Annotated in this window: 53 protein-coding genes and 4 tRNA genes (2 of these 57 cut by a window edge); 29 read left to right on the top strand and 28 right to left on the bottom strand. The window is 48.9% G+C overall.

Annotated elements, in window-relative coordinates:
- The 4 genes from QQL65_RS12905 to QQL65_RS12890 form a co-directional block, all read right to left on the bottom strand.
- Positions 1-685, bottom strand: partial view of a segregation and condensation protein A gene (locus QQL65_RS12905; RefSeq protein ID WP_379863279.1) — the 5' portion only. The gene continues 107 nt to the left of window position 1, outside the view; only the first 685 of its 792 coding nucleotides appear in the window; its start codon is at positions 683-685; the stop codon falls past the left edge of the window.
- Between the two features lie 107 nt (positions 686-792).
- A complete protein-coding gene (locus QQL65_RS12900; RefSeq protein WP_284365195.1) occupies positions 793-2,985 on the bottom strand; it encodes an SPOR domain-containing protein in 2,193 nt (730 codons plus the stop codon).
- Positions 2,986-3,075: 90 nt separating this feature from the next.
- On the bottom strand, positions 3,076-4,836 hold the full coding sequence (gene argS / locus QQL65_RS12895; protein ID WP_284365193.1) for an arginine--tRNA ligase: 1,761 nt from the start codon (positions 4,834-4,836) through the stop codon (positions 3,076-3,078).
- Between the two features lie 41 nt (positions 4,837-4,877).
- Positions 4,878-6,077, bottom strand: coding sequence for a deoxyguanosinetriphosphate triphosphohydrolase (locus QQL65_RS12890; protein ID WP_284365191.1), 1,200 nt, complete (start codon positions 6,075-6,077; stop codon positions 4,878-4,880).
- A gap of 102 nt (positions 6,078-6,179) precedes the next feature.
- Here QQL65_RS12890 and QQL65_RS12885 point away from each other — a divergent pair, with 102 nt between their 5' ends.
- Both QQL65_RS12885 and xth read left to right on the top strand, forming a co-directional pair.
- Positions 6,180-6,530, top strand: coding sequence for a HesB/IscA family protein (locus tag QQL65_RS12885; protein ID WP_284365190.1), 351 nt, complete (start codon positions 6,180-6,182; stop codon positions 6,528-6,530).
- A 70-nt stretch (positions 6,531-6,600) separates the two neighbouring features.
- Positions 6,601-7,380, top strand: a complete 780-nt coding sequence (gene xth / locus QQL65_RS12880; protein ID WP_284365187.1) for an exodeoxyribonuclease III — start codon at positions 6,601-6,603, stop codon at positions 7,378-7,380.
- Positions 7,381-7,391: 11 nt separating this feature from the next.
- Here xth and QQL65_RS12875 read toward each other — a convergent pair whose 3' ends face one another.
- The 6 genes from QQL65_RS12875 to QQL65_RS12850 form a co-directional block, all read right to left on the bottom strand.
- On the bottom strand, positions 7,392-8,177 hold the full coding sequence (locus tag QQL65_RS12875; RefSeq protein ID WP_284365184.1) for a tetratricopeptide repeat protein: 786 nt from the start codon (positions 8,175-8,177) through the stop codon (positions 7,392-7,394).
- Positions 8,164-9,888 carry a dihydroxy-acid dehydratase gene (gene ilvD / locus QQL65_RS12870; RefSeq protein WP_284365181.1) on the bottom strand — a complete coding sequence of 575 codons (1,725 nt, stop codon included), beginning with the start codon at positions 9,886-9,888 and terminating at the stop codon, positions 8,164-8,166. Before ilvD ends, QQL65_RS12875 begins: the two co-directional genes overlap by 14 nt.
- Positions 9,889-10,162: 274 nt before the next feature.
- Positions 10,163-12,820 carry a valine--tRNA ligase gene (locus QQL65_RS12865; RefSeq protein WP_284365178.1) on the bottom strand — a complete coding sequence of 886 codons (2,658 nt, stop codon included), beginning with the start codon at positions 12,818-12,820 and terminating at the stop codon, positions 10,163-10,165.
- Between the two features lie 125 nt (positions 12,821-12,945).
- Positions 12,946-13,824, bottom strand: a complete 879-nt coding sequence (locus tag QQL65_RS12860; protein WP_284365177.1) for a DUF2497 domain-containing protein — start codon at positions 13,822-13,824, stop codon at positions 12,946-12,948.
- 138 nt (positions 13,825-13,962) lie between these two features.
- The gene (locus tag QQL65_RS12855; protein WP_284365175.1) at positions 13,963-15,306 is read right to left on the bottom strand and encodes a TolC family outer membrane protein; all 1,344 of its coding nucleotides are present in this window, start codon (positions 15,304-15,306) and stop codon (positions 13,963-13,965) included.
- Positions 15,307-15,475: 169 nt separating this feature from the next.
- Positions 15,476-16,126: a protein-L-isoaspartate O-methyltransferase family protein gene (locus QQL65_RS12850; RefSeq protein ID WP_284365173.1), complete on the bottom strand. Its 651-nt coding sequence runs from the start codon at positions 16,124-16,126 to the stop codon at positions 15,476-15,478.
- A gap of 180 nt (positions 16,127-16,306) precedes the next feature.
- Here QQL65_RS12850 and QQL65_RS12845 point away from each other — a divergent pair.
- From QQL65_RS12845 to QQL65_RS12830, 4 genes are all read left to right on the top strand, one after another.
- Positions 16,307-16,380, top strand: a tRNA-Cys gene (locus tag QQL65_RS12845).
- Between the two features lie 190 nt (positions 16,381-16,570).
- Positions 16,571-17,296 carry an alpha/beta fold hydrolase gene (locus QQL65_RS12840; RefSeq protein ID WP_284365172.1) on the top strand — a complete coding sequence of 242 codons (726 nt, stop codon included), beginning with the start codon at positions 16,571-16,573 and terminating at the stop codon, positions 17,294-17,296.
- Positions 17,297-17,362: 66 nt separating this feature from the next.
- The gene (locus QQL65_RS12835; RefSeq protein ID WP_284365171.1) at positions 17,363-17,971 is read left to right on the top strand and encodes a molybdenum cofactor guanylyltransferase; all 609 of its coding nucleotides are present in this window, start codon (positions 17,363-17,365) and stop codon (positions 17,969-17,971) included.
- A 108-nt stretch (positions 17,972-18,079) separates the two neighbouring features.
- Positions 18,080-18,155 (top strand) — tRNA-Asn (locus QQL65_RS12830).
- 23 nt (positions 18,156-18,178) lie between these two features.
- Here QQL65_RS12830 and QQL65_RS12825 read toward each other — a convergent pair.
- Genes QQL65_RS12825 through QQL65_RS12795 form a run of 7 tightly spaced genes read right to left on the bottom strand, consistent with a single transcriptional unit; the run spans position 18,179 to position 25,646 of the window.
- A complete protein-coding gene (locus QQL65_RS12825) occupies positions 18,179-18,880 on the bottom strand; it encodes an SDR family NAD(P)-dependent oxidoreductase (RefSeq protein WP_284365170.1) in 702 nt (233 codons plus the stop codon).
- Between the two features lie 59 nt (positions 18,881-18,939).
- On the bottom strand, positions 18,940-19,749 hold the full coding sequence (locus QQL65_RS12820; RefSeq protein ID WP_284365168.1) for an ABC transporter permease subunit: 810 nt from the start codon (positions 19,747-19,749) through the stop codon (positions 18,940-18,942).
- A 9-nt stretch (positions 19,750-19,758) separates the two neighbouring features.
- Entirely contained in the window at positions 19,759-20,709 is a 951-nt protein-coding gene (locus QQL65_RS12815; protein WP_284365166.1) for an ABC transporter permease subunit, read from the bottom strand.
- On the bottom strand, positions 20,706-21,848 hold the full coding sequence (locus QQL65_RS12810; RefSeq protein WP_284365164.1) for an ABC transporter ATP-binding protein: 1,143 nt from the start codon (positions 21,846-21,848) through the stop codon (positions 20,706-20,708). The genes QQL65_RS12815 and QQL65_RS12810 overlap by 4 nt, the downstream gene beginning before the upstream one ends.
- 59 nt (positions 21,849-21,907) lie before the next feature.
- Positions 21,908-22,993, bottom strand: a complete 1,086-nt coding sequence (locus QQL65_RS12805) for a polyamine ABC transporter substrate-binding protein (protein WP_284365163.1) — start codon at positions 22,991-22,993, stop codon at positions 21,908-21,910.
- A gap of 26 nt (positions 22,994-23,019) precedes the next feature.
- Positions 23,020-24,324, bottom strand: coding sequence for an NAD(P)/FAD-dependent oxidoreductase (locus tag QQL65_RS12800; RefSeq protein ID WP_284365162.1), 1,305 nt, complete (start codon positions 24,322-24,324; stop codon positions 23,020-23,022).
- Positions 24,324-25,646 carry a glutamine synthetase family protein gene (locus QQL65_RS12795; RefSeq protein WP_284365160.1) on the bottom strand — a complete coding sequence of 441 codons (1,323 nt, stop codon included), beginning with the start codon at positions 25,644-25,646 and terminating at the stop codon, positions 24,324-24,326. Before QQL65_RS12795 ends, QQL65_RS12800 begins: the two co-directional genes overlap by 1 nt.
- 125 nt (positions 25,647-25,771) lie before the next feature.
- Between QQL65_RS12795 and QQL65_RS12790 the strand changes: the two genes are divergently transcribed.
- Positions 25,772-26,491 carry a GntR family transcriptional regulator gene (locus QQL65_RS12790; protein ID WP_284365159.1) on the top strand — a complete coding sequence of 240 codons (720 nt, stop codon included), beginning with the start codon at positions 25,772-25,774 and terminating at the stop codon, positions 26,489-26,491.
- Here QQL65_RS12790 and QQL65_RS12785 read toward each other — a convergent pair.
- Positions 26,488-27,915, bottom strand: coding sequence for an aldehyde dehydrogenase family protein (locus QQL65_RS12785; protein ID WP_284366286.1), 1,428 nt, complete (start codon positions 27,913-27,915; stop codon positions 26,488-26,490). The genes QQL65_RS12790 and QQL65_RS12785 overlap by 4 nt on opposite strands.
- Before the next feature lie 43 nt (positions 27,916-27,958).
- Positions 27,959-28,906, bottom strand: a complete 948-nt coding sequence (speB, locus tag QQL65_RS12780) for an agmatinase (protein WP_284365157.1) — start codon at positions 28,904-28,906, stop codon at positions 27,959-27,961.
- A gap of 96 nt (positions 28,907-29,002) precedes the next feature.
- On the opposite strand from speB, the gene QQL65_RS12775 reads away from it, so the two are divergent.
- The 7 genes from QQL65_RS12775 to ubiV all read left to right on the top strand — a co-directional run bounded on the left by QQL65_RS12775 (position 29,003) and on the right by ubiV (position 36,384).
- Positions 29,003-29,689 (top strand): GntR family transcriptional regulator, encoded by a 687-nt coding sequence (locus tag QQL65_RS12775; RefSeq protein WP_284365156.1) that lies wholly within the window; start codon positions 29,003-29,005, stop codon positions 29,687-29,689.
- A gap of 51 nt (positions 29,690-29,740) precedes the next feature.
- The gene (locus QQL65_RS12770) at positions 29,741-31,108 is read left to right on the top strand and encodes a glutamine synthetase family protein (protein ID WP_284365154.1); all 1,368 of its coding nucleotides are present in this window, start codon (positions 29,741-29,743) and stop codon (positions 31,106-31,108) included.
- A 27-nt stretch (positions 31,109-31,135) separates the two neighbouring features.
- Complete coding sequence (locus QQL65_RS12765) at positions 31,136-32,518, top strand: aspartate aminotransferase family protein (protein WP_431357090.1); 1,383 nt, start codon at positions 31,136-31,138, stop codon at positions 32,516-32,518.
- A gap of 17 nt (positions 32,519-32,535) precedes the next feature.
- Positions 32,536-33,840 carry an NAD(P)/FAD-dependent oxidoreductase gene (locus QQL65_RS12760; RefSeq protein ID WP_284365149.1) on the top strand — a complete coding sequence of 435 codons (1,305 nt, stop codon included), beginning with the start codon at positions 32,536-32,538 and terminating at the stop codon, positions 33,838-33,840.
- A gap of 98 nt (positions 33,841-33,938) precedes the next feature.
- The gene (ubiT, locus tag QQL65_RS12755) at positions 33,939-34,469 is read left to right on the top strand and encodes a ubiquinone anaerobic biosynthesis accessory factor UbiT (protein WP_284365147.1); all 531 of its coding nucleotides are present in this window, start codon (positions 33,939-33,941) and stop codon (positions 34,467-34,469) included.
- Positions 34,466-35,470 (top strand): ubiquinone anaerobic biosynthesis protein UbiU, encoded by a 1,005-nt coding sequence (ubiU, locus tag QQL65_RS12750; protein ID WP_284365146.1) that lies wholly within the window; start codon positions 34,466-34,468, stop codon positions 35,468-35,470. The genes ubiT and ubiU overlap by 4 nt, the downstream gene beginning before the upstream one ends.
- Before the next feature lie 2 nt (positions 35,471-35,472).
- Positions 35,473-36,384 carry a ubiquinone anaerobic biosynthesis protein UbiV gene (gene ubiV, locus QQL65_RS12745; RefSeq protein ID WP_284365145.1) on the top strand — a complete coding sequence of 304 codons (912 nt, stop codon included), beginning with the start codon at positions 35,473-35,475 and terminating at the stop codon, positions 36,382-36,384.
- A 143-nt stretch (positions 36,385-36,527) separates the two neighbouring features.
- Here the strand turns inward: ubiV and cysN are convergent, their stop codons facing one another.
- Together cysN and cysD are read right to left on the bottom strand one after the other, a co-directional pair.
- Complete coding sequence (gene cysN, locus QQL65_RS12740; protein ID WP_284365143.1) at positions 36,528-38,444, bottom strand: sulfate adenylyltransferase subunit CysN; 1,917 nt, start codon at positions 38,442-38,444, stop codon at positions 36,528-36,530.
- A 2-nt stretch (positions 38,445-38,446) separates the two neighbouring features.
- Complete coding sequence (gene cysD, locus QQL65_RS12735; protein ID WP_284365140.1) at positions 38,447-39,361, bottom strand: sulfate adenylyltransferase subunit CysD; 915 nt, start codon at positions 39,359-39,361, stop codon at positions 38,447-38,449.
- A 427-nt stretch (positions 39,362-39,788) separates the two neighbouring features.
- Between cysD and QQL65_RS12730 the strand changes: the two genes are divergently transcribed.
- From QQL65_RS12730 to QQL65_RS12720, 3 genes are read left to right on the top strand one after another with little or no spacing between them, the layout of a single operon-like run.
- On the top strand, positions 39,789-40,838 hold the full coding sequence (locus QQL65_RS12730; protein ID WP_284365138.1) for a cysteine synthase A: 1,050 nt from the start codon (positions 39,789-39,791) through the stop codon (positions 40,836-40,838).
- The gene (locus QQL65_RS12725) at positions 40,831-41,577 is read left to right on the top strand and encodes an alanyl-tRNA editing protein (RefSeq protein WP_284365136.1); all 747 of its coding nucleotides are present in this window, start codon (positions 40,831-40,833) and stop codon (positions 41,575-41,577) included. Before QQL65_RS12730 ends, QQL65_RS12725 begins: the two co-directional genes overlap by 8 nt.
- Positions 41,578-41,601: 24 nt before the next feature.
- Positions 41,602-41,961 (top strand): GFA family protein, encoded by a 360-nt coding sequence (locus QQL65_RS12720; RefSeq protein WP_284365133.1) that lies wholly within the window; start codon positions 41,602-41,604, stop codon positions 41,959-41,961.
- Between the two features lie 10 nt (positions 41,962-41,971).
- On the opposite strand, the gene QQL65_RS12715 is transcribed toward QQL65_RS12720, so the two are convergent.
- The 5 genes from QQL65_RS12715 to QQL65_RS12695 form a co-directional block, all read right to left on the bottom strand.
- Positions 41,972-42,988, bottom strand: a complete 1,017-nt coding sequence (locus tag QQL65_RS12715) for a transporter substrate-binding domain-containing protein (protein ID WP_284365132.1) — start codon at positions 42,986-42,988, stop codon at positions 41,972-41,974.
- Between the two features lie 112 nt (positions 42,989-43,100).
- The gene (locus QQL65_RS12710; protein WP_284365130.1) at positions 43,101-43,895 is read right to left on the bottom strand and encodes an amino acid ABC transporter ATP-binding protein; all 795 of its coding nucleotides are present in this window, start codon (positions 43,893-43,895) and stop codon (positions 43,101-43,103) included.
- 6 nt (positions 43,896-43,901) lie between these two features.
- Positions 43,902-45,044, bottom strand: coding sequence for an amino acid ABC transporter permease (locus QQL65_RS12705; RefSeq protein ID WP_284365128.1), 1,143 nt, complete (start codon positions 45,042-45,044; stop codon positions 43,902-43,904).
- 11 nt (positions 45,045-45,055) lie between these two features.
- On the bottom strand, positions 45,056-46,252 hold the full coding sequence (locus QQL65_RS12700; RefSeq protein ID WP_284365127.1) for an amino acid ABC transporter permease: 1,197 nt from the start codon (positions 46,250-46,252) through the stop codon (positions 45,056-45,058).
- A 130-nt stretch (positions 46,253-46,382) separates the two neighbouring features.
- Positions 46,383-47,405: an amino acid ABC transporter substrate-binding protein gene (locus tag QQL65_RS12695; RefSeq protein ID WP_284365125.1), complete on the bottom strand. Its 1,023-nt coding sequence runs from the start codon at positions 47,403-47,405 to the stop codon at positions 46,383-46,385.
- Positions 47,406-47,632: 227 nt separating this feature from the next.
- Between QQL65_RS12695 and metC the strand changes: the two genes are divergently transcribed.
- Entirely contained in the window at positions 47,633-48,823 is a 1,191-nt protein-coding gene (gene metC, locus QQL65_RS12690; protein ID WP_284365124.1) for a cystathionine beta-lyase, read from the top strand.
- Here metC and QQL65_RS12685 read toward each other — a convergent pair.
- Positions 48,820-49,587 carry a phosphatase PAP2 family protein gene (locus QQL65_RS12685; RefSeq protein WP_284365123.1) on the bottom strand — a complete coding sequence of 256 codons (768 nt, stop codon included), beginning with the start codon at positions 49,585-49,587 and terminating at the stop codon, positions 48,820-48,822. The two genes, metC and QQL65_RS12685, sit on opposite strands and share 4 nt — an antisense overlap.
- Before the next feature lie 116 nt (positions 49,588-49,703).
- Here QQL65_RS12685 and QQL65_RS12680 point away from each other — a divergent pair.
- The 8 genes from QQL65_RS12680 to QQL65_RS12645 all read left to right on the top strand — a co-directional run bounded on the left by QQL65_RS12680 (position 49,704) and on the right by QQL65_RS12645 (position 54,167).
- Positions 49,704-49,780 (top strand) — tRNA-Pro (locus QQL65_RS12680).
- A 32-nt stretch (positions 49,781-49,812) separates the two neighbouring features.
- Positions 49,813-50,118 (top strand): ETC complex I subunit, encoded by a 306-nt coding sequence (locus QQL65_RS12675; protein ID WP_284365121.1) that lies wholly within the window; start codon positions 49,813-49,815, stop codon positions 50,116-50,118.
- Positions 50,119-50,192: 74 nt separating this feature from the next.
- Positions 50,193-50,269 (top strand) — tRNA-Arg (locus QQL65_RS12670).
- A gap of 90 nt (positions 50,270-50,359) precedes the next feature.
- Complete coding sequence (locus QQL65_RS12665; protein ID WP_284365120.1) at positions 50,360-50,872, top strand: hypothetical protein; 513 nt, start codon at positions 50,360-50,362, stop codon at positions 50,870-50,872.
- A 208-nt stretch (positions 50,873-51,080) separates the two neighbouring features.
- Positions 51,081-52,103, top strand: a complete 1,023-nt coding sequence (locus QQL65_RS12660; protein WP_284365118.1) for a sialate O-acetylesterase — start codon at positions 51,081-51,083, stop codon at positions 52,101-52,103.
- 153 nt (positions 52,104-52,256) lie between these two features.
- Entirely contained in the window at positions 52,257-52,556 is a 300-nt protein-coding gene (locus tag QQL65_RS12655) for an ArsR/SmtB family transcription factor (RefSeq protein ID WP_284365117.1), read from the top strand.
- Between the two features lie 132 nt (positions 52,557-52,688).
- On the top strand, positions 52,689-53,861 hold the full coding sequence (locus tag QQL65_RS12650; RefSeq protein WP_284365116.1) for a serine hydrolase domain-containing protein: 1,173 nt from the start codon (positions 52,689-52,691) through the stop codon (positions 53,859-53,861).
- A 51-nt stretch (positions 53,862-53,912) separates the two neighbouring features.
- Positions 53,913-54,167, top strand: coding sequence for a GlsB/YeaQ/YmgE family stress response membrane protein (locus QQL65_RS12645; RefSeq protein WP_284365115.1), 255 nt, complete (start codon positions 53,913-53,915; stop codon positions 54,165-54,167).
- A gap of 72 nt (positions 54,168-54,239) precedes the next feature.
- Here the strand turns inward: QQL65_RS12645 and QQL65_RS12640 are convergent, their stop codons facing one another.
- Positions 54,240-54,731, bottom strand: a complete 492-nt coding sequence (locus QQL65_RS12640) for a hypothetical protein (RefSeq protein ID WP_284365113.1) — start codon at positions 54,729-54,731, stop codon at positions 54,240-54,242.
- 252 nt (positions 54,732-54,983) lie between these two features.
- Between QQL65_RS12640 and QQL65_RS12635 the strand changes: the two genes are divergently transcribed.
- From QQL65_RS12635 to QQL65_RS12625, 3 genes are all read left to right on the top strand, one after another.
- Complete coding sequence (locus tag QQL65_RS12635; protein WP_284365110.1) at positions 54,984-55,154, top strand: hypothetical protein; 171 nt, start codon at positions 54,984-54,986, stop codon at positions 55,152-55,154.
- Between the two features lie 123 nt (positions 55,155-55,277).
- Positions 55,278-55,889, top strand: a complete 612-nt coding sequence (locus tag QQL65_RS12630; RefSeq protein ID WP_284365108.1) for an NAD(P)H-dependent oxidoreductase — start codon at positions 55,278-55,280, stop codon at positions 55,887-55,889.
- Positions 55,889-57,671: the 5' portion of a monovalent cation:proton antiporter-2 (CPA2) family protein gene (locus QQL65_RS12625; protein ID WP_284365106.1), read on the top strand. The gene runs 128 nt beyond the window's last position; only the first 1,783 of its 1,911 coding nucleotides appear in the window; its start codon is at positions 55,889-55,891; the stop codon falls past the right edge of the window. The genes QQL65_RS12630 and QQL65_RS12625 overlap by 1 nt, the downstream gene beginning before the upstream one ends.

The raw sequence follows: 57,671 nt of genomic DNA, 5'->3' as shown, positions 1-57,671 counted from the left end.
CAAGCGCAGTTATTCGTTCTTCAGGTAAATCAAGATATTGTGACAAGCAGGCATGTAATGGCACCCAGTCTGCACCTTCACCGATCAACCGGCGCAAAATATCCTCTGCATCTTGCAATGACCAAACGGTGCGCGATTTTGGTGCGTACTCCGCTGGGATTTGCCGTTCCCGTTGCACAGCATATGCACGCAAAAGGTCGAAATAGGTCGCCTCCCAGATGTTCTTTCTATCGGTTACCACCGATTCTGGATCGCCGCGTGCGAATATTTCACGGTTGAGCTGCGGCCTATTGATCAATTTCTCCGCCGCGTCGCGCATTGCTTCAAGCCGCTTAAGACGAAACTGCAGCAAAGCGGCCATTTCTTCACCAGTCGGCTCATCGTTATCATCTTCATGTGGGACCATCAGGCGACTTTTCAAGAAAGTCAGCCATGCCGCCATCACAAGATAATCGGCAGCAACTTCAATCCGACGCTCACGAATTGTATCAATAAAACTGAGATATTGTTCTGCCAACGCAAGCACGGAGATGTTGGCAAGATCCACTTTTTGCTTGCGTGCAAGATCAAGCAGCAAATCAAGAGGGCCTTCATAGCCTTTCACATCAACATACATAACCCCCTCGCCCCTTTTGGGCCGTGGGTTATCTTGCATAAAATCAGATTGATCTGCGCCTTGAGCCATGTGACCTGACTTAACTCACCAATTCGGCACGAGTGTGACGCGGCGAGCAACCAATGGTCAAGCGTGATTGGCGACAAAGGTCGCCAATTCACTGAAAATGATGGCTTTTAGTTGTTTCTGACGAAACAATCGCCTCCATTCGACTTCAGGCTGGAACAAAGCGCATTCGCATCCGCCAAGCTGTTTGAAGGAACACGGACCCGGAAGTAGATTCCTTTGTCACCAAGGTCGACTTGATTGATGTCGATAGGCTGCGAACCGAGTTGCGACGGAAACTGGCGTTTAAGGGTCGTCGCTGTGGCCTGTGCGGTCTCTAGTGTGCGTTGTGAAGCTAGTTGCACATAGAATGGGGCAGCAACTCCACTTGTTGTTGAAGTAGCCGATGTAGGTACACTAGGCGTTGAATTTGTGGTCGGCAGAAGTGAAATAGGCTGCGCAACTGTGTCGTTCGACGTAGGTGTTGTGCTTGCTGCAACCGGCGCCAGAGACGGTGCTGACCCAGATCCTAAGCCAAATGGACGTGCAGGCGGCGTTGGCGCTGCAGGATCATCTGCAATCGCTGCCACTTCGATTGGTGTCGCTGGTTCAGCAGTTGCCTCAGTGGCCTCACCTTGCGAAGTATCAGGCAACGCTGGCGCGGTAGCCGGCGTTGATGTGGTCGCGGCGTCAGTTCCTTCTTTTATTGCATTGAGCACATTTGCAATTTCATCAGTTTCAGAATTCGGTGTCTCTACCGCAACTGTGGGTGCATTTGGTCGCACATCCTGAGGGAGCTGTTCAGCGCCGGCTGAAGCTTCATTGCCACTGACAATAGTACCATCAGCCAAAACTGTAACAGTTTTCACCTTGCGGTTTGTTAGGCCATTGCTCGAACTTGTGGGAGTCACAACACGCGCAACTTCTGTGCCGGATGCACCTGCGGTTTCATCGCGAGAGACGATTTGCTCTTCAGTTGGAGTTTCTGTGTTCCCTTCAAGTGCATTGAAAACACTTTGCCCTTGAGCCTCAGTTTCCGCTGGAGTGACTTCAGGCACTTCCTTAACATTTGTGTTTTGCGCGGCGACCACAGGAACGTCGCCATCGCTTGGTCCCTGCCCAACAAAAAACCAGTAGCCAACCCCGCCTATTACCGCCAACAATAAGATTGCCGCTACAGAAGCTAAGATTGGCAAAACGCCCCCACGACGGCGCTCTTCAATATACTCTTGTTCTGGTTCTGCCGCGGGTGTTTCGTTCAATGCCGGACTAATGGAATCGCGCGCCGTTGGAACATCTGCATCGAATCTGGGTTCTTGCCTAGGCGATGCGCTTGCTCGCGCTGCAGCCACCGGTGATGCTTCAAACTTTGGCTGGCTGGTTGCTGAAGCCAAAGCTGCCATAATAGCCGCCTCAGCAGCATCTGCAGGTTTTGATTGAGGTGCAGGCGCTGGCGTCTGTGTATCAGCTATTAGGCTTTCAATCTCCGCCAACGGATCATCAATCACGGCATCCAAATCTGCACCATCACTGGTTTGGGACGGTGGCACTGCAAATTCATCTTCGCCATCAGGTATTTCTAAATCTCGCTGCGGAGTGAACTCAAAACTTGTATCTCGTTCATGCGCCACTTCGGGTTCGGAAGTGAAATCGGACCTGTCTTCAGCTGCAACTTCATCTTGTTGCACCGCAATAGTCTCTTGTGGCACAGGGATCGGTTCAAATTCAGGTTCGGGCTGAGGCGCAGATTGTTTCTCAACATCTTCAATTATTGCGGCAATACCATCCAAAACGTCAGGCGTCGGTGCTTCTTCGCTTGTTTCTGGCAAAACCTCAGCGTCGGCAGTCGGCTCCACAAATGGCTTTGAATCAACTTTCGGAAGTTGCGTTTCGCCGACACCCGCTTGGATATTCTGAGAAAAGTCGAATTCAAACGGTGAGTTACCCTGGTCAACGTGTTTAGAAACAGTCTCCGTTGTCGCATTTTGCGCGGATGGAACAGCAGTTACACCTTCACCAATTTGCGAAAATGGCAACGCTTCGTCCCGACCACCAAACGGCACAACGTCCGCTTCAGTTGATGTGGGTTGAGAACTTGTTTGTTCCTCAACAGGTGGATCGACGGGGCCCGGATGAGAAATTGCGTCGAATGATTGCTGATCTGGAAGTTGTTCGCGAGCCGTTGCAGCCATCTGCGCACGCTCATCGACGGCTTGTGAAACAGTCGACTGTTTAGCGTCGTCAGCTACGATACGCGCAAGTTCTGCGATCAAATCATCTGTTTGATCTGCAGCCAGATTGTTGCGATCATTCGAATTTGTCATGTTGCTTGGCCAATAACGTTGGTTATGGCCCTCACCTCTACATTCACGGCACTCAAGTAATACAGCTGGTAAACCAGCAATGTGCCTGAATTATGATAGTTCCTCGGGCGCAGACACTCCAAGTATACTCAAACCATTTCGTAAAATCTGTCGAACAGCATTTACCATCGCGAGTCGCGCCAGTGTTATTGTCCTATCTTCATGATTAACAAATCGTAACTGCGGCTCTTCTTTGCCCTTTGTCCAGAATGCGTGGAACGCCGCCGCGAGTTCATGAACATAGAACGCAACGCGGTGCGGTTCATGTGCTGCAGCAGCAGCTTCGATCGCACGTGGAAACTGTCCCATTGTTTTAAGCAACGAAATTTCTGCAGGATGAGATAATTTTGAAAGGTCCGCTTTTTGTAGGGCCTCGAGTGAAACATCCAGCTCTGGCACATCCCGCGCGGCATTTCTAAAGGCTGAACATGCGCGTGCATGCGCATATTGTACGTAGAACACTGGGTTTTCACGTGTTTGCTGGGTTACCAGATCAAAGTCAAAGTCCAGTTGCGCTTCGTTTCTACGGAACAGCATGATGAACCGAACAACATCCGCACCAACTTCGTCCACCAACTGAGCCATTGTTACGAAGTTACCACTGCGCTTGGACATTTTTGCAGGCTCACCGTTACGCAAAAGGTTTACAAGCTGGCAAATTTTAACATCTACTTCTGCTTCGCCACCAGATACTGCTTTTCCGGCAGCGCTCAAACGCTTGATATAACCAGCGTGGTCTGCACCAAGCACAACGATTTGGCTATTGAAGCCCCGCAAATACTTGTTACGGTGATAAGCGATATCAGCCGCAAAATATGTGTAGGTGCCATCGGACTTTACAAGCGCCCGATCTGTATCGTCGCCAAAGTCGCTTGCTTTAAACAAGGTCTGTTCGCGGTCTTCCCAATCTTCAGGCGTTTTGCCTTTCGGCGCTTCCAAAGTGCCCTGGTAGACCAAGCCTTCTTCGCCAAGCCAATCAAGCGTTTCCTTGATGTCGCCACCATTGCCACCACCATGTAGTGATGCTTCTGAGAAGAACAAATCGTGCTTGATACCAAGCTTTTTGAGGTCGTCCCGCACAAGATCCATCATCAATTCGAGCACTACTGGTCGAATTGTGGTTTCGCGCTCTGTCTCGTCCATCGATTTTAGACTATCGCCGAACTTCTCCGCCAACGCCTGACCGACTGGGATCAAATACTTTCCAGGATAAAGACCTGCGGGGATCTCACCAATGTCATCGCCCAACGCTTCGCAATACCGCAAATATGCAGAGTTCGCCAAAACCGTAATCTGACCACCAGCGTCATTGATGTAGTATTCGCGAGTGATGTCGTATCGGCAAAAGTCCATAAGGCTTGCCAAGGCGTCACCAAAAACTGCACCTCGCGTGTGCCCAACATGTAAAGGCCCCGTTGGGTTTGCGGACACGTATTCCACATTCACCTTGCCAACAGGTGCTACTTCAGGCCGTCCATAGTCAGCGCCTTGTTTGTTGGCATCGGCAATGACTGATTGCCATACGTCGGGCGTAAGGGTGAAGTTGATAAAGCCAGGGCCCGCGACATCGATTTTCTCAACCTGTTCGTCGTTTGCAAACTCTGCGACAAGCTTCTCAGCAATCGCGCGCGGATTTGATTTCAGAACTTTCGACAAAACCATTGCAGCATTGCATGACAAATCGCCATGGCTGGCATCGCGAGGCGGTTCAACCACAAATCGGCTAAGCGCTTGTTTGTTGTCGCTCAGTTCTGGAAATAGGTTGATCAGTTTCTCTTCCACGCGATTGCGGAAGACTGCAAATGCGTCCATTTTGCTTTGTCCATCTTATAAAGAATTGATTGTGCAAGCGGTTACCGGAAATCCACGTCCGCGTCAAACAATCGGTTGAATGTGTTTGTCGCGTAAGGGTCTGTCATGCCGGAAACGAAGTCGCAAACAATGCGCTCTCGACCACCGATGGGACTTGATTTAGCCAAACGTTCCCACTCTTCTGGCATTGGCTCGCCTTCCACGAAAGCATCGAACAAAGCTGCTACAATTTGTTCCCCCTGCTTCACAGGTGCCATCACAGTTTCTGAGCGATAGACTTTGGCAAAAAGAAAACTCTTCAACTTCTTTTCTTGCACACCAACGTCATCGGAGAAGCAAATCAGCGGTTTGCCAGCCAAGCGCACATCTTCTGCATTCTTTGGATCGCAGGCTTTGATATTAGCTTCTGCAGTGCGGATGACATCTTCAATTGTTCTTGTGATCAACCTACGAATGGTCTCATGCGATTGACGATCAGCGCTTACTTCTGGATACCGTTGCTGGACCTCTTGAACAATGTCACCAACAATAGGCACTTCGCGCAGCTGATCAAGAGAAAGCAATCCTGCGCGCAGCGCGTCATCAATGTCATGGGCATTGTATGCAACGTCATCCGCAATCGCTGCGGCTTGTGCCTCAAGGCTCGCAAAACTTTCCAGTCGCAAATCTGAGACCGAAGCAATAAGATCGAGTCCAAATGGCAAACCCTCTTCAACATATTTGCCGATTGGTCGACCTTGTCCATCTACTAGCGGTCCATTGTGCTTAATAATCCCTTCAAGTGTCTCCCAAGTCAGGTTTAAGCCATCATGTTCAGCATACCTATTCTCTAACGAGGTCACCACGCGCAACGCCTGCACATTATGGTCAAAGCCGCCATGCGCCTGCATTTTTGCATGCATTACGCGCTCCCCCGCATGGCCAAACGGTGTATGTCCCAAATCGTGGGCAAGCGCTAGGCATTCAGCGAGGTCTTCGTTTAAATGGAGTGCGCGGGCAATGGAGCGGGCGATCTGAGACACCTCCAATGTGTGTGTGAGACGTGTCCGAAAGTGGTTACCTTCGTGGTGCAAGAAAACTTGCGTCTTGTGTTTGAGGCGTCGGAATGCGTTGGAATGAATGATGCGGTCGCGGTCGCGCTGAAACTCAGATCGTGTGGGGCTATCACTTGTGTTGTAGAGCCTACCCTTCGTTTGTTCGGCGTGGGAGGCATATGGTGCAAGCGCGGAATTTGTCTGCATTTCAACTTTCCTTGTACCCTCTTTTCAAACCGCTTTATGAAGCCTATCTATTAAACAAGACTTGTGAAATCGCCTTTTCGGCGACGACGATAGGAAATTATTATGTCAGATGTAGCTACGGCTCCTGAAAAAGTATCGGTTACAGACGCAGCTTTGGCACGGATCGAGGCTATCTTGTCCAAACAGAAACCAGGCACTGTTTTGCGGGTTGCGGTTTCTGGTGGCGGTTGCTCCGGATTTCAATATGAATACAATTTGGTGCAAGAAGAACCGTCAGAAGACGACTTGGTTTTGGGTAACGACAAAGCGAAAGTTTTGATTGATTCTTTGAGCCTCGAATTTATGCAGGGCGCCGAGATCGACTTTGTGAATGACCTAATTGGCCAGAGTTTTCAGATCAACAACCCCAATGCAGTTGCATCTTGCGGGTGCGGCACCAGTTTTTCGGTGTAATTGCGTTGCAGCCAAGTTTGCTTCGCCTTAGGTTGAAACTCCGATTCACGGAAAAGGCCCAAAGATTCTCATGCAAATCGCGACTTGGAACATTAATGGCATAAAGGCGCGTCTGCCTGAGGTCGAATATTGGTTGAAGGAAAACAAACCTGACCTGGTATGTTTGCAAGAAATCAAAAGCATTGATGAGAATTTTCCACGTGAGGTTTTTGAGGACCTTGGCTACAATGTAGAAACACACGGGCAAAAAAGCTTTAACGGCGTTGCGCTGCTTTCCTTACATCCATTCGAAGAAGTCAATCGCGGCCTGCCGGGTGATGAAACTGATGAACAGGCAAGGTTCATCGAGTGCGTGATTTCACGACCTGCCGGACCAATTCGCGTTGCGGGCATTTATTTGCCAAATGGCAACCCAGTGGATACTGAGAAATTCCCCTATAAACTTGGTTGGATGGACCGACTAATTACCTGGGCAAAAGATCGACTCCTACTTGAAGAACCGCTCATAATTACTGGGGATTACAACATTATCCCAGAACGGCTCGACACTCATGACCATGACGCATGGTGGGGTGATGCACTTTACCGGCCAGAAAGTCTAGAGCGGTTTAGAACTCTTCAATCGCTTGGGATGACTGATGCCTTGCGCGCAGTGAACAATAAAGAAGCTTATACTTTCTGGGACTTTCAAGCTGGTGCATGGCGTAAAAACAACGGCATCCGGATTGATCATCTAATGTGTTCGCCACAGGCGACCGACCACCTTGAAAGTGTAGAAATCCACAAAGACGTGCGCGGGCGCGAAAAACCTTCGGACCATGTACCCGTAGTCGGCCATTTCAGTTTCTAAGACTTGAATTGTTAGCCGCCGAATCGGCCACCTAATGTGTCAGCAGCTTGAATTGCTTGCTCGCGCTCATCCGGCGAGGCAACAGAGATTGCTCGTTCGTGTAGTTCAGCAATCCAATGTTCGTCGTCGGTGCCACCTGCGTTACGATTAGCAAGTGTCAGCCACATAAGACCCTCGACGGGATCGGCATCGATGCCCTCTCCGTTAAACATCAAGTCGCCTAGTGTAGCTTGCGCAGCAGCATGACCTTTGCGTGATGCGAGTGAAAGCCAACGAGCGCTTTGCAACGGAGAATAACCAAACTCGTTTTCGTCTAGATAAAGCTGGCCCACTTTGAACTGGGCATCCGGGTCACCGAAATAAGACGCTGCATGTAGCAACAGCTTCCGGGAAAGCGAGTTGTCCGCTTGCACACCAGCGTCAGGAACACCCTCACGATAATATTCGCCAATTTTCAAGAAACTTTGCGCCACAATATCCGCACCGACAGACTTAGGTGGCGTGTCAGCATGGTCGTTGGCGAGTTCGCGGAAATACAAAAAGGCTTTTGTGCGATCTTTTTGAACACCTTCGCCTTTTTCATACATTACCCCCAACCGCCAAAGAGCAATCGGCTGGCCTGCTTCGGCAGCTTCTTCCAAAGCTGCCAGCAGGTCGTGGTTAGACACTTCGCTGTCGTTGGTGCCAAACAAAGACAATATATTGGTATTGTCCTGTGCGTTGGCGCTGCTTACTCCCGCAAGCGCCAACATAAAGGCAAAAACCCAAACTCCAGCGTTCGTGCTAAATGTCCGCATAGCACTCCTTTTCGCCCTTCGCACCGGGGTGGGTAAGTGCGCCATAACGCGCTGGCCCAACACCTTGTGCATATTTCCAAATGACGCCGGAACCAAAGTTGGTTTCGCGCGGCTGCCACTTGGCTTTGCGGGCTTCAAGTTCTTCATCTGTCAATGCAACAGAGATTTCGCCGGTATTGGCGTTGATCGTGATTTGGTCACCGTTCTCCAATAGTCCAATCGGGCCACCAACAGCGGCTTCAGGACCAACATGGCCGATACAAAAGCCGCGAGTAGCGCCTGAGAAACGACCATCGGTAATCAAAGCAACCTTGTCACCCATTCCCTGGCCGTAAAGCGCAGCGGTTGTTGCCAGCATTTCACGCATACCAGGTCCACCTTGGGGACCCTCGTAGCGGATAACCAGCACTTCGCCTTCTTTGTATTCTCGCTTGGATACTGCCTTAAAGCACTCTTCTTCACTGTCAAAACAACGTGCAGGACCGGTGAACTCCAACTCAGTCATACCAGCGACCTTCACAATCGCACCGTCTGGCGCAAGATTGCCTTTCAAACCAACGACGCCACCGGTTTTAGTAATCGGCTTGTTGGCGGGCCATACGACATCTTGCTTGTCGTTCCATTTAACCTTTTCAAGGTTTTCAGCAATGGTGCGACCAGTGACGGTCATGCAATCGCCGTGCATAAAACCGTTGTCGAGCAACGTCTTCATGAGCTGCGGAATACCGCCAGCTTCAAACATATCTTTTGCCACATAGCGACCACCGGGCTTCAGATCAGCGATGTAAGGCGTTTTCTTGAAGATTTCGGCAACATCGAAAAGATCAAACTCAATACCCGCTTCGTTTGCAATTGCTGGCAAGTGAAGCGCGGCGTTTGTTGAGCCACCAGACGCAGCAACCACAGTTGCCGCATTTTCAAGCGCTTTGCGGGTAACGATATCCCGTGGGCGGATGTTTAGTTTAATCAGCTCCATTACTTGCTCACCAGCGGTGTAGCAGAATTGATCGCGAATTTCATAAGGCGCCGGAGCGCCCGCCGAATAAGGCATCGCCAGTCCAATTGCTTCTGACACTGTTGCCATGGTGTTAGCGGTAAACTGAGCGCCACAAGCGCCAGAAGAAGGACAAGCGACGCGCTCAAGCTCTTCCAAATCGGCATCGGAAAAATCGCCGACCGAATGCTTACCAACGGCTTCGAAAACGTCCTGAACCGTGACCGGGTTGCCCTTGAAGTTACCAGGTAGAATTGAGCCGCCGTAGAGGAACACTGACGGCACGTTCAAACGAACCATAGCCATCATCATCCCTGGCAGCGATTTGTCGCAACCAGCTAGTCCAACGAGCGCATCATAGCTGTGGCCGCGCATGGTCAGTTCGACCGAATCTGTAATCACGTCACGTGACACCAATGATGACTTCATGCCTTGGTGCCCCATGGCAATGCCATCAGTTACGGTAATTGTTGTAAACTCACGTGGCGTACCGTTGGCTGCAGCAACGCCCTTTTTTACAAACTGTGCTTGGTGCGAAAGGGCAATGTTACATGGGGCTGCTTCATTCCAACATGTCGCAACCCCAACAAATGGCTGGTGTATCTGACCGCTGGTTAATCCCATTGCATAATAATACGACCGATGCGGCGCGCGCGCAGCGCCTTCGGTTACATGTCGACTAGGTAATTTTGTCTTGTCGATTTTGTTGTCGTCCACAGGTTGTTCCTTCCAAGCATCATTGTTGCCGTAGCACTAAAATGTTTTTACTTCGGCCACCGTTTGATGCAAGGCACAATTGTGACAAGGCGTACGGCACGGTTCGCATTAAAACTGCGACATAAACAACACGCCATCCGCCAAGTCGGCTGTTCTTTCGCCTGTTATGTCGCCCCAATGGGTTAAAAAAATGGCGACCACATCGTCAAAATGTGGCCGCCATTCAAGAATGTGTGATTTATTCCACTGTGTTGCAGAATTATGACAGTTCCGTTTAGCCTAGACGCGCAAGCGCTGCTTCAACGCGTTCCTTTTTGGCCACGGCATCTGCTCGACGTTGTTTTTGATCATTCACAACATGATCTGGTGCCTTTGAAATAAACTGCTCATTGGCCAACTTGCGGTCAACGCTATCAATTTCTTTGTCGAGCTTGGCCAAGTCTTTGCCTAGTCGCTCTTTTTCAGCAGAAATGTCGATCACACCAGCCAACGGCAAGCAGAAAGTAGCCTCGTTTAAGACCAACTGCGCCGCTTCGTTCGGAACAGCATCTGCAAAAGAAATGTCTTCTATGCGCGCCAAACGTTTGACCATCGCCCCTTGGCTTTCCAACCGAGCACGAGTGGTCGCATCTGCATCCACCACAATTAGCGGAACTTTCGCGCTAGCAGGCACATTCATTTCAACCCGTACTGAACGAATGCCAGAAATCAAATCAATCAACCATCCCATTTCGCCTTCAGCATCTTCATTAATCAAATCAGCAATTTCTGGCCAACGCGAAACAATCAATTGTTTTTCACGTGCGGGACCTTGCTTAGCGGTTTGCGCCCAAAGCTCTTCGGTGACGAACGGCATAAATGGGTGTAGCAACTTCAATATTTGATCCAATGCATAGGCTGCAGTTGCGCGTGTTTCAGCTTTGAGTGCCTCGTCGTCGCTGTTGAACACCGGCTTGGCCAGTTCAACAAACCAATCGCAGAATGTTCCCCATACAAAATCGTATGCGGCATTGGCCGATTCATTGAAGCGGAAGGTCTCGATGGATTTTTCAACTTCTGCAACAGCCTTCGCTGTTCGGCTCAAAATCCATTTATTAAGGGTCGAGCTAACTGATTTAGGATCATATCCATCAACCCGAATGCATTCATTCATTTCAAGGAAACGCGCAGCATTCCAAATCTTTGTTACAAAGTTTCGGTAGCCCTCAACTCGGGATAGCGACAATCGAAGGTCCCTACCCTGCGCAGCCATCGCAGCGAGCGTAAATCGCGTCGCATCGGTGCCATACTCGTCGAACAGCACCAACGGATCAATCACGTTGCCCTTGGTTTTTGACATCTTCTGGCCATGCTCATCACGAACGAGAGCGTGCACGTAAACATTTTCAAACGGCTCTTCTTCCATGAAATGCAGACCAAACATCATCATTCTGGCGACCCAGAAAAAGATAATGTCAAAGCCTGTTACCAACGTGTTGGTTTGGTAGTAAGTCGCCAATTCATCTGTTTTTTCAGGCCAGCCGAGCGTTGAGAAAGGCCAAAGAGCCGATGAAAACCAAGTATCGAGCACGTCTTCATCGCGTTTGATTTCTGTCGGAGCGCCATAATGCGCATCAGCCGCAGCTTGCGCCTCACCTTCGGTCGCAGCAACAAATACTTCACCATCTGGGCCGTACCATGCCGGGATTTGATGGCCCCACCACAACTGGCGAGAGATACACCAAGGCTGAAGATTTTCCATCCAAGCGTAGTAAGTGTTTTCCCAGTTCTTCGGGACAAATTTGGTGCGTCCTTCTTTAACAGCTGCAAGAGCTGGTTTTGCTAGAGTTTCCGCGTCTACATACCACTGGTCAGTCAAATATGGCTCGATGACGACTTGCTTAGACTTTTCATCATGTGGGATCGAAACAATTTTGTCTTCGACCTCAACCAACACACCGAGCGCATCCAGATCAGCAATAACTTTCTTGCGCGCTTCAAAACGATCCAGCCCTCGATAAGCTTCAGGCGCTTCTTCGTTGATTTTTGCATCGACGGTGAAGATATTGATCATTTCAAGATTGTTGCGTTTGCCTACCTCAAAGTCATTAAAGTCGTGGGCCGGCGTAATCTTTACCGCACCAGAACCCTGCTCAGGATCAGCATGTTCATCTGTCACGATTGGGATTTTGCGCCCCGTCAACGGGAGAACAACCATCTTACCAACCAGGTGCGCATATCGCTCATCTTCTGGGTGAACAGCAACGGCAGTGTCACCAAGCATTGTTTCTGGACGCGTTGTCGCAACAGTGATGGTTTCGTCAGTGCCATCGATAGGATATTTTAGGTGCCACATGTGACCATTAACGTCGATATTCTCAACTTCCAGATCGGAAATGGCTGTTTGCAACACGGGATGCCAGTTTACCAAGCGCTTGTCTTTGTAAATCAGCCCCTCTTTGTGCAACTGCACAAAGACCTTTAGAACGGCCTCGGACATACCATCGTCCATGGTAAAGCGCTGACGTGACCAGTCAGCCGATGCACCTAGTCGCTTTTGCTGCGAAACAATGGTGTTGCCGCTCTTTTCTTTCCATTCCCATACTTTTTCTAGGAATTTTTCGCGGCCCAAATCTCTTCGCGATGGCAGCTGGTTTTCCATCAGTTGTCGCTCAACAATCATCTGTGTAGCTATACCAGCATGATCGGTGCCCGGCTGCCAGAGCACATTCTTGCCGCGCATTCGTTCAAAACGCGCGAGTAAATCCTGAATCGTGAAAGTTAGCGCATGGCCGACATGAAGATCTCCTGTGACGTTTGGTGGTGGCATCGCAATACAGTAGCTTTCAGCGCCTTCTGCAGCGCCCGCACCAGCCGCAAACAAATTGTTGCTTGTCCAGCCTTCATAAATCCGGGTTTCAACCTCTTGCGGGTTGTAGCTCTTATCGATCATTTCGCACAGCCTTTGTCCGCCGTTGCGCAAGGACTGCCAACGGCTGAAATTCAATTCAATCTAGGTGTAAAGCCAAGGCGAGCCGCACTGTCAACAGCGAGACGGTCAAAAACTGCTTTTTTGATTTATCTGTTGCCGCGGGAAACGCGTTCGATTTCGCGCTGGACAAGTTTTTCGACCACGCCTGGTAGGTTTTCATCCAACCAGCTTTTCAACATTGGTCGAAGCATTTCCCGGATCAAATCCTCAACTGTTTGACCACCACCGCTCGACAGTGTTAGCGCGTCAAGCTGACTAAATGCACTTTTGGCAGCTGCCTGCGTTGTCGGCTCAAGCAATTCCTCAGACATCTCGGTCGTCAAGTTTTGATCAGGTAATGGACTAACGGCAACGGGCTCTTCATCGATGGTTTCGTCAGGTGCAACGTCATCCAGGACAGAGATATCGACTTCTGCTGTCAGTGCGTCAATGTCAGCTTCCGGCGTCTCATTGGATTCTTCAGCATCATCATCATTGATAAACGCGATGTCGTCGGGAACAACCATCTGCACGTCTTCAGACACATCGTCACCGAATTCAGCCACGAACTCTTCAGGCGCGGGCGCAGCACGCACTAGATCATCTGCGGCTCCGGCAATACCGGGCGCGGATTCAGATGTCGGTGGGTTGAGCATTTGTTCTGCACTTAGCGCCAAAGGTTCATCGTCAGCAACCATATCTACAGGCTCTGCAGCCGGTGGATTGAGCATTTGCTCCGGACTAAGTGTAAGCGGCACTTCTTCTGAAGGCTCAACAGCCACCGCAGCCTCTTCAACCGGCTCTGGTGCCGCCGCAGCCATCGAAGCCAAATCGTCGCCGTCGTCATCTTCGTTGGTAATCTCTGTTGCAAGTACCTCAGGTTCCGCAGCTGGCTCTTCAGCTGCAGGTTCATCATCTGCAATGATCTGTCTAATTGAAGACAGGATTTCGTCCATCGATGGGTCTTTAGACGCAGGTTGATTCATCTTGGCCTCACAATCGTGCGAAGCAACTGGCACATCAATTACACGACGCGATTCGCACTATTTCAGCTTATTGTGCGAGATATTAACATGTTAGTCCAGATGGCAGGCAAAATCTGCGTTTTCCACCAATAAGTTGAACTAGTCCCGCAACTCGCTCCAAATGTCTTCTACCCGCGCGCGATATCCGTCCGCAGACTTGATAGACACAGGTAAGTGAAGCGACGCAGCATCAAGTTTTCCAGCGGCCGAGACCAATGAGAACGCCGCTACAACTTTGTTGCGTTGTGCAGTGTAAAGCGCTTCCCTGGCACTGGTCAGTTCCGCGCGAGCATTCAAGACGTCCAAAGTCGTGCGTTGACCGACGTTGCGCTCTTCAATCACACCATCCAAAGCTATTTGGCTGGATCGAACGGCTGCGTTTGCAGATTCAATCAATGCGATAGAGGATTGCAGGCCAGACCAAGCTGAAATCACCGCTTCCTCTACCTGATCAACAGTGGCTCGCGCATCGACTTCCGCGTTGATGTGCGCAAGATTAGATTTGCGCGCGGATGCCCCAAGTGCTCCACCTTGGTAAATTGGAATAGACAATGTCAGTCGGATTGAACCAGAAGTTCCTCGTGCAGATACGCCGCCGCCGCAGTCTATTGCACAAATAGAACCAATGAGGTCCAAAGTAGGTCCAAATGCCCGCAAAGCTGCATCAGTACCATATCGTGCAGCTTCAACTTGAGCTATAGCGGTTTGAATCGCGGGGTGATTCGCCTTTGCAGAGCGCAGTGCGTCATCAAGCGATCTTGGTAGAACACTACCAAACTTGAAATTAGAATTCAGCCCAGAGGGTTTTGCTCCCATCCAACGCACATAGCTAGCCTGTGAAGTACGTAGGGAGTTCACTGAAGACTTATAGGCCGCAACCGCTTGAGCCAAACGCGCTTCGGCTTGCGCTACATCGATTTTTGTACCTTCGCCAATATTTAGCCGGTTGCGTGCAGAGGAAACCTGGGCCCTCAAAAACTTCACATTGTCAGCACGAAGGCTTGCTAGGTTTGTATCGCGCACTACATCCATATAGGCAGTCGCGGCATTTAGGAGAACGTTTTGCTCCGTATTTCGCAAACTATGCGCCGTTGCGTCAGCCACCGCTCGCGCTTGATCAATCTGGGCGTCGGTTTTCAACCCATCGAAGAGGCGTTGATTATATTGGAGATTTAGGCTCGTCGTGCCACCATCAGTGTGCACACCTCCTAAGTCAGCCCAACTATATTGGGTTGTTGCTGACAGGTTCACTTGCGGGCGTTTCCCAGCCTTACGAAGCACAATATCCTCAGAAGCCAATTTAACGCTGATTAGCGCTGCAGCCATCGCAGGGTTGTTGGTATATGCCTTTGCCAACGCATTGGTTAGACTTTCAGCGTTTACAACACCGGTGAGCGCGAACGACAGTGCCGCCGCTGCAAAAACAGACTTCTTCAAAAACACAACAATTACCCCGAACAGATCTAAGCATCCATAATATGTACCATCTGACCTAGAATTGAAAATTAACTTTTCATTAATATTTCAAATTCTCATGTCATGTAGCGTAGACGCAACACCTACCTCAATTTGGATCAAGCAATGGTATATTCAAGTCCGTACGGTAAATTTTCTATAAACTAAACTCAGGGGCACGCGAAAACTCGCTTAATTTAGGTACTGTAGCATTGAATGCTTCGCGTCGAGCGAGATCACCGTCATTCTTTGTGTAAACTACGGCAACATCCACACCATCGACTGGTTCGACGCAAACAATTCGACCGCCTTCAGCTAATTGCGATTTTAGGTCGTCTGACATCGTCTCTACGACACCCTCGATGAAAATCACATCAAAAGGCGCTTCTTTTGCCACCCCTTGCGTCAAATCCGCTGAGAGTACAGCCACATTTCCAATGTCCAGATCTGCAAGCGCCTCAGTTGCCGCTTCAACTAATTCGTCTTGGTCATCGATGGCAACAACAGATCCTGCCAGTCCAGCAATAACTGCAGCTGCGTAACCGGTGCCACACGCAACATCCAACACGATGTCGCTGCTCTTGATGTCAGCGAGTTGGATGAGCTGCGCCAATCGCATTGGCGACAACATTCTTCGGCTGTCAGAAAGCGGCAAATGCTGATCTAAATAGGAAAGCTCACGAAGATCCGCTGGAACGAAATTCTCTCGCGGGACCGAGCCCATGATTCTGATGATGTCAAAATCAGTAACAGCGTTTGGTCGAACTTGGCTATCAACCATGGCGGTGCGGGCGCGAGCGAAATCCATCTTAATTTCCTTTTGGAGTTGCATCCTTGTCGTCCTCAATATCGCCGTATTGCCCGATATGCAAGCGATCCAAAACCGAAAAAACGTCAATTCAATATGGATGAACATAAGATTGCAAAATTAGTCGACAACATTTGCTTGAATCCAAATTGGCTTTGGTATAGCAACGCATCCTTATGAGGCCACGTGGCGGAGTGGTGACGCAGCGGATTGCAAATCCGTGTACCCCGGTTCGATTCCGGGCGTGGCCTCCATATCTCCTTACTTTGATACCCTTCCACACTTGATCCCAGCTGGTTTTCAGTTTGCTCCACGCCGCAACTGTACACAGGGCTTGTGCCGGCGTTCTTTACAAACCTTGGCGACGTAGAATAAACTAACTACGCGAGTATTTGCGCCTATATTATGTTTATGTGTTTTTCAAATTTCTGTTGGGGTAATTCATTGAGCCAGCATATCGTTTTTCTACCCGGAACACTGCTGAGTGCAGATCAGTTTGGTTTGCAGATGCGTGCTATGTCGCCACAAAACACAGTTACTGCGTTTGAATATTCCGCCCACAAATCTGGGATTACCCGCGAAAACCTGATTGAAACATGGTCGCAAGACGTATTGGATTATGTCTCAAATATCGGCAGACCGGTGACCCTATGTGCGCACTCGTTTGGTGGCATTCTGGCGCAAATTGTCGCACACAAGAGACCTGAGCTTATTGAGCGCCTAATTTTGGTCGAAACGAACTACTGTGCAACTGACAGCCTGCTTGATGCAACCACACTCCCGCTTGCCAAAATGTTCGTAAAAACCATGCCGTGGTCAAACCTTTCGAAACATTTGATAAACCTGCATGGACAGCATTCATTTGAAGCAAGTATTTGCATGGAAAGCGCACTTTTGCACAATGAAGAGCCGCCTTTGGCTAGAGACACTATGCTTGCAGCGCTTGAATGGGATGGACGCAAGAACCTTAAAAGGATTTTTCCGCAGACAGATATCGTCGTTGGCGAGTTTTTTGAGCGCACACAAAAACAAGCTGAAATATTTGCATCAACTCTTCCAAATGCACGACTGCACAAAATTCCAAATACGGGGCACTTGGTGAATCTAGATTCGCCAGCGGCTTTCAATAGAATTCTATTGAACGAACAAATTGCGGTGGTTGCAGCGTAATTAACCGCTGGAAACGCTGGTCCCACACCTTTATACAGCTGCTGTGTACATAATTGGACTAAGCAAATGACCGTATTTGGTGTGATTCTCGCTGGTGGAACTGGCCGTCGACTAGGCAGCGTAAACAAATCAACGCTACGCATTGGTTCAAAAACACTGCTTACGAGACTGCTAGACACTGTAGAACCACAACTAGACAAAGTTGCGATCTCGGGCAGTGTTCAGTCTCAAGAAAGAAGCCTCCGTACCGATTTACCACTTCTTTTTGACCAATTCGATCCGCAGATTGGTCCACTGGGTGGCATTGATGCTGGATATAGATGGGCAAAATCAATTGGGGCATCGGATGCTACCGATCTTTTGCTCATCGCACCTGTGGACACTCCTCACTTTCCAGCGAACTTCGTCGAAATGGCGCGGGAGCGGATAAGTGGACAAGATGTTGTGGTGGCAAAGTTCAATGAGCATGTCTATCCCACATGCAGTCTCTGGCGCCTGGGTGCAGCCACAAATATTGCGTCAACTCGCAAAGATGCAGCAAACAACTCAATCCGCGCTTATCTTGACAAGTTGAATGTAGCTTACTTGGATTTTGCAGATTCATCGACTGCAAACCCATTCAAGAATGCCAACAAAATTAGCGACTTAATTAGTTTTGACACCCGCGTCAGCTAATTCGATATTTTTTGCGAAAAAATTCAATAAAATCTCAAAAAGGGTCTTGGCAAGGCGGTGCAAAACAGGTAAACCCCGTCTCACCTGATCATCAGGAACGTTTGGTGATCCCCGATAGCTCAGTTGGTAGAGCAAGCGGCTGTTAACCGCTTTGTCGCAAGTTCGAGTCTTGCTCGGGGAGCCACACTTCTTCAAATAAATCGTTATCTAGCTTGGCAGTTTGATGCCTGCATAGTCATATTGAAATCCACTTTCTTCGGGCGACAACTCTCCAAGAACACGAAGTAGTTTTTCGGCGGCTTCGCTAGGTGATAACTTCCTGTAACTGGTTGCATATTTGCGCGTTAACTTGGTGTCCACAGTTCCAGGATGGAGTGAAACGCAAATGCTGCTTGGATTTTGTCGCGACAATTCGATTGCTGCTGTTTTTATGATCTGGTTTTGCGCAGCTTTTGCCGCACGGTAGCTAATCCAACCACCGAGCTGATTATCCTCAATTGATCCAACACGCGCGCCAAGCGTTGCGAAGATTGTTCTGCCACTTCTAGGCTGAATTTGGCTTAGGTGCTTAATAAGCAATGCCGGACCAATGGCGTTTATTGAGAAATGTGCTGCCATTGTAAGTGGATCAAGTTCTCTAATCGACTTCTCTGGTCGCTCGCCCTCTATCTCTAGCGCACCCGTCGCGTCAAATACCAAGTCGAAGAGCATTCCCTTTGCCCTAAAACCATCGGTGACCTTGGCAATGGATTGTTCATCTCGAAGATCAAACTCAGGATAGGCCCTGCGATCCAGGTTGACGACGCTGATGCAATTTTCCATCTCACTTAGCTGGTCGCAAATGGCAGTCCCAATACCCCCATTTGCCCCAACAACCAACGCGTGAAAGTTCTTCTCGAATCCATTCATTGTAGTTCCCTTTTGTGGGGATACAGAAATTCGAGCGACTCGGATCAAAACTCTAACATCTAAGCCTTAGATTTTTGAGGCGATTTCAACAACTGCCACGCTGCAATGGCCACCCCAAGCGCGACGACACCAATCATCAAACTCGCCAACGCGTTAATTTCCGGACTAACGCCCAGTCGGACTTTGGAGAAAATGACCATCGGCAGTGTTGAGGCACCTGGCCCCGACACAAAACTTGCGATCACCAAGTCGTCGAGCGATAAAGTGAACGATAGGAGCCAACCGGACATCAACGCAGGTGCGATCGTTGGCAGTGTGATGTCAAAGAAGACGCGGACCGGTTTTGCACCTAGATCACGCGCGGCCTCTTCGATTGATTCATCCATATCGCTCAGGCGTGATTGAACCACAACTGCGACATAGGCTAAGCAAAAAGTCGTGTGAGCGATGACAATGGTCGTAAAACCCCTACCCGCTGGCCATCCAAACATTGCTTCCATAGCCACGAACAATAGAAGCAACGATAACCCAGTTATGACTTCGGGCATCACCAAGGGCGCTGCTGTCATTCCACTGAGCAATGGTTTAAACCAAAACCGGCCAATTCGAGTGAGAACGAATGCCGCAAGCGTGCCAAGCACAAGCGCAAGCGATGCGCTAATGAATGCAATCTGCAGGCTGATCCACGCTGCGCCAAGGATTTGGGGGTCCTGCAACAACTCACCGTACCAGTGAGCTGAAAATCCGCCCCAAACCGTTACCAATTTGGATTTGTTGAAACTAAAGACGACCAACACGATAATTGGGACATATAAAAAGGCAAACCCAAGGAAAGTCGCAATTGGCAAGAACCGAAACTTGTTATTCATTTTCCGCTCCTAAATGCCTGACTTGTCTTGGTTTTGGCCATCCTGCGCCTTTTGCAGCAGCATAATTGGCAACACCAAAACCAAGAGCATGATTATTGCAACCGCCGAAGCCGTCGGCCAGTCTCTGTTCCTAAAGAATTCATCCCACAAAACACGACCTATCATATTTGTATCAGGGCCACCCAAGAGTGCTGGAATCACAAACTCTCCAACAACAGGAATGAACACCAACATGCACCCGGCCAGAATTCCAGGCAGCGACAAAGGCAGCGTGATTGTGAGGAACGTCATTATCGGTTTGGCACCAAGATCACTGGATGCCTCGAGCAAAGAACCGTCCAGCTTCACCAGATTTGCGTAAAGCGGCAATATCATAAACGGGAGATAGGTGTAAACGATGCCAACATAAACAGCAAAATCAGTCTGCATCATCACTAAGGGCTCATTTATGATCCCAAGGCTGAGCAGCAGATTATTGATATAACCATTACCTTTCAGGATACCGATCCACGCATATACCCGCAGCAGAAACGATGTCCAAAATGGCATGATCACGAGCATCAACAAGATATTGCGCCACTGACCGCTCGATCGCGCAATAAAGTAGGCCATCGGATACCCAATGAGCAACGCAAACAGGGTCGAAAAGAAGGCAATGCGCAAAGAGGAGCCGTATGCAGCTAGGTACAACCCGTCCTCAACGAGATATTGATAGCTTAAGAAACTAAAATTGATCGCAAAACCACTGTCCGTTGGTTCAATGAGTTTGGAATACGGCGGCCGGGCAATCATTGCCTCGGCAAACGAAATCTTTAATACAACAATGAACGGAATAAGGAAGAAAACAAGCAACCAAAGCGTCGGCACAGCGATAACGAGTCCGCGCCCGCTAAGCCCAAACTTTGCCAAAAATTTTGCAGTCCATTGGAAGGGTTTAGAATTCACAACGGCTTCGGTCATGATTGTAATACCACCCCTGCCGTTTCGTCCCAGGTCAGGTAAACCTCTTCATCCCATGATATAGCTTCATCGTCACGACGGACACGGTTTGATTGGGTCGCCTTTACGATTTTGCCGCTATCTAATTTGATCCGGAAAACGCTGAGGTTTCCCATATATGCCACATCCTCGACCATGCCTTTGAGAATGTTGAAGTCGCCATCTGGACGTTTTCGTCGGAGTTCCAGCTTTTCTGGCCGAATTGCAAACCAAAGTTTTTGATCTGGTGCACAGCTCACACCGTGCCCGACATGAATGTCAGTACCGGCTTCGTCAGACGCGATGCGAACATAATCTTTATCGTCCTCTTTCACGCGACCTTCAAACATGTTCACGGAGCCGATAAAATCCGCCACGAAGCGACTGGTTGGGTATTCGTATATCTCGGGTGGTTCGCCTACTTGAACGATCTCACCATAGTTCATTACACCGATGCGGGTTGCGAGCGTCATCGCTTCTTCTTGATCGTGGGTCACCACAATGAACGTGATCCCGAGGCTTTCCTGAATTTTGATCAATTCAAACTGTGTTTCTTCACGCAGTTTTTTATCTAGCGCACCCAACGGTTCATCCAGCAGCAAAAGCTTTGGTCGTTTTATCAACGACCTTGCGAGCGCCACCCGTTGTCTTTGGCCACCTGAAAGCTGATCTGGCTTTCGTTTGCCAAAGTCGCTCATTTGAACGAGCGAAAGCATGTCGGCAACTCGGTCCGAAACTTCAGAACTTGCGACACCATCACGTTTCAAGCCGTAAGCGATGTTCTGCTCAACGCTCATATGCGGGAAGAGCGCATAGGATTGAAACATCATATTGGTTGGTCGGTCGTGCGACGGAATATTGGCCATGTCTTGGCCATCAATTTCAATTGTGCCTGAAGTTGGTGTCTCAAATCCTGCCAACATGCGCAAAAGTGTTGACTTACCACTTCCAGAGCCGCCAAGCAGACAGAATAATTCGCTTTGATAGACATCAAGGCTAACATCATCGACCGCAACAAATTCTCCAAACTTTTTGGTCAACCGATTGATACGGATAAAGGGCTTTTCCCCTGCTCGTCGCCACGGTTTCTCATCTGCTGCAAGTTGAGTTTGCGCTGACATGGTTCCCCCCACACACAATCTAAAAAAATGCAGGGAGGCAAATGCCTCCCTGATCTATATTATTTGCCAGTTTTGATTTTGGTCCAAAGCCCTGTGATCACACGGTCGGTTTTTTGACCATAGACCTTTGAGCTCCATAGGTTTTTCTTAGCTTCTTCAGTTGGGAAAATGCCCGGATCGCTGGTGATTTCTTCATCAACCAACGGCATTGAAGCAGCGTTGCCGTTCGCATACCAAACATAGTTGGTAATATCCGCAGTGATCTGTGCATCCATCACAAAGTTGATGAATTTGTGCGCTGCGTCAGGATTTGGCGCGTCCACAGGAATCGCCATCATGTCAAACCACTGCAATGCGCCTTCTTTCGGGATCACATATGCGATCTCGACGCCATTATCCGCTTCATCTGCGCGAGCCTGCGCTTGGAACACATCGCCTGACCAGCCAACAGATACACAGATATCGCCGTTCGCTAGGTCAGAGATATATTGTGAGGAATGGAAGTAACGAATATTCGGGCGAATAGTCATCAACAATTCCGCACCTTTTTCGAAATCTGCCTTTTCCGTCGACTGCGGATCGAGCCCCAGATAGTTCATTGCGGCAGGCAGCAATTCTGTCGGCGCATCAAGAACGCTAATTCCACACTCAGCAAGCTTTGAGGAGTATTGCGGATCAAACAAAAGTGCCCAACTATCTGTTGGGGCGTCGTCGCCCAACAACTCTTGAACCTTGCCGACATTGTATCCGATGCCAGTGGTGCCCCACATGTAGATCACTGAATGTTCGTTGCCAGGATCGTAACCTGCGGCACCTGCCATCAAGTCTTGGTCCATGTTCTTCAGGTTTGGCAACTTGGCGAAATCAAGTTTTTGGTAAACGCCGGCCATGATTTGGCGCTGCAAAAAGTCTGACGTTGGTACAACAACGTCATAGCCAGAGCTACCCGCCAACATTTTGGCTTCAAGCACTTCGTTGCTATCATAAACGTCGTAGTTCACATCAATGCCAGTCGCCTCTGTGAATTTGGCGATCGTATCTTCTGCAATGTAGTCCGACCAGTTATAGACGTTCAGCGTTTCAGCCTGTGCCGCTACCGTGGTCGCTAGCGCCATCAATGGCACAGCTATCAACTTGTTCTTCATCCGACTTCTCCCTTTATCAGAACGTTTCAAAGTCCCAGTTTGTCCTTCAAGGCGTAGTACCAAGATCCAATCGTCGAATATGGCACCCGAAGGAGCCTTCCTCCCGGAAATGGTATCCATGGTACGCTTGAAAACACATCAAATCGAGACAAATCACCATCGATTGCCTCTGCTAGTATCCGGCCAAACAAATGCGAGCCGGTAACGCCATGACCGGAATAGCCATGGGCGAAATAGGTTGTATCGTTTAATCTCCCCAGTTGCGGCACGCGGCTAAATGACAGCGCAAAGTTGCCGCTCCACGCGTAATCAATCTTCGTTTGCGAAAGCTCTGGGAAAATTTTGAGCATATTTGGCCGCAGTTTGCCTACGATATCGGCAGGATCGGTGCCGCCATATACAGTGCCGCCGCCAAACAACAATCTTTTGTCTGCCGAAAGCCTATAGTAGTCCAAAATGTACCTGACATCTTCAATACATGTGTCAGTTGGCAACAGACGATGCGCAACTTCATCGCTAAGTGGCTCGGTCGCAAGAATTTGAGTTGATACCGGCATCACTCGGGATTTCAACGGCTTAGACGCATCGCCCAAATAAGCATTTCCACAAAAGACTAGTGTCTTGCAGCGCAATTGACCGTTCGCCGTACGAACTATGTGCCCCGTATCTGTTTTCTCTGTGGTTGTTACACGAGAGTTCTCGAAGATTTTGCCACCGAGTTTTTCAATTGCTGCAGCTTCACCAAGTGCCAGGTTTAGCGGATGCATATGTCCACCCGAATGATCAACCATGCCGCCCAAATAGGCGTCTGTATTCACGTGGTTCTTGATTTGCTCCTTATCGAGCATTTCGTGATCGTTCATTCCGAACTTGGACCAAAGCTGCTTCTTTGCTTCAAGTTCACGCATTTGCTTTTCAGTGAAAGCAGCAAATACGTTTTTCTCTTTCAAGTCGCATTGAATGTCATATTTGGCGATACGATCGCGAATGATTTTGCCGCCCTCTGTGACCAAACCGCCGACGAACTGGGTAAAATCATCACCATATCGTTTTTGAATCGTCTCAAGGCTAGCATTTAGCCCGTTTACGATCTGACCGCCGTTTCGGCCAGAGGCTCCCCAACCAACCTTTGCCGATTCTAGGATTGCCACATCATAGCCACGTTCAAGCAGATGCAACGCCGTAGACAATCCAGAATATCCTGCACCCACAACACATACATCAGCAAAAACCTCACCTTGCAGCGCAGGGCGTTCGGGCGAAGGATTTGCGGAAGCGGCATAATAAGAACTTGTGTGTTCTAAACCGCTTGTAGAATGCGAAAAGTCCATCACACCGTCTCCAGATATGTTGCATATTCTCGGTCTGTAATCTGCTCAAAGAACAAATCGATTTCCTGCTGTTTGCAACGCGCAATTATGTCAACAAAATCAGGGTCGAATATCTCTTGGAGCATCTCCCCATTTTTGAACGCGTCTACCGCACGCTGCCAAGTGGTCGGAATACGATCCGAGGCTTGTTCGTAGGCATTTCCGACAATCGGCGTGCCCGCGTCCAACTTGTTTCTAATGCCGTGCAACGCCGCACCTAAAACTACTGCAATTACCAAATACGGATTTATGTCGCCGCCCGACACCCGATGCTCAATTCGCTTGGCTTGTGGCGGTCCACCAGGCACACGAATGGCAGCCGTTCTATTCTCATATCCCCAAGATATTGCGGTGGGCGCGTGCGAGCTTTCTTCAAAACGCCGATAGGAGTTGTAGTGTGGCGCAAAGATAAGCGCAGATTGCTCCATAGCTTTCAAAAGTCCGGCAATCGCATGACGCAGTGTCTCACTCCCCTCCTCGGAACCATCATCAAATATGTTGTTGCCTTCTTCATCCAGAACGGAGAAGTGGATATGGAAGCCATTCCCCGCTTTGTCCAAATATGGCTTAGCCATAAATGTTGCGGCCATGCCATGTTTTTGGGCTAAGCCATTGACAGTCCTTTTGAAATAGAAGGCATCATCTGCGGCTTTCAACGCATCAGGTTGATGATTGAGGTTGACTTCGAACTGCCCGGCGCCGCCTTCGGAAGTAACAGCATCAGCTGGGATATCCTGTTTTTCGCACGATGCGTAAAGATCGTCGATGAAGGCAGAATTTGCCGCCACCGCATCTAATGACAACACATCATTATGGGCGAAACTCAAACCGACTTCTGGCGCGTGTGGCGGAGTTGGACGCATGTGGTCGCGATCAACCAAATAGAATTCCAACTCACTTGCAACGACTGGCGTCAGCCCGACTTTTTTGTACTCTTCCAACACAGACCAAAGCGCATTGCGCGGGTCCCCCAAAAATGGCGTACCATCTTCTTCGAACATTGAAATGGGAATGAATCCGGTCGGCTTTTCCAACCAATCGATTGGAACAATGCCACGCGACGTTGGTAAACAATCTGCGTCTTGGTCACCTGAATCAAGCACGAGCGGACTACCGGCAATATCGTTACCCCAAATATCTACCGAGCAGGTCGAAAGCGGCATCCGCATACCGGATTCAAGTATCTTCGTAGCAGAGCTTGCTGGCACACGCTTACCGCGAAGTTGACCATTAATATCGCACAACCCAACGATTAAACTCTCAAAATTAATGGCCTGATCCACGCCTATTTCCCTATGCATTTCCAGTAAGATTGAACTTGTCCAGAAAAATGTGATATCATTTTTAGAAAATCTATCACTAAGAGAAAAATTGTCAATCATTTATAGAGCTGATATTGCCCTCAACCATGATAAAAAACCTAGCAAATCCGGCGGATCGCACCCAACTGATGATGGAGCGCACAAAACGTCCCGATGGCGTGACCACACAAGAGCATATTTACGCCCTTTTGCGTGATGCAATCATGCTTGGTCGCTTCCGTCCGGGCATGTCGGTAACCATTCGTGGCCTGGCGGAATTGCTTGAAACAAGTCCCACTCCCGTTCGTGAGGCGCTAAGGCGTCTGTCGTCTGAAAATGGACTTGAACTCCTTCCGAACCGACGAATTGTTGTTCCAACTATGACGCCAGCACGATTGGAAGAATTAATTGAAACGCGTGTCGAATTGGAGAGTTTTGCTGCGGTTCGCGCCCTTCCTTTCATTGCTGACAAATTGATTGACGAACTCGAAGAAATCGATGCCCGCGTTGATCAAGCTGTTCTTGATGGCGACCGCGACACACAGATACGCCACAATCAATTGTTCCATCGCATGATTTATTCTGCCAACCCTGACAACGTAACCATGCCCATGGTGGAAAGCGTTTGGCTACAACTCGGACCGTTTTTACGAATTGCGCTGCGAGAAATGGGCGATTTTTATAAAATTGATAGGCACAAAGAGGCAGTTTCAGCATTGCGTGCGCGCGATCCAGAATTGTTGCGCGCAGCAATCGAGGCTGATGTGAGGGACGGCGTTGGCCAACTGGGCGGCGACGCCGTCGCCACAATATTGAGCGAAAGCTAGCTCGGAACGGAAACGGCTTTAATTTCAAGGAAATCTTCCAACCCGTATTGACCGCCTTCGCGACCGGTGCCTGACATTTTGTAGCCGCCGAATGGCGTACCATAACCAATGTCTGAATTATTGATATGCACCATGCCCGCACGCAGTTTTCGGGCAATCCGCATTGCTTTTTCTGCATCATTGGTCTGCACCGCTGCAGCCAAACCATACTCGGTGTCATTGGCAATTGCGATAGCTTCTTCTTCGGTATCAAATGGAATGAGCGCAACCACCGGACCAAAAACTTCTTCTCTGGCAATACGCATATTGTTGTTTACATTGCCAAAAACAGTTGGCTTTACAAAGTATCCGGTTTCCAACCCTTCAGGACGACCAATTCCCCCAGCAAGAAGAGTTGCGCCTTCATCGATTCCTGCCTGGATGAGCGCTTGGACCCGCTCGAATTGAAGCGCGCTTACAAGTGGCCCAATGTGAAACCCTTCTTCGTCAGGATCCCCAACAGGTTGACCTTTTGCAGCTTCAGCCGCCACTCGCATGGCATCATCGTATATGGATCGCTCAACCAACATGCGCGTTCGTGCATTGCAACTTTGCCCAGAATTTGAAAAAACACGGCGCGTTTCACGCTTCACGACATCTAAAGCACCCTCTTCGTCAAATATGATATTTGGCGATTTGCCACCAAGTTCGAGCGTCACTTTTTTCACATTATCGGCAGCATCTTTTGATACAGCAATTCCTGCGCGTGTTGAGCCTGTAAATGACATCATCGCTACATCTGGATGACGAGAGAGAGCCGCCCCAACGTTTGGGCCGTCACCATTTACCAAATTGAACACACCAGCAGGCACGCCGGCTTCGTCTAATATTTCAGCATAAAGAATTGCATTAAGCGGCGTGATCTCGCTAGGCTTCAAAACGACCGTACAACCAGTTGCAATAGCGGGTAGAACTTTGAGCGCAATCTGGTTGATTGGCCAATTCCAAGGCGTAATTAGCCCGCATACGCCGATTGGTTCCTTGAAAATCAAGTCGCCATTCGCTGTTCTTTCTTCAAAATCAAACTTTTCGAGCGCTTCAATGAAGCCTTCAAGGTGCCCCACCCCAACGCCTGACTGCGCGCCATGTGCGAGTTTGTGTGGAGCGCCAAGCTCTAACTTGATCGCTTCGGCAACTTCACTTTTTCGCTTTTTGTAGACTTCAAGAATTCGCTTCAACAGCGCAAGACGCTCCTGCTTGCTTGTTTGTGAAAAGCTGTCGAAAGCCTTTTTCGCCGCCGCAACTGCCTTGTCGACATCAGCCTGCGAGCCCATGGAAATCACGGCGATTTTTTGCTCTGTAGCTGGATTGATAACATCATATTCACTTGGAATTTCTGGCGCCACCCACTTGCCATCAATATAGAAATCTCGTTTTTCGATAATTTTCATCTGGTTTGTTCCTCGAACAATGAATTGTGGTGCGGGTTCAACGTATTTTCTGTGCCAGCAAGCAAAGCCAATCATGCGCAACTGTTGCGGCTGCGATGGCAGTGATTTCAGAATGGTCATAGGCAGGTGCGACTTCCACCACATCCATACCTATAAGGTCGAGACTACCCAAGCCGCGCAGGATTTCAAGCGCTTGCCAAGAGGCAAGCCCTCCAGCGACCGGCGTGCCGGTGCCAGGTGCGAATGCGGGGTCAAGGCAATCAATATCAAAAGTGATATAGGCGGGCCGGTCTTTGACACGATTGAGAATTCCCTCAATTGACGCATCTACGCCGTTGCGGTGAATCCACGGAGCGGTTTGAATTTTGAAGCCGTGAGGATCGTCATTTTGCGTGCGGATACCAATTTGAATTGAGTATTCGGTATCAATTATGCCCTCATCAACGCCACGCGCAAACATGGTACCGTGATCAAGTTGCCCTTGCTGCTCTTCCCATGTGTCGCTGTGCGCATCGAACTGCACCAATGCAACAGGCCCGTATTTAGCCGCATGCGCTTTCAAAAGCGGGTAAGTGACAAAATGATCCCCCCCAAAGGTCAGCATTTTGGCGCCTTGTGCGATAATACTTTCCGCATGTGCTACAATTGCAGCTGGAACGCTAGACTGGGTTTGAGGCGTCAAATAGCAGTCGCCAAAATCCACTACGGCCAAATGATCGAACGGATCGAAATCAAATGGAAATGCTTTGAGTTCGGCCAACTGAACGGATGCAGCACGAATCGCTTGTGGACCAAGTCGACACCCAGACCGATTACTCACTGAGCCATCATAAGGCACGCCTGAAACGACAACATGCGCACCTGACACATCCTTTGAGTACTTCCGTCGAAGAAAGCTTAAAACACCTGCATAAGTCATTTCGGGCGCGCGTCCTGTTAGAGCTCCGCCTCGGATCGCTTGATCGCCTTTCACCTCATTCGTCATACAGATCTGCCTCCACTCGATATAATTTGATCAAATATTGCTTTTTGATCAAATGTCAAGCATATTGAGAAAATCGAAACCTGATCTGAGTGAATTATGGATTTACCACAACAAGACCTCGACGATGTAAATGTACCCACCCATGAGCGACTTTATCGCGACCTAAAAGAAGGGCTCTTGTTTGGCCAATTTCGCCCCGGAATGTCGGTGACGTTGCAAGGCATTGCGGATGAACACCAAGTCAGCCTAACGCCCGTGAGAGAAGCCATTCGCCGATTGGTCGCAGAAGGCGCATTGGAGATGCATGGAAACCGTAGAATTTCCGTTCCTGAAATGGATGAAACGCGCATTGAAGAACTGCTTGCGGTTCGCTTGATGCTTGAGCCAGAATTAGCAAAGCGTGCAATCGATAATGTTGACGTTAAATTGCTTCGGGCAATCGATGACCAGATGGATAAGGCAATTGAAGAAGGCAGCGTCGACGACTATCTCAAATGCAATTTCGCCTTTCATTTCGCCCTATACCGAGCGTCGAACGCCAGCATTATGATTTCGATGGCCGAAAGCCTATGGCTGCAGATGGCACCATATATGCGCGTGGTTTGCGGTCGTGTTGGAACCAGCAACCTTGAAGATCAGCATAAGCGTGCAATCAGCGCAATTGAGTCCAAGAATGTTCGTGCACTTCAAGCAGCTATAATTGAAGACGTCTCCTCTGGCGCCGCATTTGTGCGAACAACCCCTCAGTCTGAAAACTCAACAAATTTGATTGACAAATCATAATTTGATCAAATTATATAACGCATCCAAATCAATGGGTGACAAGGAACAACTATGTCGCAAGAACCAAACTGGATGAACCTCATTCCTGATCATGCATCAGAGTGGCTGGATGGTCGTCGCGTTGAAGAAGTTGAATGCATCGTGCCAGACTTGGTTGGCATTTCACGCGGCAAGACAATGCCTGCAAAGAAGTTCTCAGAGAGCAGCAGATCTTTCCTACCGACTTCGATTTTCTACCAAACTGTAACCGGTGCCTATGCGGATATGGACATCAAAGATCAGTGGACTGAAACCGATATGGTTTTAAGACCCGATCTTAGCACCGCGTGTGCTGCCCCGTGGACCGACGACATTATTTTGCAAGTCGTGCACGATTTGGAAACCACCGATGGCGAACCAATCGCCATCGCTCCGCGCAATGTTTTGAAGCGCGTTTTGTCTTTTTATGAGGCAGAGGGTTGGCGGCCAGTTGTTGCGCCGGAGATGGAGTTCTATCTCACGCGCCCAAATACCGACCCGAACGAACCTATTGAACCACCCATTGGCCGTACGGGCCGCAAAGGCATTGGCCGGCAGGCTTATTCAATGGTTGCTGTGGACGAGTACGGTGCTGTTATTGACGATATCTATGACTTTGCTGAAGCACAGGGCTTAGAAATTGACACCATCATTCAAGAAGGTGGTGCGGGACAAATTGAAATCAATTTGCAGCATGGCGACCCGCTTGAACTCGCCGATGAAGTTTTCTACTTCAAGCGCACTATTCGCGAAGCCGCGTTGCGTAATAATTGTTTTGCGACATTTATGGCCAAGCCGATGCGCGATGAGCCAGGTAGCGCGATGCATATTCACCAAAGCATTGTAGACGCCAAGACAGGCAAGAACATCTTCTCAAACGAAGACGGTTCAGAAAGCGAATATTTCTGGGGCTTTTTGGGCGGACAACAAGAAAACCTTGACTCCGCAGTACCCATATTTGCGCCTTATGTGAATTCGTACCGTCGTTTCAAAGCCGATGACTCCTCACCTGCTAATATAGAATGGGCCCAAGACAACCGAACAACGGGTCTTCGCATTCCAATTTCCAACGCCGAAGCCCGCCGGGTGGAAAATCGGATTGTTGGCATGGACTGCAATCCATATTTGGCAATAGCAGCAAGCCTAGCCTGCGGTTATTTGGGCATGAAGTCAGGTGCAAAACCGCGCGAACAACGCAAAGGTGATGCATACCGTGACGGGGTCACACTTCCGCAATCAATTCGCGAAGCCCTACCCCGCTTTGAGGAAAACCAGGCACTGCGCGATCTTCTCGGTGAAGATTTTTGCAAAGTCTATGAAGGTATCAAAAACCAAGAAATCGAAGAGTTCTTGAGCGAAATTTCCCCGTGGGAACGCGAGCATTTGTTGCTCAACGTTTAAAGCAAGATCGGATATCCCATGAATTACATTCACAACCATTTGCCGACCGACAAGTTGCAGGCGCTTGATGCAGCGCACCATATCCACCCGTTCTCTGATATGGGCGATCTCAACGCTAGAGGTACACGCGTGATCACACGTGCCGATGGAGCCTACATTTGGGACAGTGACGGCAACAAGCTTTTGGACGGCATGGCCGGATTGTGGTGTGTAAATGTTGGGTATGGACGCAAAGAGCTGGTTGATGTTGCAACAAACCAGATGATGCAATTGCCCTATTACAACTCGTTTTTCCAATCGACAAACGTGCCAGCAATTGAGTTGAGCGCAAAATTGGCAGAACTTGCACCGGGCGATTTGAACCATGTGTTTTATGCAGGTTCCGGGTCAGAAGCGAACGACACCAACATTCGCATGGCCCGCCACTATTGGGCTTCCTTGGGCAAGCCAAGCAAAAAGGTGATCATATCACGCCACAATGCCTATCATGGTTCAACCGTTGCGGCGGCAAGTTTGGGCGGCATGGCATTTATGCATGCGCAAGGCGGACTTCCAATTCCTGACATTTCGCATATCGCGCAGCCCTACTGGTATGCGGAAGGTGGCGACCTTTCCCCTGAAGAATTTGGTTTGAAATGCGCTCAGGAGCTTGAAGCAGAAATTGAACGCTTGGGCGAAGACAAAGTTGCAGCCTTTATTGGTGAACCAATACAAGGGGCTGGCGGCGTTATCATTCCCCCCGAAACATATTGGCCAGAGATTCAGCGCATTTGCGACAAATATGAAATCTTGCTGATTGCTGACGAGGTTATCTGCGGCTTTGGGCGAACTGGCAATTGGTTCGGCAGCCAAACATTCAATATTCGACCTGACATTATGACAATCGCCAAAGGGCTCAGTTCTGGCTATTTGCCAATCGGCGGTTCTATGGTCTCAGATCATGTTGCGGAAGTGCTTGCTCAAAAAGGTGGTGAATTTGCTCATGGCTACACCTATTCCGGGCACCCGGTTGCAGCAGCAGTCGCGCTTGAAAACCTACGAATCTTGGATGAAGAGAAGATCGTTGAACGCGCTTCGAATGAAATTGCGCCATATCTGAAAGACAAATGGTTGGACCTTGCCAACCATCCATTGGTTGGCGAGGCACGCATTTGCGGCATGGTGGCGGGGCTTGAGCTGACGCCGGATAAAACTGCACGCGCGCCGTTCAAAACACCATTGGGCACTGCCGGAAATATTTGTCGCGACTTCGCAATTGAAAATGGTTTGGTGATGCGAGCAGTACGTGATGGCCTCATTATCTCTCCGCCGCTAGTTTTGACAAAGCCTCAAGTAGACGAATTGGCAGAAAAAGTTGGTCGCGTACTCGATCAAGCCCACGCCAAAATGCGCCAAGAAGGCATGCTATAAAGGAAACGAGGCTCGCCATGGCTATGGATGTTCTAACCGCCAATGATGTGGCGGGCACTTATCCCGCGTCTTACTATGCAGCAACAACAAAGCAGCTGGCTCCCTTTCCCGCATTAAAGGGTGATGTTTCTGCTGACGTCGTTGTTATCGGTGGTGGTTTCACCGGCTTGTCGACTGCGTTACACCTCGCAGAACGTGGGTATGATGTTGTCCTTTTAGATGCGCAGCGAGTCGGCTGGGGCGCGTCTGGTCGCAACGGTGGACAATTAGGTTCTGGCCAACGGGTAGAGCAAGATGAGCTAGAAAAAATGGTGGGGCGAGACAACGCCCATTTGCTTTGGAAGTTCGCAGAACAATCCAAGAATTTGGTGAAAGACTTGGTCAAAAAACACCAAATTCAGTGCGACCTCACCCCAGGCATCATCCATGCGGATCACAGGAAGCGTTATGTGCCTGAAAGCCGTCACTATGTGGAGAAGCTCCAGAAAGAGTATAACTACAACCAAATCCGGTTCGTGGAGCAGTCCGAGCTGCGTGAGCTTGTAGATTCGCCAGCCTATTATGGCGGGTCGGTGGATATGGGCGCAGCCCATTTGCACCCACTCGCGTTGGCAATCGGAATGGCCGAAGCGGCGCAAAAAGCCGGCACGCGGATATTTGAGAACAGTCGCGTAACAAAAATTGATGAGGCTAAGAACACGGTTTTTACCGCTGATGGAACTGTCAGCGCAAAACACATCGTGTTGGGCTGCAATGGTTATTTGGGCGATTTGAACGGCCCGACGGCAAAACGTGTCATGCCGATCAATAACTTCATAATTGCAACTGAACCTTTGGGCTCAGTTTCGGCCCCAGAGGTGTTCAAAGAAAAGCTTGCGGTCGCTGATAGCAAATTTGTCGTCAATTATTTCAGAATGTCGGCTGACAACCGACTACTATTTGGCGGCGGCGAGAGCTATGGGTACAAGTTCCCGGCCGATATTAAAGGCTTGGTGCGCAAGTGCATGCTCGAGATTTTTCCGCAGTTAGATGGAGCCAAAATTGACTATGCGTGGGGTGGCACACTTGCCATCACCATCAACCGCATGCCTCATTTTGCGCGCCTTGGCAAAAACATATACTCAGCATCGGGTTATTCTGGCCACGGCGTTGGCATGGCGACCCTTGCCGGTCAAATCATGGCCGATACCATAGCTGGAACCGCAGAACGATTTGACGTACTTGCGAATGTGCCAACTCACCGTTTCCCAGGCGGTGCCAGTATGCGTACACCACTTCTTGTGTTGGCGATGACCTATTACGCACTGCGGGACAAACTGTAGCCCTGAAGCGTCTCTACCGCCTACAAAATTCACTCAAATTGATTTTTACTTGATTTATATCAAGTTTGATGCGCTATGAGGGGCGTATCGATTTGTCTATGACAAAGAAAACACACCGCGGCCAACCGCGCATTTTTCGCGATCCGAAAGCTGGTCCAATTTCGCGGGCACTCCCTTTGTTCCCGTTGCAACCAGTGCTTCGTCGAATAGTGCGCCATGTGGCAAAAATTCACCCAGAATTGTTCGAACGCTTGGAAACCGGCGCATTCAAAACCTTTCTGATCGACGCAAAAGGCATCCCATTTTTGCTGGTGCTGAAGCCAGATCCCAACAGTCCAACATTGGTGGCGCGATCACGGCATGATGAAATCCAATATGATGTATTGGTAAGCGGTAAGTTTTCGACCCTGTTGCAGATGATTGACAGCAAATCTGATAGCGATGCCCTGTTCTTCAACCGGAACATTCTGATCAGCGGGGACACCGAGGCCATTCTGCTGCTGCGCAATGCGCTAGACGATATGGACACCACCCTAGCCGATGACGTTGCGACAGCATTTGGACCGCTGGCAAAACCTATGCGCGCAAGCATCAATTTGGCGAACAGAATCACAGGGGCAAGGGCATGACCCAATTTGAAAAACCTGAGCTGGTTTGCCCAGCAGGTACACCGGCAAGTTTGCGCACAGCGGTTGATGCAGGTGCGGACGCAGTTTATTGCGGTTTTAAAGGCCCAACCAACGCCCGCAACTTTTCTGGTCTTAACTTCACTAAGGCAGAACTGTCCGAAAGCGTAAAATACGCACATGATCGGGACGCGATAGTGCTCGCCGCAATTAATTCGTTTCCAACTGCCGGTCGCACAGACCTTTGGAAGAACTCGGTAGATGATGCTGTCGAGCTCGGACTTGATGCAGTGATTATTGCCGACATTGGTATGGCGCAATATGTTGCACGGGAGCACCCCGACCAGCGTTTGCACCTTTCTGTGCAAGCTGGCGCTTCCTCCCCTGAAGCCATCAACTACTATGTTGAGCAGTTTGGGGTGAAGCGCGTGGTGCTGCCTCGCATTCTCACCGTTGCTGAAATCAAACGCGTACATGACGCGATCGACTGCGAGATTGAAGCGTTTGTGTTTGGCAATATCGGGATGATGGCTGAAGGCCGTTGTTCGCTCACCAATTACGTCACTGGTGTTTCAACCAACATGGATGGCGTTTGTTCGCCCGCGAGCCATGTCGAATATGAACCAGACGAAAACGAAAACCTGACAACCCGCCTTGGCGAGTTTGCGATTGATTGCATCTCATGTGGCGAAACAGCCGGGTACCCGACCATCTGCAAGGGTCGATATGACACGGCGATCAAAAAGAACTATTACGCCTTTGAAGAGCCCATTAGTCTCAATCTGACGCGCTTGCTGCCAGACCTCATTAAGGCTGGCGTAACAGCCTTGAAAATTGAAGGTCGTCAACGCTCGCGCGCATACATCCGCTCCGTGGTTTCATCATTCCGCGAAGCGATTGATGCCTATGCGGCAGGCGATGAGCCAGACATTTCGCAGCTTATTGCGTTGACCGAAGGCGGTAAAGAAACCGAAGGCGCGTTCAAATCTAAGACGTGGAGATAATCATGACTGCACAGCTTACGCTTGGTCCGGTTCAATATAACTGGGCAGCGGACGATTGGCGCGATTTCTATTTCAAAGTGGCTGATGAAGCCCCTGTTGAGACAGTTTTTGTGGGCGAAGTGATTTGCTCAAAACGCGCACCGCTCTATGACAAGTACATTCCTGACATCTATGAGCGCCTGACCGATGCTGGCAAAACAGTTGTGTTTTCAACATTGTCAGAGGTCACCACAGACATTGATCGTCGACAGGTGAAAAAGGTCGCCACATCAGAGGGCTTTTTGATCGAAGCCAACGACGTATCGGCGTTGTACCAGATGGAGAAAGGACCTCACTATATTGGTCCGCTGATGAATTGTTACAATGAAGAAGCGCTAGAGGTCTATGCCAAAGGCGGCGCAACTTCGATTTGCTTAAACCCAGAAATTCCGAAATCGGGCATCGAGGCGCTGATGAAAACGGCTGCGCCATTAAATGTAGATTTGGAAGTGCAGGTCTATGGCCGCATGTCGTTGGCGCTATCTGCGCGCTGTTATCACGCCCGGGCCCACAACCGGACCAAAGATTCATGCCTCTTTGTTTGTGATGAAGATCCAGATGGCATGCGGCTGGACACCCTTGAAGGCGACAAATTCCTCACCGTCAACGGCATTCAAACACAATCGCACTCTGTGCTGAATCTCGTGGAATGTCTGGATGAATTGCAGGAAATTGGCGTGAAAAAGTTCCGCATTTCACCACAGTCCAAAGGCACATTTACGGCCATCGACGCATTTCGCGATGTGTTAGACGGCAAACTCAGCCCATCCGAAGCGCTAAAACTGATGCGTGACGACAGTGTTGACGCCCCCTTCTCCAACGGTTTCTACCACCAAATGCCGGGTTATGAATGGCACGATGCGGTTGGTAATTAGACCGGCATAATCACATTCGATCAAAAAAAGGCGGCCCGAGGGCCGCCTAAAGTTAGTGGAGTGCATCTCTACCAAGAGGGTAGTATTAGTTGGTCGCATTTTCGAACCGGAAAACCGGAAACCACTTTTCCTGAAAACGCTTCCTAGAGCGCACGGTATTGATGACCCTCAAACATGAGGTCATACAATTCATTGGCCAAGTCCGCTGGATCGCGCTCAGCGGCGTTTAGCGTAATATCAGCATTTTCTGGCGCCTCGAATGGCGAGTCGATGCCGGTGAAGTTTTTGATTTCACCTTTTTTCGCCCGAGCATAGAGCCCCTTTGGATCTCGTTCAGCGCACACCTCCAGCGGCGTATTCACATAGGCTTCGATGAACTCAATATCGCCTGCAACTTCACGCGCCAATTTGCGTTCGTTTTTAAACGGCGAGATAAACGACACCAAAACAATCAATCCCGCGTCGGCCATCAATTTCGCAACTTCTGCGATGCGGCGGATATTCTCCACGCGGTCTTCATCAGTAAAGCCTAAATCCTTGTTCAGGCCATGGCGCACATTATCACCATCAAGGATGTAAGTGTGCTTGCCTTCGGCTGCGATCCGCTTTTCGAGCAAGTTTGCAACCGTCGATTTGCCAGAGCCAGACAAACCCGTAAACCAGACGATCTTCGGTGTTTGCCCCTTCATTTCAGAGCGCGTTTTTCGATTTACGTCGAAATCTTGATAAGTCAGGTTTTGCGCACGACGTAGGCCAAATTCTACAGTGCCTGCTGCCAATGTGGCATTGGACAAACGATCAATTAGGATAAAGCCGCCGGTGGCACCGTTTTCGGCATATGGATCAAACGCGATTGGCTTGTCGGTCGCAATTGTCACCGTACCAACTTCATTGAGGTCTAGGCACTTAGTAGCGCTTTGCTCCAGATTATTGACGTTGGTTTTGTATTTGATGTTCGTTATCGTTGCAGGCACCAGTTGTGTGCCTACCTTGATCAGGTAAGATCGACCCGACATCGCCCGCTCTTCATTCATCCAGACCAATTTGGCTTGGAACTGATTGGAGTATTCAGGCACAGTGCCGGGTGCGGACAAAACATCACCCCGCGATATATCAATCTCACGGTCTAGCACAAGCGTTACCGCCTGCCCGGCAATCGCTTCATCCAAATCACCATCCATGGTGACAATGCGCGATATTTTTGCCGGCTTACGCGATGCGGCAACAAGCACCTCGTCACCTGGCTTAATCGAACCGCCTGCAACGGTGCCGGAAAAGCCCCGGAAATCAAGGCTGGCGCGGTTTACCCATTGAACCGGGAAACGGAAGGGTTTGTCGGTTTTGTCTTCTGTGACATCAATCTCTTCAAGATATGGCACAAGCTGCGGGCCGCGATACCAATCCATCGCCTCACTTTTGTGGACAATATTGTCGCCCTTGAGCGCTGAGATGGGAATCGTCACCAATGATTTGAAACCGAGCTGCCCAGCAAACTCACGATATTCAGCATCAATACGGTCAAAGGTTTCTTTGTCGTAGTCGACAAGGTCGATCTTGTTCACAACAACGACAACGTGCTTCACACCAATGAGTGACAAGATGAAGCTATGGCGCCGTGTCTGGGTCAACAGGCCCTTTCGCGCGTCAATAAGAACAATCGCCACGTCAGCATTCGAAGCGCCTGTGGCCATGTTGCGGGTGTACTGTTCGTGCCCAGGTGTATCGGCAACAATGAATTTGCGTTTGTTGGTGGTGAAAAAGCGATAGGCAACATCAATAGTGATGCCCTGCTCGCGTTCCGCTGTCAGCCCATCTACCAAAAGTGAAAAATCAATACCTTCATCACCTGTGGTCCGGTTGTGGCTCTCTTTTTGCAGCGCGGCGAGTTGGTCGTCCAAAATCAACTGGCTATCGTAAAGCAAACGGCCAATCAGCGTTGATTTTCCATCATCCACTGATCCGCATGTTAGAAAGCGCAATAAGCTCTTGTTGGTTTGTTGGCCAAGCCAACTATCTACGTCCAACGCGTTGTTTTTCTGGATATTTTCTTGGATAGTCATGATCAAAAATACCCTTCTTGTTTCTTCTTCTCCATGGACCCGGCCTGATCGCTATCGATCAAACGACCTTCACGCTCAGACGTGGTGGAGGCATTCATTTCCATGATGATTTCAGGCAACGTCGCTGCTTCTGATCTGATTGCGCCGGTGAGCGGATAACACCCTAATGTGCGGAACCGCACCATTTCTTCGCGTGGCACTTCGCCTTCATTGAGCGGCAAACGTTCATCATCAACCATGATCAACGTACCAGAGCGCTCGACAACTGGGCGTTTTTTGGAAAGGTAGAGCGGTGGAATTTCGATACCTTCTGAATAGATGTAGGTCCAAATATCCAATTCGGTCCAATTGGATAGCGGAAATACCCGCATGCTCTCGCCCGGCGCCAAGCGCGTATTGAAAACGCGCCAGAGTTCGGGACGTTGGTTTTTTGGGTCCCAAGCATGCTGCGCGTTTCGGTGTGAGAAAATGCGCTCCTTGGCGCGAGACTTCTCTTCATCACGACGCGCGCCACCAATTGCCGCGTCATACTGACCAGCGTTTAGTGCCTGCCGAAGTGCAACAGTTTTCATGATGTCGGTATAGCGCGCAGAGCCATGATCAAACGGGTTGATGTTCTGCTCTTTGCCCTCTTGGTTTGTATGGACCAACAAATCGAAACCGTATTGCTCTGCCATCCGATCGCGAAACGAAATCATCTCTTTGAATTTCCAAGTTGTATCGACGTGCAACAGCGGAAAAGGGATTTTGGATGGATAGAATGCTTTGCGCGCAAGATGCAGAAGAACGCTAGAATCCTTGCCGATCGAATACATCATTACCGGGCGTTCAAACGAGGATGCAACTTCGCGGAAGATTTCGATGCTCTCAGCTTCTAGCGCTTGAAGGTGAGATAATGAATTTTGTGTGGCCGACATGATGGCTCCAAAACGGGCGAATTGTGTTGGCTCCCAAAATAGGTCGACATCGAACCCAAAACAATCTTATAAATCAGCGCCTTACGCATCAATAAACGTGAATTTTGCACAAGTGCAAAATCACGCACGAGCCGCTTTATCGGAGTCGATATTTCCGAAATCTGATTGTCATAAATTCGATATTTGGGGCAAAGTTTTTCACCGCTATAAAGTGTGGTCTTAAAAATACCATTGGATGCTAGCGGGTTTCGGCTCACAGCCCAAGGCCTATCAATGAGAATTTAATTCGTTGAATATTTGCGCGGCGTAGATGTGTTTGCCATCAATTTCGATTATTGGGAAAAGCCTTTGTTTTTCACCAATTTGTGCCTTGAGAAACCGTGAATTGAGACCTACTGTCTAGCCAAAGTTACAAAGGAATGACTCGATGACCCAGCACAAAAGCGTTTTAGACGCCATTGGCAACACGCCACTTATCCGACTTAATGCTGTTTCCGAGGCAACAGGCTGCGATATCTGGGGCAAAGCTGAATTCTTGAACCCCGGCCAATCTGTCAAAGACCGTGCAGCGCTTTATATTATTCGCGATGCGGAAAAGCGTGGGCTATTGCGCCCAGGCGCGACCATTGTTGAAGGCACCGCTGGCAACACAGGCATCGGCCTTTCAATGGTTGCAAATGCACTTGGCTACAAGTCAGTGATTGTAATCCCTGATACGCAGAGCAAAGAGAAAAAAGACAGCATTCGCCTAGCGGGTGCAACTTTGATCGAAGTGCCAGCGAAACCATACAAAAACCCAAACAACTATGTGAAACTATCCGGTCGCTTGGCCGAAAAGCTGAACGCGGAATTGCCAGAGGGTGCAATTTGGGCGCAACAGTTTGATAATGTCGCAAACCGCCAAGCACATATTGAAGGCACGGGACCTGAGATTTTTGAGCAAACCGGCGGCAAGGTAGATGGATTCATTTGTGCTGTAGGTTCAGGTGGAACGTTGGCTGGGGTCGCTCAAGCACTAAAAGAGCGCAACAAAGACATTCAGATTGGAATTGCTGACCCGGAAGGGGCAGCGCTTTACAGCTACTACACAACTGGTGAGTTTGGCTCGACAGGATCATCGATTACAGAAGGCATCGGACAAGGGCGCATCACTGCAAACCTTGAGGGCTTGGAAGTTGATCATGCATTCCAAATTCCAGATGCAGAAGCCCTGCCCTATATCTACGATTTGCTGGCCGAAGAAGGTTTGTGCCTTGGCGGCTCAAGCGCCATCAATATTGCAGGCGCTGTGCGCATGGCAAAAGAAATGGGGCCAGGCAAAACCATCGTTACCGTACTTTGTGATTATGGTAATCGCTATCAGACAAAGCTCTTCAATAAAGATTTCTTGAACTCCAAGGGCTTGCCAGTGCCATCGTTTTTGGACAACAGTTTGGATATTGATATTCAATCTGTAATGGCGAGTGATGATGGATAGCGCGAACAGTCGCACTGAGTTTCTTTTTCGAAGTGATAGCTACTTAAACACAGTTGCCGCGAAGGTCGTTGATGTAAACGATCTTGGCGGCATTGTTTTGGATCGCACCAATTTCTACGCAACTTCCGGCGGCCAACCCGGCGATGTTGGCTTCTTGGAAACAGCCGATGGTGGCAAAATCAAAATTGCCACCACAATCCACCCAAACGGCGAAAAACACGAAATTGTCCATGTGCCCGAAGAAGGCGAACAGTTACCAACCATTGGTGACGAAGTGACATGCCACATTGATTGGGAAAACCGGTACAAGCTTATGCGGGTACACACCGCGTTGCACCTCCTTTCAGTAGTCATCCCACTGCCAGTTACGGGCGGTTCAATTGGCGCTGAAAAGGGTCGACTGGACTTTCAAATGCCCGAACCTCCTGAAGATAAAGACGCGCTTGCCGCAGAGCTAAACGCTTTGATTGCACGCGAACTTGATGTTCAGGAAGAATGGATAAGTGAGGCGGAATTGGACGCGAATCCTGACTTGGTAAAGACAATGTCCGTCAAACCTCCATCGGGTCAGGGCAAAATTCGCATGATACGCATCGTTGATGGTGACCAAACGATTGATTGGCAACCATGCGGTGGCACACACGTTGCCAATACCCGTGAAATTGGCAAAATGCGATTGGGAAAAGTTGAGAAAAAAGGCAAGATCAATCGACGCGTTGCCATTCACTTCGATGAGTAAGCGCAACAACCAGGGATCAACAAAATGGAACAACTCTATACTGGCTCATGTCACTGCGGCGCAGTGAAATTCGAAGCGAAAGTTGATTTGGCAGAGGCATTTACCTGCAATTGCAGCCTTTGCAGCAAGAAGAACGCGGTAATTGCGCGCATTCCAGAGGACAGTTTCAAGCTTGTCGAAGGCGAAGAACATCTTGGGCTTTATCAATGGAATACAAAGCGCGCCAAACACTATTTCTGCAAGAACTGCGGGATATACACTTTCCATCGTCCTCGCTCTGCACCCGAAAAGTACGGAATCAATATAGCTTGTTTGGATGGCGTTGATGCACGATCGCTAGATGTACCAACCCTAGATGGTGCAGCGCTCTCTTTGGAAAGCTAGCGCAGCGATCTTAACGAACTGGCGGCGCGTACATTAAACCGCCGCGGGTCCAAAGCTCGTTCTTTCCGCGCGCAATCGACAGGCCGGAGTCGCGACCAAGATTGCGGTTGAAAATCTCACCATAGTTGCCGACACCGCGAATGATATCTTGGGCCCATGTGTCTGGTATGCCAAGCGGCGCGCCAAACTTCCCATCAAGACCTAAAAGTCTGCGAACCTTTGGGTTTTTGCTTTCCACCATAGTGTCGATGTTTCTTGAGTTAACGCCAAGCTCTTCAGCGTTAATGAGCGCAAATACCGTCCAACGAACGACATTCTGCCAACGATCATCATTGTTGCGGACCACAGGGCCCCAGGCGTCTATTGAAAGACGTTCTGGTAGAATTCTGTGTTCACTTGCGACAAGTTCTTTGTCCAGAATTGCCTGTAGATCACTAGCGGGCGCAGTAACGACGTTACAAAGCCCAGCTTTGTAAGCAACAATCAGATCTTCAAAAGCCTCATAATATGATTCCATGTAGGAAATCTGGTGCTCGAAGAAATACCGCTCTACACGGTTTTGTTCCAAAGTGTCTTGAACGGCGCAAACAGTTACATCACTGAGCTGAATTGCCGAAACAACACCAAGTGCTTCTGGAACCATTAAGGCCTGCCCGTCAAAATATGTGACGGCAACATTTTGGACATCAAATTTTGTGTCGCGTGACATTGTCCAATAGGCGCTCCGCGCCATAATATCCACGGCACCGCTTTGCAAGGGTGCAACCCTGTTTGGCCCAGGAAACTCTGAAAAATCAACGCGATTCGCTACGCCAAATATAGCGGCAGAAACGGCACGGCATATATCGACGTCGAACCCTTTCCAAAATCCATCTTCAGAAATTTCGGAAAAACCTTTGTGACCGTCGGTAGCGCCACAGCGAACAATGCCGGTCTCTAAGACATTGTCGAGGGTATCTGCTTGTGCAGGCATCGCCAACACAAGTGCATACAACAAACCGGCTAAAAAGATACGCAAACCGTTCACTGGTCCCTCTTAAGTTTTGAGCGGCCACAATGGGCCGCTCAAAATATTTCTAATTGAAACCTTTACTCTAGGCAATTGGTTTCCGTGCGCTATCTCGCGCAATCCAAACCCTCTAGTGAAGGATCTGGCTTAGGAACAGCTTTGTCCGCTCATGTTGCGGATTATCAAAGAAGTTGTCCGGATCATTCTGTTCGATGATTTGGCCCTGATCCATAAAGATCACACGGTTTGCGACCTGACGTGCGAAGCCCATTTCGTGGGTAACGCACAACATGGTCATGCCGGTTTCAGCCAGATTTACCATCACCTCAAGCACTTCCTTGATCATCTCAGGATCAAGCGCAGATGTTGGCTCATCAAACAACATGATGTTCGGGTTCATGCACAATGAACGGGCAATCGCCACACGTTGCTGCTGACCACCAGACAATTGGCCTGGAAACTTGTCAGCCTGCTCAGGAATTTTCACCTTCTCAAGGTATTCCATTGCAGTTGCTTCCGCCTCAGCTTTAGGAATGCCGCGAACCCACATTGGTGCGAGTGTGCAGTTTTCCATAATGGTGAGGTGTGGGAACAGGTTAAAGTGTTGAAACACCATACCCACTTCACGGCGAACTTCGTCAATTCGCTTCAAGTCATTGGTCAACTCGATGCCATCAACGATGATTTCACCTTGCTGATGCTCTTCCAAACGGTTGATGCAACGAATTAGGGTCGATTTACCAGAACCAGATGGTCCAGCAATAACGATCCGTTCGCCCTTCATCACCTTGAGGTTGATATCCTTCAAGACGTGAAAATCGCCGTACCACTTGTTCATTGAGTTGATTTCAATTGCTACATCCGTATCGGACACGTGCATTTTTGAGCGGTCAGCTTTGATATCGCTTGCTTCTACTTCTGACATAATTTTCTACTCCTTGTGTCCGGTATCTAGGCGACGTTCCATATACATGGAGTAACGTGACATACCGAAACAGAATATCCAGAACATTGCGGCTGCAAACAGGTAGCCGGTTGTGGCCTGGTGAGGTGATTTCCATTCAACTTGTGCTGTGGTTGCTTGTACCGTGTTCAAAAGGTCAAACAGACCCACAATCGATACCAATGATGTATCTTTGAACAAGGATATGAAGTTGTTCACAATGCCCGGAATTGAGTGTTTCAACGCCTGTGGCAAAATGATCAGATACATAGACTTGAAGTAATTCAAACCCAATGCATCCGCTGCTTCATATTGGCCTTTTGGCAAAGCCTGCAATCCACCGCGCACAACTTCCGCCATGTATGCTGCTGAGAAGAGCGACACACCAACAAGCGCACGAAGCAATTTGTCGATCGATGTACCTTCAGGCAGGAACAATGGCAGCATAATTGAAGCCATGAACAAAACGGTGATCAAAGGTACCGCACGCCAAAGCTCAATGAATGCAATACATACATACTTCACAAATGGCATGTGTGAACGACGCCCAAGGGCCAAGACAATACCAATTGGCAAGGATGCCACAATACCGACCGTTGCGATGATCAATGTGATGGTCAGACCACCCCACTTTTCAGTTGGCACTTCGGCAAGTCCAGTGAATCCACCACCGTTTAGCAAGAAGAAGGTTGCAACTGGCAAGACCACGAAGAAACCGATCGCCGAAAGGCCTTTATATGGCAAATCAGGCCATAGCAAAGGCACCAACGTAACAGCGCCAAGCAAGAAACAGATGTTTACACGCCAGTACTCTTCAGCAGGGTAAAACCCATAGATGAAGAAATTGAAACGGTCGACAACGTAGATCCAGCAAGCACCTGCTTCTTCGGTTCGACATGCGTCAATAGTGTTTTCTACTGACCATGGGAACACGGCATGTGTCACAAGGAAGTTGAAAATTGGCGGAATGAACCAATATAGGAACACTACACCAACAATTGTCATGATGGTGTTTGGAATGTCAGAGAACAAGTTCGCCTTCATCCAACCAATCACACCTGTGCTCGTTGCCGGCGCAGGCTGTTCATCCAACATTTCGTCACGCACATAGGCAAAACTTGTATCAGTCATATTCGTTCTCCCTATCGTTCTGTGAGCGCAACGCGCGCGTTGTAAATGTTCATGATCACCGAGGTGAACAATGAAAGCGTTAGATAAACCATCATGGTCATAAAGATAACTTCAACCGCTTTACCTGATTGGTTCAGCGCCGTGCCCATAAACACGTTAACAATGTCAGGATAGCCGATCGCAACCGCCAAAGATGAGTTCTTGGTTAGGTTCAGATATTGGCTTGTCAACGGTGGAACAATAACACGCATCGCCTGTGGAATAATCACAAGGTTTAGGCGGTCTGAGTTCTTCAGTCCTAGAGATTGAGCTGCTTCAGTTTGGCCCGTATTAACGGCCAAGATACCAGCACGAACGGTTTCCGCGATAAATGCGGCGGTATAGATTACCAATCCGAACAATAGCGCAACAAACTCCGGTGGAATCTGAATACCACCCGCAAAGTTGAAGCGACCCAGAATTGGATAGTCCAAATCAATCCGGGCGCCTGATAGCAACCAAATGATTGCTGGGATAACGATCACCGAAGCGATGAAAACCGGCACGAATGGAAAACGCTGACCAGTTTGTTCTTGACGAATGCGCGCCCAACGATGAAGGAAGAAACCCCCAATGATTACCGCGACAATCGCAACTTGAACCCACACAAACGCATCGTTTGGATTTGGATCAGGGACATAAAGCCCCCGGTTGTTCAAGTAGACCGAACCAGTGACGAATTCGATACTGTCTTTCACGGCAGGCATCGTTTTAAGCACCGCGAAGTACCAGAAGAACAATTGCAACAGCAACGGAATGTTCCGGATAACCTCAATATATACGGTTGCGAGACGCGCAATAATCCAGTTGTTTGAAAGACGTGCTATACCGATAGTGAAGCCCAACAATGTCGCAAGGATGATGCCGATAACGGCAACAAGCAACGTGTTGAGAATACCAACAACAAACACATCAAAATATGTGGATGAGCGGTCATATTCGATGAGCGTGAAACCGATATTGAATCCTGAAGTAATTCCAAGAAAATCAAAACCGGTGGTTTTATTTTGCGCCTGAAGGTTGGTGATAGTATTGTTTACTATCCACCACCCGAACACGACCAAACCAACCAACAGCAATATTTGAAATGCTATTGAGCGGAATTTTGGGTCGTATATCAAAGACGTAGCGCTGCGCGTTTGCTGCAGCTGTTCCTGACTTTTAGCCATAGCTACCCTATTTGTTTTTGTTGAGTAGTCTCTCTGATATTAACCAACCAGAGATGGCGGGCAAATTGCCCTCCCCCTTAAAAAACGGCTCGGCACCAATTGGCGCCGAGCCGCAAATCACAAATCCGAATTAACGGATTGGTGGAGCGTACATCAAGCCGCCACGTGTCCAGAGATCGTTCACTGAACCTGCGCGTTCGATGCCAACTGGTGTGTTTGCACCAACATGACGCTCGTAGATGTCGTTGTAGTTACCAACATGCTTGATCACTTTGTAAGCCCAGTCGTTTGAAAGACCGATTGCTGTACCAAAGTCACCTTCTACACCAAGCACACGACGTACACCTGGGTTGTCTGAACCGAGCATGTCGTCAACGTTTGCTTGAGTGATGCCAAGTTCTTCAGACTCTAGAAGTGCGAAGTATACCCAGCGAGTGATGTTGAACCATAGGTCGTCACCTTGACGTACTGATGGGCCCAATGGCTCTTTAGAAATGATTTCTGGAAGAATCATGTTCTCATCAGGATTTGCAAGTGACAAACGCTCAGCAGCTAGAGCTGATGAGTCAGTTGTGAACACGTCACAACGGCCATCGTCGTATGCTTTTACAACTTCGTCTTGGTCTTCGAACACAACCGCGTTGTATTCCATGCCAGTTGAAGAGAAGTAGTCAGCAGCGTTCAATTCAGTTGTTGTACCTGCTTCAATACAAATCGCAGCACCTGAAAGTTCTGTTGCTGATGAAACGCCGAGGTCCTTACGAACCATGAAGCCTTGACCGTCGTAGAATGTTACGCCAGCAAAATCGATACCAAGGTTGGTGTCGCGGCTCATTGTCCATGTTGTTGTACGTGATAGAACGTCAATTTCACCTGAAGAAAGCGCTGTGAAACGCTCTTTAGATGTCAATGGCGTAAAGCGAACAGCTTGTGGATCATCAAAGATCGCAGCAGCCATAGCGCGGCAGAAGTCTACATCCAAACCAGCCCAGTTGTTGTTGGCGTCTGGTGCAGCAAAACCTGGAGTGCTTGGTGATACACCGCACTGCAAGTAGCCTTTAGCCTGTACGTCTGCAAGTGTGTCCGCAAAAGCAGCAGAAGCTGATAGACCCAGCGCTGCCCCAAGAGCGAGTGTTACGAGTTGTTTCTTCATAACGTTGCCTTTTGTTTCCTAACCCTTTTTTTTGATTTGTGGCGAACTCCCCTCCGAAGTTGAGTCACCACATGCAATGAAGGCACTTTTGTCCTACAAAGCAGTTTCCAATGGAAAAGGGTTTTTGGTCCGGGGTCAAGGCCTTTAGTTACATTAATACGGCGCTATAGTGAACTTCCACCCATTGTTGGGTAGCTATAAAAATAATTTTGATGATGGAAAACTTTATGAGTGACGCTGACGACATCTCTTCATCTTATGGTGATGAAACAGTGCTGACCCATTTGGGTAGAAACCCCAAAGACCAGCATGGGTTTGTGAACACGCCGGTGGTGCGTGGATCGACTGTGTTGTTTGAGAGTTTTGAAGAACTAGAGAGCGGAAAAAGGCAGTATGCCTATGGTCGTCACGGGAATCCTACCAACGATGCGGTCAGGCACGTCATTACCAATCTGGAGCGTGCTGACGATACTTTTTTGGCCCCATCTGGCCTGAGTGCAATAAGCACTGCCCTTACTGCCGTCGCGCACTCAGGGGATCACATTCTAATTAGCGACAGCGCTTATGAGCCAACGCGCCAATTCTGCGAATCAGTTTTGCGACCAAACAAAATCGACGTCGAATACTATGATCCGCGAATCGGCAGTCGAATCAGCGATTTGATTCGATCGAACACGACTGCAATTCTAACCGAATCGCCTGGTTCATTGACATTTGAAGTCCAAGACTTGCCAGCCATCGCCCAAGCGCGCGGCAACCGTGAAATCGCCATCATTGCGGATAATAGTTGGGCAACACCGCTTTACTATAAGCCACTTGAGCTAGGCGCGGACATCGTGGTGCATGCTGGCACGAAAATGTTTGTTGGCCACTCGGATGTTTTGTTTGGCACGATTTCGACGAATGAGAAATGGACCAACAAAGTGCGCGGCGCATACAAAGCGCTGGGCGTCTGCGTGTCTCCAGAAGATAGTTTTCTCGTCGCACGGGGACTAAGAACCTTGTCGCTGCGCATGAAAGAGCATCAAAAACGTGCTTTGGATTTAGCTCACTGGCTAGAAGGTCATGCGCTAGTAGAAAAAGTGATTCACCCAGCTCTGAAACAACATCCTGATCACGATATATTTATGCGTGATTTCACTGGTTCGGGATCGCTTTTTGCTTTCACATTGAAAGATGCGCCCAAAAATGCCGTGTCAGAGATGCTGAATCACATGCGATTGTTTGGCATGGGCTATTCGTGGGGCGGATTTGAAAGCTTGATTCTCCCGGTTACCATCAAGCAGCAACGATCGGCGACACGTTGGAAGGAAGAAGGTAACCTATTCCGCTTGCACATTGGCTTTGAAGATTTTGATGACCTAAAAGCCGATCTTGACGACGCAATCAAACGCTATGCGGCAGAGGCCAACTTCTAATTTCGCTGCAATGGTTTTCGGAAAAAACGTCTGTAAGGGGCAAGCATACGGTTGCTGCCCCTTTTCTTATCTGATGAAAAAATCCAACCTCTTTGTTGAAACTTACTCTGTACCCACATGGCCCCAAACGATCCAAGGGCGATACCCGCAACTACGTCAGTGAAGTAATGAACACCGTCTACGATGCGCGAGAGTGCGAGTAAGGCAGCGCCTATAAACACGATCAAGACACGAGGCCCAAATAGAAAATACAGCGCACACGCCAACGCAAACGCCGTTGTCGCATGTCCGGAAGGAAAACCGGCGAAACGCCAGTCACCTGCAAAAGGCGTGAAGTGAAAAATGCCCAAATCGTCCATCAACATGGGGCGCGCGCGCCCAATAGCGACTTTTAGCAATGCAGCGATCGCACCTGGTACTGCAACGGCCAAAAAGATGAAGCCTGACATTGCGCCGGTCGCCCTCACAATCCACCTGATAGAATAGCGAAGCGGCAAATAAACAGCGAGACGGCAGATTGCCCACACCAACAATGTGGGAATAAGCATCCAATCCGATTCCCCAATTCGAGCTAATGCTGCAAAAAACGCGCGTTCTGTCTCCGGCCAGTTCGTTAAATGGGTCGTTACGACCTCATCGAATGCAAAAGCCAATAAAAAAAGTGCACTTAGCGCAAAAAAAGCAACCACTAGGTGAATTCGCCCAAATACCGCCGATTTCCGGGACTCGGCGGTTGTTTTTTCGCTGTTTTTTGGGGTTGGCAACTAGGGTTCCTGACAAAAAAATGCAATAATCTTGAAATGAGCAACTAACATGACTTGCAGTATGCGACAAGAATGTGTACATCGCATCCCGGTGATCACATCCGTTGTGAGAATGTCGGAGTATAGCTCAGCCTGGTAGAGCACTGGTTTTGGGTACCAGGGGTCGCAAGTTCGAATCTTGCTACTCCGACCATCACCACAACGGAACAATGATTGGGTAGGATCATGACCGCAAGAATCTTTCGTCCAGCAAAGAACGCCATGCAATCTGGCCGCGGAAAATCCAAGCACTGGGTGCTGGTATTTGAACCTGCGGCTGCCAGAACAATCGATCCTTTGATGGGATACACCTCTTCCACAGATATGAATTCACAGGTCAAACTGAAGTTTGATAGCTTGGAAGAAGCGGAAAACTACGCGCAGCGTAAAAATATCGATTACGTTGTTCAGCAACCCCATGACTCGACACCAAAGAAAGTTGCCTATTCAGACAACTTCAAAAGTGATCGACGCGCCCCTTGGACACATTAATCACCTTCTCAGTTTCGCGTTAGACACGTAAGTTTAACACCAGTTCGCTATGCCTGTTTGCAAAGCGATACACTGGTCCCGTAGCTCAACTGGATAGAGCAGCTGACTTCTAATCAGCAGGTTGCAGGTTCGAGTCCTGCCGGGATCGCCATTCTTTATTTTTGCCTATTCCTATTCCTTTTTTCGACAACGAAATTAGAAATGCATTTGACTTTTAGTGGCAACCGTCGAACTTTATGTCATGTCAAATTCTCTAAAGGCACTGCTTGAACGAGAGGACTATCCGGGTGGACTAATACGCGGAAACCTCATTAGCCTTGTGACTGCATGTATCGCTGTACCCATAATCGCGTCCATGCTTAGTAACAACAACGCGAACTCGCTCGCTGCGTCACTACTTCCAATCGCTTTTGCGATAACGGGGTGGGCATATTTGCGCCGGGAACGATTTACCAAACGTGAAGTTGCTAAAAACAAAGAGACCGACGTTTGCACGGATGGGGAAACGTCACTCCGTACAAGAAATAAAGTCAGCTTCACGCCAATCTTACTTCGAACATTGCGCACAGCACTATATGCAACAATTCTTCTTGTTCTCGTAACAACGCAAAACTCCCAACGCTTAGTTCAATCCAACCAATTTGTTTATCCCCTTACCGACTATCCCAATATGGTGTTCAACACGGTTCTAATTGTTGGCGCACTCATTGGCTGCAACTGGCTAATTTACAGGTTCGACGCTCAGAAGCGTTAAGTTGATTCTTTGCGTCACAGATCTTACTGCACAGCAAATGCGCGACTCTTTCCATTTTGGTGGCCAAGGTATTCGTCACCTTGATGCTAATTCTGTCACGTGAACCAAAATGAAGCCCTAGTAAAAATTCAACGCCCTTTGAGCTGCTGCGCATTCCATGCAATGATGTCCGCGTTAATACTTAAACAGTTTCAAACGGGGATGTATTATGATTAGAAAACTAAAATATTCGATCGCCCTAATTCTCACTCTTCTTTTGTGTGCCGTCACATTTCCTTCATTTGCTGGAGAAAAGTACATATTTGTGCTCGCTGGGCAGAGCAATATGGTTGGCGCGTCAGGCGAAACAATCGGAAGCGAGCAATGGCGGGACGTCAACAAGACTTGGCAAAATGGTGGCTCTGTTTGGGCAGAGCGAAAGGCTGAGAACGACTTTGATCAGGCCATTATCGACAATAAGATCGAGGGCCGCGTCAAATATTGGCAAGTGGGCATGAATGGACAAGGTGCATTCTACAACCTTTCCTACAAACCAGGTGTTTGGAACCGCGAAAAGGTGCAGATGCACCAAATCACAGACTGGAAGCCCACTGGACCAAACTTGGGACCATATTTCGCTGCCGAGTTTTTGATTAAACTCAACGATCCAACGGCAGAGGTTTATCTGGTTGGCAATGCTGCGTCTTCGACTGGTTTCAGCCTTACAATAAACAATATGTCTTGGTCGCCATTCCGAGGAGCTGCGCACAATTTGCAAAGTAATATGCGTTGGCACGCGACAAATGCTGCCAAAGCCGTCCCAGACGCAAAGGTTGCTGGCCTTCTATGGCTACAGGGCGAGAGTGATCACAGCATGGGTGCTGCAGAGTACGCAAAAATGGTCAAGACTATGGTCTATAATTTCAGAACCAAAGTTCCACGCGCACTCAATGCACGTTTTCTTGTGGCGACCGTTATGCCCACATGGAAGTCGGATCCGGCAAACCAAAAGTATCTAAATGATGCCGACAAAGCCCACAGAACGATCATTCCAGTTTATCCCGGTGATGGCGTCTCCGACACGCAGCTTGTGGATACAATCGCGATGAAAGGGCAAACTCGGTATATAAACATCTGGGAAGTCGCACAGAAGAAAACACCCCTGCACTATTCGGCATTAGCGTTGAGAAAAATCGGCAGGTGTTTTGCTGCAAAAGCGCAAAAAACACCTTTGGCTTGTGAGGAATTCTAAGCTTACGGGTAGCTAGCTCTAGTTGGTCGGTTTGGCAGACTTTCAGTCGGTCGGATCGGCCAACTCAATGAGGAAAATTTGCTGATGCCTTGCTGCAGTGAAGTTTGACAGTTATCAATGAGCAGCAATAGTCCTGTAGTGTGAGAAAACCAAATGAGCGCCGGCGGAACCAGCAACCAATCGGATTTTTTACAGTTCTGCAAGTCGCTGGCAAACGAGAAGCGACAGTTCATCGTTTTTGAAATCCTTGGCGACAAGAATGCCCATACTGTCGGCGAAATAGCCAAGCGCGCGCAAATCGCGGTTTCTACGGCGTCGGAACACTTGGCAATTCTCAAGCGCGCCGGTGTTGTGAGCGCACAAAAAAAGGACCGTGAAGTTTTCTACAAACTAGATGCTGACCAAATTACAAAAGTTGCGCATTATCTGAATACCTGGCTCAGCTGCTGCTAGCCTACTGGCGAGCCCCATATTTTTAGCCAAGTTCAAAAACCTAAACTCGAGCAAACCACCTGCGGCAAATACTACCATTGCACAAGTTTATTATTTCGTTATTCTCCGAAATAACAAATAATAGGTGTAATGATGTCTAAAGTTTCTATTTTAATGACGGTTCTTCTGATGGCCATTGGGGCCGCCATGTGGGGACTATGGTCATCCTATTTTGAACCAAAGTTGTTGCTTTTTAGCCCAGAGCGACGCGTTGGAAACTTTGCCAACATGGACAAGGTGTTCCCTGCCTCGCACGTTCCGGCATCTACCGCACCCTTGCGATTTGAGGAGCAGCTCAAGCAAATTGTTGAAAACTATCAATACAATGACCGTATCCACTCGGTGCGTGATTTCATTGAACGTAGCAGTTCCACCGGTCTTTTGGTCATCAAAGACGGGAAGATTGTGCATGAGTGGTACATAGACGGATATGATGCCTCGACGAACATCACTTCGTTTTCAGTGGCAAAAAGTTTTGTTTCGACTTTGATCGGCATTGCACAAAGTGAAGGTCTTCTGTCGGTTGATGATCCAATCATTAAACACATTCCGCAGTTGAAAGACTCTGCGTTTGCAGATGTAACGATCGAAGATGCATTGCAAATGTCCACCGGAATTGCATTCAGCGAAATCTATGAAGACAAATCGACAGACAGCTACACGATTTTTGACAAGATGTTCATTTGGGCACAGCCGATTGATCTGCTCACAGGGAGTTACGACAGCAAAAGTTCGCCAGGCAAACAATTCGACTATGCAAGCATAAACACTCAAGTTCTTTCATATGTATTGCGCTCTGTTTACAACAAACCGTTAGTTGACATCCTTCACAAAAAGATCTGGCAACCAGCAGGCATGTCATCCAGCGCATACTGGAATACAGACCTCTACGGCACGGAGTTGGGCTTTATGGCACTTAACGCTACACTGCGCGATTACGCCAAACTCGGACTTCTGATGCTGAACAATGGCACATTGAATGGCCACAGAATTGTAAGTTCTGCTTGGGTTGAAACCGCAACTTCACCGGCGAAGCCATATCTGGAACGTGGTAAAATATATGGCGAATGGGGCTACCAACATCAGTGGTGGCTACCCAAAGGCAACAATCAAGACTTCGCCGCAATCGGGATTTGGGGCCAAATGATCTACGTAAATCCCGCAAAGAACGTCGTAATCGTCAAATCGGCGGCCGATCCCAAGTTCAAAGACCATGAATTTGAATCAGTTGTTTTGTTCAGGCAAATTGCCAATACCTTGAAATAAGGGGTGCAGCCACTACTTGTAGTCCACACCATTCAAGCAAAGGGGAATGTCATGGGCATTGGTAGCTTACTCGCCTTTCTATTTGTCGGCGCAATTGCGGGCTGGCTCGCGGGCAAAATCGTCAAAGGGTTTGGATTCGGCCTTTTGGGCAACATGGTTGTTGGCATTGTTGGCGCGTTTGTCGCTGGCATCTTGTTGCCTTCGCTAGGTATAATTATTAGCGCAGGAATATTTGGTGCAATCATCCGCGCAACGATTGGTGCTGTAGTGCTGCTTTTCCTGATTAAAATCATCAAAGATCTTTAAAACAAAAAGAACCCGCCAAATTGTTGGCGGGTTCATTGATTAAAGCAACAATGCTCCGACTTAAGCAGCGGCCTATTGTTCTTCTTGACACTCCACAGCGGCTTCTAGAGCGGCATATGAGCCTTCAAGATCAATCGCCATAACCTCTTCGCCATCGTTATACAGAGTTAGCGTGTACTTTTTCGCCAAGTCCCACAGGAATTCAGTATTGGTGAAAGCGATATCAGCGCCTGGTACGCCATTTAGATAGATACCTTTTGCTTCACCTTCATAGGCCTCATCGTCCAGCGCGAACCCAACGGCATAGGTTTCGCCTTCAACGATTTCGCCCCAGCTTTCATTGAACGCGGTGAGATAGCCAGATTCATTGATGCGATCGAAACCAATGCGCACGACAGATCCGTCTTGATATGCGGCTTGTATGAGACAGCCATTGCCCAATGATGGATCGACCATCACATCCCAGCCGGCAACCTGATCCCAAGCGGTAAGTTCCTGCGCCGCCAAAGGCACAGTAAATGCCAGCCCCGCAATCGCGATGGCACCAAAAAGTTGTTTGTACATGTTTTGCTCCCTTTATCGTCTTTTCGACGAATCCCTCGCCGTTTAATGCGGCGCATTTGATCTTATTATTTGGTCATTTGCTTTTGTAAATGAAAAACAAACAACTAGATTTTTAACTCAAGCAGAAATCATCCTTTGACAATATTGGACCAACCAATACTCTTGAATTGACCTCTCTCAATTACTATTTCCTTTTTATTGATAACAGTAACACTGCATATTCCGAGGTGTTTTTGCAAAGGGAACTTAGTAATGGAACGCAAAATCAATATTACGCAGCATAGCGGCACAGGAATGCTATGGTTTATCGGATGGCTGTTTACAGTCGGATATTTGAAACTGGGCTTCTGGAGCGGGCTTTTAGGCTTAATTGTATGGCCCTATTATTTAGGGAGCTATTTTGCGCCTGTAATTGGCACCTAGCTCAAAACTAGTCATTTACTCAGGTGCAAATGTGCAGAATCTTGCTCAGGATTCTGCCAAATTCTTGGTACTTTCCAAATCCTTCCCAAGCTCATATCGTGAGATGGAGTTTGGGGAGAAATCATGAAATCGATTCTGGTGCTCTACGCACATCCAGCGCCGCGACACTCAACTGCGAACAAGCAGATGATCGCCGCAGCGCAGTCTTTGAATGATGTTACATTTGTTGATCTTTACGCCCGGTATCCGCGGTTCAAAATTGAAATCGACAAAGAGCAAGAACAGCTGCTCGCCCACGACATAATTATCTTTCAGTTCCCTCTAATGTGGTATTCGACGCCGTCCATTTTGAAAGAATGGCAGGATTTGGTGCTTGAGTATGGTTTTGCCTATGGTGAAGGTGGCAAGGCATTGGCAGGCAAATGCCTTATGCCGGTTGTTACCGTTGGTGGGCCAGAGCACGCCTATCAAGATGAGGGTTACAACAAACATAGTTTGCAGACATTTCTAACGCCGCTTGAGCAAACCGCCAATCTCTGCTCCATGCGATATTTGCCACCATTGGCATTGTTTGCTTCACTACGAGCGAGCAACGATGGTCGTTTGGACGATCATTCAACAGCGTATTCGCATTTGCTTACTGCCCTTCGTGACGAAACTTTTGACTACGAAGCTGCGCAAAATCAGCCATTGCTAAACATCGAAGAGCTCCCCATTTTGGAAGGCGTACAATAATGTCTGGATTGTTGTTTCAAGCATTCGTGTATCTTTGTGCGGCCGTGATTGCGGTACCAATTGCCAAGCGCTTAGGGCTGGGCTCGGTTCTAGGTTATTTGATTGCAGGTATTGTAATCGGCCCGGTGATTGGCCTTGTGGGTTCTGAAACCCAAGATATTCAGCACTTTGCCGAATTTGGCGTTGTTATGATGCTATTCCTGGTTGGCTTGGAGCTTGAGCCCAAAGCCTTGTGGGACATGCGCAATAGACTGCTGGGCCTTGGCGGCCTACAAGTCGGCGCAACAGCTACAATAATTGGCACCATCGCATACTTACTGGGTGTCCAATGGCAAAGCGCGATTGCCGTTGGCCTTGTGTTTGCGCTTTCCTCTACCGCGATTGTGTTGCAGACGCTGAATGAAAAAGGCTTGATGAAGAGTGATGGCGGCCAGTCGAGCTTTTCGGTACTGCTATTCCAAGACATCGCCGTAATCCCAATGCTCGCGCTTATCCCGCTATTGGCCATTAAAGAGCTAGTCGATCATATGCACCATGACGACCATGGTGGGTCTGGCGGCCATGGGGCTGAAATGAGCCTCATTGAAGGGCTTGCGGGCTGGCAGGTTGCTGGAGTTACGGTTCTTGCTGTTGTTGCTGTCGTTGTTGGTGGACACTATTTGTCACGCCCCCTTTTCCGTTTCATAGCCGGAGCGAAGTTGCGCGAAGTGTTTACAGCAGCTGCATTGCTGTTGGTTGTCGGCATTGCCCTTTTGATGATGCTTGTTGGCCTTTCGCCAGCCTTGGGTACTTTTCTGGCAGGTGTGGTTTTGGCCAACTCCGAGTTTAGACATGAACTGGAAAGCGATATTGATCCGTTCAAGGGCTTGTTGCTCGGCCTATTCTTTATCACGGTTGGCGCAGGCATAAACTTTGGCTATCTGTTTGAGCAATTCGGCTTGGTTATTGGTCTTACTGTTGGCCTGATGGCAATCAAAGCGGCCGTTCTGTTCTGCCTTGCTCTCGTGTTCAAACTCAAAGGCGCGGACAAATGGCTTTTTACATTGGGATTGGCTCAAGCCGGTGAATTTGGCTTTGTACTATTGTCCTTCACTGTTCAGAACGGCGTAATCTCGGGCGAACTCTCTCAACTACTCTTGCTGGTCGTTGCGCTTTCGATGCTTCTCACCCCGGCCCTGTTTATCGGCTACGAGCGATTGTTGCTGCCAAAACTAACACAAGATCAGGAACGCGAGGCTGACGAAATCTCAGAACAAGGGACCGTGATCATTGCTGGAATTGGCCGATTTGGCCAAGTGGTAAATCGCATGCTTTTAGGCAATGGCTATAAAACTGTTGTTTTGGATTTGAGCACAGAAGCCGTTGATCGAGTTGGCCGTTTTGGCGTTAAGACATTTTTTGGCGACGCCTCCCGGCCAGACTTATTGCACGCTGCGGGTCTTGAAGAAGCAAAAATGATCGTTGTTGCAATTGATGATGAAGAGCGCGCCCTAGAGATCGTTCGACACGCTCGGCAGGTCCGCCCTGATATTCACATTGTTGCAAGGGCCAAAGATCGCCATTCGGTTTATGACATGTATTACGCAGGCGCGAACGACATGATTAGGGAAACATTTGATAGTTCTGTGCGCGCTGGCAGGTCGGCCCTCGAAGGTCTGGGCGTGCACCCCTATGAAGCTGAAAAGATATCGACGGCATTTGTTCAACAGGACCTTTGGGGCATTCGTGAAATGGCGGCGCTTTATAATCCAGACATTCCGGTGTTGGAAAATGAACCCTACA

This window comes from Maritalea porphyrae, from assembly GCF_030159895.1.
GTDB lineage: Bacteria > Pseudomonadota > Alphaproteobacteria > Rhizobiales > Devosiaceae > Maritalea > Maritalea porphyrae.
The sequence above is the reverse complement of the archived record's forward strand: the minus strand, read 5'-3'. Positions and strand labels throughout refer to the sequence as shown.

Bases quoted from the DNA above. Each gene is read 5' to 3' on its own strand.
- QQL65_RS12900 (WP_284365195.1), bottom strand. From the start codon at position 2,985: ATGACAAATTCGAATGATCGCAACAATCTGGCTGCAGATCAAACAGAT.
- argS (WP_284365193.1), bottom strand. From the start codon at position 4,836: ATGGACGCATTTGCAGTCTTCCGCAATCGCGTGGAAGAGAAACTGATC.
- QQL65_RS12890 (WP_284365191.1), bottom strand. From the start codon at position 6,077: ATGCAGACAAATTCCGCGCTTGCACCATATGCCTCCCACGCCGAACAA.
- QQL65_RS12885 (WP_284365190.1), top strand. From the start codon at position 6,180: ATGTCAGATGTAGCTACGGCTCCTGAAAAAGTATCGGTTACAGACGCA.
- xth (WP_284365187.1), top strand. From the start codon at position 6,601: ATGCAAATCGCGACTTGGAACATTAATGGCATAAAGGCGCGTCTGCCT.
- QQL65_RS12875 (WP_284365184.1), bottom strand. From the start codon at position 8,177: ATGCGGACATTTAGCACGAACGCTGGAGTTTGGGTTTTTGCCTTTATG.
- QQL65_RS12865 (WP_284365178.1), bottom strand. From the start codon at position 12,820: ATGATCGATAAGAGCTACAACCCGCAAGAGGTTGAAACCCGGATTTAT.
- QQL65_RS12860 (WP_284365177.1), bottom strand. From the start codon at position 13,824: ATGAATCAACCTGCGTCTAAAGACCCATCGATGGACGAAATCCTGTCT.
- QQL65_RS12850 (WP_284365173.1), bottom strand. From the start codon at position 16,126: ATGGATTTCGCTCGCGCCCGCACCGCCATGGTTGATAGCCAAGTTCGA.
- QQL65_RS12835 (WP_284365171.1), top strand. From the start codon at position 17,363: ATGACCGTATTTGGTGTGATTCTCGCTGGTGGAACTGGCCGTCGACTA.
- QQL65_RS12825 (WP_284365170.1), bottom strand. From the start codon at position 18,880: ATGAATGGATTCGAGAAGAACTTTCACGCGTTGGTTGTTGGGGCAAAT.
- QQL65_RS12820 (WP_284365168.1), bottom strand. From the start codon at position 19,749: ATGAATAACAAGTTTCGGTTCTTGCCAATTGCGACTTTCCTTGGGTTT.
- QQL65_RS12815 (WP_284365166.1), bottom strand. From the start codon at position 20,709: ATGACCGAAGCCGTTGTGAATTCTAAACCCTTCCAATGGACTGCAAAA.
- QQL65_RS12810 (WP_284365164.1), bottom strand. From the start codon at position 21,848: ATGTCAGCGCAAACTCAACTTGCAGCAGATGAGAAACCGTGGCGACGA.
- QQL65_RS12805 (WP_284365163.1), bottom strand. From the start codon at position 22,993: ATGAAGAACAAGTTGATAGCTGTGCCATTGATGGCGCTAGCGACCACG.
- QQL65_RS12800 (WP_284365162.1), bottom strand. From the start codon at position 24,324: ATGGACTTTTCGCATTCTACAAGCGGTTTAGAACACACAAGTTCTTAT.
- QQL65_RS12790 (WP_284365159.1), top strand. From the start codon at position 25,772: ATGATAAAAAACCTAGCAAATCCGGCGGATCGCACCCAACTGATGATG.
- speB (WP_284365157.1), bottom strand. From the start codon at position 28,906: ATGACGAATGAGGTGAAAGGCGATCAAGCGATCCGAGGCGGAGCTCTA.
- QQL65_RS12775 (WP_284365156.1), top strand. From the start codon at position 29,003: ATGGATTTACCACAACAAGACCTCGACGATGTAAATGTACCCACCCAT.
- QQL65_RS12770 (WP_284365154.1), top strand. From the start codon at position 29,741: ATGTCGCAAGAACCAAACTGGATGAACCTCATTCCTGATCATGCATCA.
- QQL65_RS12760 (WP_284365149.1), top strand. From the start codon at position 32,536: ATGGCTATGGATGTTCTAACCGCCAATGATGTGGCGGGCACTTATCCC.
- ubiT (WP_284365147.1), top strand. From the start codon at position 33,939: ATGACAAAGAAAACACACCGCGGCCAACCGCGCATTTTTCGCGATCCG.
- ubiU (WP_284365146.1), top strand. From the start codon at position 34,466: ATGACCCAATTTGAAAAACCTGAGCTGGTTTGCCCAGCAGGTACACCG.
- ubiV (WP_284365145.1), top strand. From the start codon at position 35,473: ATGACTGCACAGCTTACGCTTGGTCCGGTTCAATATAACTGGGCAGCG.
- cysN (WP_284365143.1), bottom strand. From the start codon at position 38,444: ATGACTATCCAAGAAAATATCCAGAAAAACAACGCGTTGGACGTAGAT.
- cysD (WP_284365140.1), bottom strand. From the start codon at position 39,361: ATGTCGGCCACACAAAATTCATTATCTCACCTTCAAGCGCTAGAAGCT.
- QQL65_RS12730 (WP_284365138.1), top strand. From the start codon at position 39,789: ATGACCCAGCACAAAAGCGTTTTAGACGCCATTGGCAACACGCCACTT.
- QQL65_RS12725 (WP_284365136.1), top strand. From the start codon at position 40,831: ATGGATAGCGCGAACAGTCGCACTGAGTTTCTTTTTCGAAGTGATAGC.
- QQL65_RS12720 (WP_284365133.1), top strand. From the start codon at position 41,602: ATGGAACAACTCTATACTGGCTCATGTCACTGCGGCGCAGTGAAATTC.
- QQL65_RS12710 (WP_284365130.1), bottom strand. From the start codon at position 43,895: ATGTCAGAAGTAGAAGCAAGCGATATCAAAGCTGACCGCTCAAAAATG.
- QQL65_RS12705 (WP_284365128.1), bottom strand. From the start codon at position 45,044: ATGACTGATACAAGTTTTGCCTATGTGCGTGACGAAATGTTGGATGAA.
- QQL65_RS12700 (WP_284365127.1), bottom strand. From the start codon at position 46,252: ATGGCTAAAAGTCAGGAACAGCTGCAGCAAACGCGCAGCGCTACGTCT.
- QQL65_RS12695 (WP_284365125.1), bottom strand. From the start codon at position 47,405: ATGAAGAAACAACTCGTAACACTCGCTCTTGGGGCAGCGCTGGGTCTA.
- metC (WP_284365124.1), top strand. From the start codon at position 47,633: ATGAGTGACGCTGACGACATCTCTTCATCTTATGGTGATGAAACAGTG.
- QQL65_RS12675 (WP_284365121.1), top strand. From the start codon at position 49,813: ATGACCGCAAGAATCTTTCGTCCAGCAAAGAACGCCATGCAATCTGGC.
- QQL65_RS12665 (WP_284365120.1), top strand. From the start codon at position 50,360: ATGTCAAATTCTCTAAAGGCACTGCTTGAACGAGAGGACTATCCGGGT.
- QQL65_RS12660 (WP_284365118.1), top strand. From the start codon at position 51,081: ATGATTAGAAAACTAAAATATTCGATCGCCCTAATTCTCACTCTTCTT.
- QQL65_RS12655 (WP_284365117.1), top strand. From the start codon at position 52,257: ATGAGCGCCGGCGGAACCAGCAACCAATCGGATTTTTTACAGTTCTGC.
- QQL65_RS12650 (WP_284365116.1), top strand. From the start codon at position 52,689: ATGTCTAAAGTTTCTATTTTAATGACGGTTCTTCTGATGGCCATTGGG.
- QQL65_RS12645 (WP_284365115.1), top strand. From the start codon at position 53,913: ATGGGCATTGGTAGCTTACTCGCCTTTCTATTTGTCGGCGCAATTGCG.
- QQL65_RS12640 (WP_284365113.1), bottom strand. From the start codon at position 54,731: ATGTACAAACAACTTTTTGGTGCCATCGCGATTGCGGGGCTGGCATTT.
- QQL65_RS12635 (WP_284365110.1), top strand. From the start codon at position 54,984: ATGGAACGCAAAATCAATATTACGCAGCATAGCGGCACAGGAATGCTA.
- QQL65_RS12630 (WP_284365108.1), top strand. From the start codon at position 55,278: ATGAAATCGATTCTGGTGCTCTACGCACATCCAGCGCCGCGACACTCA.